Origin of the sequence: Sphingobacterium bovisgrunnientis, assembly GCF_009829085.1 — a bacterium.
GTDB lineage: Bacteria > Bacteroidota > Bacteroidia > Sphingobacteriales > Sphingobacteriaceae > Sphingobacterium > Sphingobacterium bovisgrunnientis.
Map to the genome: position 1 here is coordinate 115343 of NZ_WUQY01000001.1, position 57671 is coordinate 173013.

The window sequence follows — 57671 nt, forward strand, 5'->3', positions numbered from 1 at the left end:
GACAATATTCAATTTCTCAGCTAAAGAACATAAAGGAACTTTTTTTGTAAAAGGGAAAAAAGATAATATAGCATGCTGGTTTCCGATCAATGTAGATTTAATACAGCCAATAGCTCATTCTTATCACGTCAATGATAATAGCGTGGAGCTGACGTTGCATAATGTTTCTGCTTCTTCAAAATCAATATACCTGAGTAAAGGAACATTTAAGTTGGATAAAATCTTACAAGCAGGCGCGAAGGAAAAAATAGATCTTCCTTTCTCAATTTTTACGAAAGGAACAAACATTTTCAATTTAAAATCAAACAATAGTGTTTCAAAAATTTCAATAACCAATTGGGATATACCTAATGAAGGGAAGTATACTTCTATCGATTTGTCTTCGAAGTATAACGATCGTGTTTCAAATATTTTCCAACAAAAATATCTGTCACCTCGTCCTGAAGTTCCAACACTACAATTACCCACACAAGGTATTGGCAATTGGTGTTATCCTTTGGTAACAGCAAATATCGATGATACAGGTTTCTTGGCGAGTCGTAAAAATGATTTAGTTAATTATTTAGGGATTCCATTTTTAATTAAAGGAAATGATAAAAACATCATTTTTACAAGTCGATGGGACAATTATCCTACTGAGGTAGATATTGTATTGAGTGGTAATGCTTCTAAAGCTTACTTCATAGTTGCAGGATCAACAAATCCGATGCAGTCTCAAATGGTGAATGCCAAAATCATAGTGAAGTATCATGATGGATCTTCTGATACTTTAAATATGAAAAATCCAACCAATTGGTGGCCAATAGAACAAGATTTTCTTGATGATAATTATGCTTTTGAAATAGCTGATGATTTAATTCCTTATCGTATAAAATTAAATTCAGGTGAATTGTATAAAGGTGGTTCACTCAAGAAGTACGATGAGATTAAAGGTTTCACGTCAAGAGCAATCAATGGAGGAGCAGCTACTCTATTGGACTTACCATTGGATAAAACTAGATCACTAAAATCATTGAAATTATTAACAGAAACCAATGAAGTTGTTGTTGGACTGATGGGGTTGACCCTGCTTAAATAATACTAATTAGATGCCATGAAAATATACCAATTAATTAAACTAGCAATAGCTTTGCTGTTATTGCAATCTTTTCAAGTCTCCAAAATTGACCGTAAAAAAGTTGTCCAACGTCATAATGTTTTTAATACTAAAGTAGATATTTTGAACTCATTGACAGTCGGAAATGGAACATTTGCCTATACTGTGGATGTGACTGGAATGCAATCTTTTCCAGAGCATTATAGACCAGGGGTTTCGTTGGGCACGCAATCAGAATGGGCATGGGACAGTTTTAAAAACCCTAATAATTATAAGTTTGAGGAAACATTAAAATCATATGATTTTAATAATGAAGGTAGAAATGCGTTATACAGTATTCAGCATAAAGAAGAAGGCCGTCAAAAAGAAGCTACGGATTATTTTAGGGCAAATCCACATCGCTTACAGATGGGGAATGTAGGTCTTGAATTGTATTTAAAGGATGGTAGACGTGCAGAAGTAAATGATATAGCTAACATAGCACAAAGGTTAGATCTTTGGTCTGGTATTATTACTAGCTCATTTGAGATTGAAGGTGTACCAGTTAAAGTACAGACAGCTTCTTATCAAAAACTCGATAAAATAGGGGTTAAGATAGAATCAAAATTGTTGGCACAGAACCGTATAAAATTATTCATACGTTATCCGTATCCTACAGGAGTGTTTTTGGATGAAGGAGCAAATTATACAAATGATGATTTACATACCTCAACTGTAGTAACACAAAGTAAATCCAATGCCGTGTTAAAGCATACTTTGCAAGGTTCTGAATATTTCACGTCTTTGAAATTTTCAAAAGCTAATATCACGGAAGCAAAGTCTCATTATTTTGTCGTAGAACCATCTTCATCAAATTCAACTTTCGATTTTTCATTTGAATTTAGTGATGAGAATAAATTTGATAATAATGGGTTGTATAATGAAGCTGCAAAAGAAAGTACTGTTGCGTGGAATAAGTATTGGCAATCTGGGGCTGCTGTTGATTTTGAAGGAAGTACAGATCCTAGAGCGCATGAGCTAGAACGAAGAGTTGTCTTATCGCAATACTTAACACGAGTTCAGTGTTTGGGGGATAACCCACCACAGGAGACAGGGTTAACATTTAATAGTTGGTTCGGTAAACCTCATACTGAGATGCATTGGTGGCATGGGGTTCACTTCGCACTGTGGGGTAGACCCGAGTTGATGGAAGGGACATTGGATTATTATTTCAGAACATTTGAAAAAGCTAAGAAATTAGCTGAACGTCAAGGGTATAAAGGAGTGCGCTGGATTAAGATGACAAGTAATGACGGGGATGAAAGTCCTTCTTCAGTTGCGGCATTTTTAATTTGGCAGCAACCTCATTTGATCTATATGGCGGAGCTCCTATACCGACATAATCCAAATACTGAAGTCTTAAATAAATACAAATCCTTAATTCATGAGACAGCAGAATTTATGGTAGACTTTACGTACTATAATAAAGAAAAAAATCAATATGATTTAGGATATGGACTGATTCCTTCACAAGAGGTCTTCAGAGCGGCAGAGACCAAAAATCCTCCTTATGAAGTTGCATATTGGGATTGGGCCTTACGTGTGGCGCAACAATGGAAGGAGCGCCTTGGAGAACCAAGAGATAAAAAGTGGGATGATGTTATAACAAAGTTAGCACCCCTACCTATACAAGATAACGTATATCTTTCTACCGAGACAGCCAAGGACTCTTACACATTTGAAAAATGGATGACAGATCATCCTTCAGTTCTTGGTGCCTTGGGAATGGTGCCTGAGTCTCCAAAGTTAGATAAGAGTATAATGAAAAACACCTTGGATACAGTGTGGGATAGGTGGTTATGGAATGAAACATGGGGATGGGATTTTCCAATGACAGCGATGAATGCCGCAAGATTAGGTCTTCCAAATAAAGCGTTGGATGCTCTTTTTATGGATATTAAAACCAATACATATCTTAAAAATGGACATAATTATCAAGACGATAGATTGAGAATATACCTACCCGGAAATGGTGGTGTATTGACAACAGTGGCTATGATGCTTGAAGGTTGGGATAGTTCTGATTCTAATGCTCCTGGATTTCCAAAGGATGATACTTGGAAGATTAAAAAAGAAGGATTTAAAAAGATGCCATAATGAATATGAAAAACATATTATTATTCATAAGTCTAGGCTGTAGTGCATTGACATTGTCTGCTCAGAATTTTACGACTCAGCAAGCTGTGATTAAAGATTTGCGCACAGCAAATGATTATTTTATGGCAAAATGGCCTGATCCGGTTAAGACTATTGTGACGAATAAAGAAAGGCCTGCTAATATATGGACGAGAGGGGTTTATTATGAAGGTTTGATGGCCTTCTACAAAATTGATAAACAAAAGCGTTACTATGATTATGCTGTGGAATGGGGTGAAAAGCATAATTGGAAACCTGTGCGAGGAGAGGTATATACTCGTCATGCAGATAATCAGAACTGTGGTATGACCTACATTGATTTATACCGTATTGATCCAAAGCCTGAACGAATTGATGCTATTAAAAAGAATATTGATTCTGTTATCAATAGTGGTCGTTTTAACGATTGGACATGGATTGATGCTATACAAATGGCAATGCCAATTTTTGTAAAATTAGGTGTGACTTTCAATGATACAAAATATTTCGACTACATGTACAAAATGTATCATCATTGTAAGTATGTAGAAGGAGGTGGATTGTGGAATCCAAAAGATCAATTGTGGTGGAGAGATAAGGATTTTGTTCCACCTTATCAAGAACCTAATGGTGAAGATTGTTATTGGTCTCGAGGTAACGGGTGGGTGATAGCTGCTTTAGCATTGGTATTACAAGAATTGCCAAAAACGGATCCACATTATGGAGAATATTTAGATGATTTTATAAAAATGTCAGAGGCACTCATTCCATTACAACGTTCTGATGGATTTTGGAATGTAAGTTTACATGATCCAGATCACTATGGAGGTAAGGAAGCTTCTGGAACCGCATTATTTGTATATGGTATGGCATGGGGCGTCAACAACGGCTATTTAGATGCTAAAATTTATAGGCCTGCGATAGAAAAGGGTTGGAAGGCGATTGTAAATGAGTCGCTTCAACCCAATGGGTTTTTAGGATATGTGCAATCCACCGGAAAAGAACCTAAGGATGGACAACCTGTAACTATTGAAAAACAACCTGATTTTGAAGATTACGGATTAGGATGTGTCCTATTAGCCGGAACAGAAATCTTCAAATTAATCAAATAAATTATTGTGCTAAAATAAAATTCTATTCATAGGATTCTATTTTAGTACAATAAAAGAATTGCCTTCATAACAGGATAGAGCAGGGCAGTTATATTCCTAATAATTCTGATATTTAAATAACCAGATAGAAGTATTTCGTATACTTCTAATATAAGCCAAAATTATGAGCAATTTAATTTATCAAGTACGTAAAAGTTCTTGGGCTGTTATTGTATTGTTAATTTTTATTACCAATGCATACGCTCAAGAGAATATTCTCGCTTTTCCTCAAGCTGAAGGTTTTGGCAGATTTGCTAAAGGTGCTCGAGGGCATTCTAATCCATCGATTTATTTTGTAACAAATTTGAATGATTCAGGCGAAGGTTCTTTTAGAGATGCGGTAAGTAAACCTGGCCGCTTTGTGCTTTTTAAAGTTTCGGGAATCATTTATTTGAAAACCAAATTAACAGTAGCATCTAATTTGACAATAGCCGGGCATACCGCTCCTGGAGATGGCGTTGTTTTATATGGTAGAACAGTATCTTTTAGCGGTGCAAATCATACTATAGCACGATATTTAAGAATAAGATTAGGGAAAAATGGTGATGCAAGTAAGAATGAAGATGCTTCAGGAATTTCTAATGGTCACGATATTATGCTTGATCACCTATCATTTAGTTGGGGCTTAGATGAAGTTTTTTCTGTGAATTGGGATAAAAAAGGTCCAGAAATTGATCGAATAACACTTCAGAATTGTATCATAGGACAAGGTTTACATTTTTATAATCATTCTGCGGGAAGTTTAATTCAGTCTTCTGGTAAAGTCTCTATTCTTAAAAGTTTATATATAAGTAACAAAACACGTAATCCAAAAGTAAAAGGTTACACTGAGTTTGTGAATAATGTGGTGTATAATTTTGGTAATGCTAATCGTACTAATTTGAATCATCAAATTTCTGCGAATGGATATATCTTGGCAGATTCTCAGTCAGAATCTAAAGCAGTTATTTTAAATAATTATTTTATAGCTGGACCATCAACTCCTAAGTCAATAACCACGCCTTTCTCAAGAGGTAATTCGTACTTTGATCTATTCGAAGGCGGAAATTATTTTGATAATAATTATGATGGTAAGTTGAATGGGAAATTGATAAAGAGTACTGCAGCATTTTATCCTGGATTAGAACCTAAAAATTTTAAACTTAAAAATGAGTTCAATGAATACCCCAGTATTAATCATGCTTTATCCGCAGCAGAGGCTTATTCATATGTTGTGAATAATGTTGGAGCAACTTTACCTAATCGAGATGAGGTAGATCAATTAATGATTAATGAGCTTATATCGTTGGGTAAAGAAGGGCAATTATTGCATGAAGAAAGTGAATTGAAATTGTCAAATGGGGGATTAGGAAACTATAGACCTGCTGATTCATTGAAAGATACAGATAACGATGGTATCCCAGATGATTGGGAAAAAATATTAAAACTCAATCCAAATGATTCTACTGACGCTTTGTTATTGAGTACGAATAATAAAAACAAAGGATATTTAAATATAGAAGTCTACTTAAACACACTTGGGAATAATATTAATTCGAATTAACTAACTAAAACTATAAAATATGATCGTGATAACACAAACCGACACTGCCTAGTCTATTATTGAATTTTCTAATTATGACATTTATTAAAACAAAAAGAAATTAAAATGAAAAATAGATTAGTTTTTATATTATATCTTTCTTTATTAGTAGTGATTAGTTCCTGTGCTAAGAAGGAGATAATAAGTCATTATGAGCGTCCAGATTGGCTAAGAGGAAATGCTTTTGAGATACTTCGAGAAAAGGGAAATTATAGCATTTTTTTAGAGGGAATAGAAAAGACAGGATTTAAAGATGTTCTTGACGGTAAAACGATTACAACAGTTTTTGCGCCCAATGATGAGGCTTTTATAGCTTATTTCAAAGAGAAAAACATAACATCGATTTCTCAAATTCACCAAAATGAATTGAAGAAATTGATAGGTTATCATCTAATTTATTATGCATATGGTAAGACGAGATTACAAAATTATCAACCTGAGGGTAGTGAAGGTTATGAACCTCTTTTAGCGGGGCTTTATTATAAGCATCGATCACGAAGTAGTGATTCTATTAGCTTAGAAACCGATTTTACCGATGGAAGATTGAAAAAAGTATTTCACAAAGACAGATTCCTGCCTGTTTTTTCACAGCAGCATTTTACAACTAAAGGTATTGAAGCCGTATCTAATTACGAATATTTCTATGGCACTGGGTCGTGGAAAGGTGGTCAAGGATTTAATGTGAGTAATGCGGGGGTAAGTGAGTATGCCATTCCAGCAGATAATGGGTATGTATATCTAGTGGATCAAGTTATTCAACCATTGAATACCGTGTATAAAGAGATAGCTAAAAATGATAAGTATAGTGATTTCATAAGAATATATGATATGTTTAAAACATTTTGGTATGATGAACAGACAACATTAAATTATGCAGCAGCTGGAGACTCATTATTCATTGTGAATCATGGAGTTTTGCCCCCTATAGCATCTGAGTGGTCATATAATGGTGAGTCTGGGATGCCGGATTATGCTAATTTAGGTCAACTCACCTATCGTGCATATAATGTATTTGCACCTAATAACGCAGCACTACAGAGTTTGTATCAGACATATTTTTCGCCTTATTACAACTCACTTTTGGAAGTTGATTTATTACCACTTTCATTGATTATGTATAATCACGTGTATCAAGGTAATATCGTGTTTCCTTCTGAAATAGGTAAGAATGAAAATATCAAATCTTCATATGGCACGCCTATAGTATTTAATCCTAATTTGGATGTGCAAGATAAAGCTATTGGATCCAATGGAGTTTATTATGGTCTCAATAAAGTACTTGTTCCAGACATGTTCAATAGTGTAACAGGTCCTGTTTTTGTGAATCCTAAATATAGAATGTTTATGCATATGCTTGTGAATACTGATTTATACCAGGTTTTATCAAGCAAAAACATTGAGTTTACGCTCTTAATACCTTCTGATGAAACACTTAAAAATACAATTGTAGGTGAGAGCTATCTTTTTTGGTCTGAAGGAAATCCTTTAGTGTATGGTGACGAAAACATAATGGTAGAAAATGAAAATGGTATATTGGTTCCTCTTTCTACTCGTCAACAAGAGATTTTAGTATCGGAACATATTATATATGGTAAGGTTGATAACTTAAATACTACAAAGGTTTTTCGTACACGTAACCCATTTTCTTATGTCTATACATTCGGAGGGAATTTGTATTCATCGACCAACTATAATACTGAAAATTCAGAACATGGTGTTATACGTTTGAACGGAAATTGGTATAATGGAAATGCCTATGAGCCTTCGTTAGCGTTTCAATCTGACGCTCGAACTATTAAAAGTACTATCCCTGGAGCTGAAACAATTAACAATCCTTTGAGGCAATTTTCCGAGTTTGCAAAATTGTTGGCTCGTGTAGGACACTTAGAGGTAGGTCGTACTTTACCTTTCATGTTTGGAAATAGGTTCATTTTGTTTGCTCCCGACAATCAAACGGTATTAACAGGAATTAGTTCAGGTGCTATTCCATCTTCTAATACTGAACTCGCTGAATACCTAAAATCATATTTTGTGTCAGTCCCAGATAACTCATTATCGGATTATCCATTTGCAGGCTTTGGGGTTCAAGGTAAATGGAATACAGCCAAACTAATAGGATATAATTCATATAGAAAATTAGAATTAAAAGACAAATCTACACACTTAGAATTAGTAGATACTGATGGAACGATAATTCGAGTTTCAGATGAACTGCCTAAGTTATTTAGTGATGGTGCTGTATACAAAATCTCTGGATTACTTAAAAAATAAGGCATCAGATTATTAACCATTATAACAAAAATTAAATGAAGCTACATATAATTATATTACTATCATTTTTATGTATATCCAGTGCTGCATTTGCTCAAAAATCAAAAGTGTTATCAGGTATTGTAAGAGGTGAAAAAAATGCGCCATTGGTAGGTGCATCTGTTTTCGTCGAAAATAAAGATAATAGAAATTTGAAAGGTGCATCTACAGATAACCAAGGCCAATATAACATTGAGTTACCTGTTGAGGATAAATTGACAATCGTAATAGCTTGTATTGGCTATAAATCAATACGTATACCTTACAGTGGGCAGCAAACAATATCAATTACACTCCAAGAAGATCATCAAAGTATTGAAGAAGTATCCATAGTCTCCGAGGCAGCTAAGACTCGTAATGATATGGGAATTAGTTATAAAAATCAGGTCACTGCAACAGAACGATTTGAAATGAAACAGTTAGAGAGCATGACTGTCACTTCAATAGAGAGTGGATTGCAAGGACGATTAGCAAATGTGGATATCATAACTAGTGCTGATCCAGGGGCTAGGAGTTCTATTCGTATTCGAGGTACGACTTCATTGAATGCTAACTCTGAACCATTAATTGTGGTAGATGGTGTTCCATATCCAACGACTATAGCTGATGATTTTAACTTCTCGACAGCTAATGATGAGGATTTTGGTGCATTGATAAATATTTCACCGAACGATATAGAATCTATAGAAGTTTTAAAGGATGCGGCTGCAACAGCAATTTGGGGTTCTAGAGGAGCTAACGGTGTTTTATTATTTACGACAAAGAAGGGACGCCGTGGAAAAACACAATTCTCTTTTTCTTCAAAATTGAACCTGCGCAAAGAAGCGGAAACTATTCCTATGCTCGATGGAGGGCAATATGTATCAATGGTACAAGATGCGCTATGGAACACAGTTAATGATTTAGGATTTAAAAATGCAACATCCTATCTCAATATGCTGTATAATACAAATGAAATAAAATATGATCCAGACTGGAACTACTTTAATGAATACAATCAAAACACAAATTGGTTAGATAAAGTGACGCAATTGGGGCATGTTGAGGACAATTCACTAGCGATTAGTGGGGGGGGTGATAAAGCAATATATCGTGTGTCATTAGGATATTTAAACGATGTTGGGACGACGAAAGGAATGAAGAGTCAGCGCTATAGTGCATTGATTAGTGTTAACTATAAGTTCTCAAACAAATTTAATATCAATGCGGATATGAATTATTCTAGAGCATCTAGAAATAGCAATTGGACAGGTTCGGGCGTAGCAGCTCCACGTGGAATGGCTATGCGTAAGATGCCAAATATGAGTCCGTTTGTGATTGATGAGGATGGAAATTATACAGATCAATATTTTACTCCAAGGATAAACTTCCAAGGATCATTCGCGGATAATAAAATGTATAACCCCGTGGCAATGGTCAACGAATCTGTTAATGAAACCTCAGAAGAGCAAGGCAGAGTTAATTTCAGGGGAACTTACGAGATTCAACCTTGGTTACGTTATATCGGAACTGTAGGCTTTTTAACCAAATTAAATAAGAATAATAAATTTCTACCACAATCTGTGACTGGGGTAATCTGGACAGATCCATTTTTTAACAGAGGTTCTGATTTAATTTCTGATGGACTTACATTGAATACAGAAAATAAATTCATCTTCAACAAAACATACAATCAAATTCATAATATCATAGGGACTCAAATTTTCCAAACCAATGAGTCTAGATCTTTTAGTTATAGTTCAGAGACTTCAGGTAATGCTTCAGAATCATTAAGTGATCCGACAGTAGGCTCGGCAGTAGTTGCTATGGGGTCTGGCAATTCATTGAGCCGTAGTGCTGGTACGATTACGAGTTTGTATTATGGTTTAAAGGATAAATATATTTTAAATGCTATCTACCGATGGGAAGCGAATACTAATATTTCAAAGCAACATAGATGGAAAGGATTTCCTGCTTTTGGTGTGGCTTGGCAGTTAGGGGAAGAAGATTTTATGAAGCAATTCTCTTTCTTAGACATGGCTAAATTAAGATTCAGTTGGGGACAAAGTGGCAATTCGCCGTCGGGTTCTTTTGCTTACTTAGGAGTTTTTCAGCCTATTGTACCTGGATACATGGATATGACAGCTATCCGACCTACACGTATCCAATTGGATAATTTGAAATGGGAAACTGTGACACAAACGGATATTGGTGTTGAATTATCATTCTTTAAAGATCGTTTGCATGTGATGGGGGAAATATACAATCGCTTAACATCGGATTTATTACAGAATGATATAACCTTACCTTCTTCTACTGGATTCGGATCAATGAGATTTTTCAATTCAGGAAAAATGGTTAACAAAGGTTGGGAACTGATATTTAGAGGAGATTTAATTCGTGCCAAGGATTTCAAATTGAGTGCAAATCTAAACTTCTCACGTAATCAAAATGAAATTCTTGAATTACCAGAAAACTTACAGTTCGAAAACTACAATTTCGGTAATGGAAACTACGCTTCAAAAGTTGTTGAAGGAAATCCTTTAGGCTCATTTTATGGTTATAAATATTTAGGTGTATACCAAAATGAGCAAGAAACCTTTGCACGCGATATGGAAAATAATATTATCCATGACTTAGATGGACAGCCTGTCCATGTGCAAAACGGTAATCGTAAAGTATATGCGGGAGATGCAAAATATCAAGATATGGATGGTAATGGTATCATCAATCAGTATGATATTGTTTACCTAGGAAATGCGATGCCATTATTTACAACAGGTGGTGGAATTGATATTCGGTATAAAGCATTTACACTGAATACCTTCTTGCATGGTAGATTCGGTCAAAAGGTTGTTAATCAAACACGCATTGAGACAGAAAATATGTATGGAAATTCCAACCAGAGTACAGCCGTTCTGCGTAGATGGAGACATGAGGGCGACCAAACTGATATTCCAAGAGCCCTGTATGGCCAAGGCTATAATTATTTAGGTTCCGACAGATTTGTTGAGGATGCTTCGTTTGTCAGATTGAAACAAGTTTCATTGCGTTATTCTTTACCTCAATCATTCATCCAACGTATAGGAGTTACAAAATTTGATGTATTTGGTACAATACAAGATTTATATACATGGACGAACTATTCAGGTCAAGATCCAGAGGTCTCATTGTCAAGTAATATCTATATGCTAAGTAGAGATAATGCGAATACACCTAGACCTAGAACATTCGCATTTGGAATTTTAGCAAATTTTTAAAGTTTAAGATATGAAAAAACTACTCTATATGTGCGTGTCAATGTTGGTATTAATCACTACATCGTGCAATAAATGGTTAGATGTATTACCGCCAAATGAACAGATTACAGATAAATACTGGACCACCAAGGAGGAGGTGGAAGCAGTATTGGGCTCAGCATACGTTAGTTTACAAAAGTCTGTAAATACTATGTTGGTTTGGGGAGAAGCACGTGGAAATATGTTGTCCCTTGGTGGATTTTTTAACAATGATTTAGTCATGTTTAAGAATTTGACACTGTTACCTTCAAATACATTAGTTAAGTGGGATTCTTTTTATGAGATCATTAATTATTCTAATATGGTCATTAAATATGCTCCAGATGTTGTAGACCGTGATCCTTCATTTAATGTTGCGGTAATGCAATCCTTTCAATCAGAAGCTTATTATTTAAGAGCATTAAGCTATTTCTACTTAGTAAGAAATTTTGGAGAAGTACCACTAATTACTGAGCCCTATATGAATGATTCGCAGAGGTACGAGAAAGCTAAATCATCCCAAGAAGAAATATATGCACAAATCATAGCTGATTTATCTATAGCTGCACAAAATAGTAAAGATACGTGGCCAACAGTATGGGAAACTAAAGGAAGATCTACTTCTAATTCCATACAAGCATTATTAGCAGATGTCTATTTGTGGATGGAAGAATATGATAAGGCAATTATTGCTTGTAACAATGTGTTAGAATCGGGCAGAGTTGGTCTGATTCAGGGAGTAGTGAATGGAAAAAATAATTGGTTCACGATGTTTAATCCAGGGAATTCAAATGAAAGCATTTTCGAAGTACAATTTGATTTTACAAAAAATCAAACGAACAATTTCTTGTCAATATTTGGTAGTTCCAATAATTGGATAATTTCTCAATATGGCGTCCGTTTATTTCAAGAAAATCTTGAAGATGTCCGCGGTGCAGGAGCTTCTTATTCGAACTCAGATTACAAATTGTGGAAATATATTGGTGCAGAAGGAGGCACTACAATAGCTAGGCCTCAGAGTGATCAAAATTGGATCATTTATCGTATGGCAGATATTTATTTAATGAAAGCAGAGGCGTTGATTATGAAGGGGCAAAGCTCCTATCCAGCAGCGATGGAATTGATAAATGATATTCGTACGCGAGCGCAGATATCTAGGCCATTAGCTATTAGCGAATCTCAAATCGATATGTTGGATATGGTGCTTCAAGAGCGAGCAAAAGAATTCGTTGGAGAAGGTAAGAGATGGTATGATTTATTAAGAATTGCTAAGAGAAATTCATACGAGTATAAAGAATACCTAATAACAGAGGTTTTGCAAGGAATATCTGGAGGATCAGCTCCTGTAATTCGATCAATATTGTTGAATGAAAACGCTCATTATCTCCCAATTCATCAGGATGAAATTCGATACAACACATTGTTAGAACAGAATCCATACTATGCACCACTTAATTAACGATAATTATGGAAAGAATAAGAAATAACATCCGATCATTTCACTTTGTTTTATTGTTACTAAATATAATTTTCTTTTTCTCATGTAAAGATGCGTATGAGGATAAGACTTACATGGCATTTGAAGAAAAACCTATCGCATTATTGCTTCAGGAAGATCCTGACAATAAATATTCCATGTGGATAGATGTACTTCGTAAAGCTGAACTTTTTAGCACTTTAAATTTAAACACTACCTATACATTTTTTGCCCCGATAAATTCAGGTGTCGAGAAATACTTAGCTAAATTGAATATTACTTCTGTGGATCAATTATCAAAAGAAGACGCTAATTACTTAGTTAAGTATCACCTTATTCCTAATGTAAAAGTTGATCTAGCACAATTTCAGAGTGGAGCTATAGATAATTTAACGAGTACAAATGATAATTTATTTATTGACTTTAGAGAGGGTGGACTCGAATCAATATATCTCAATGGTGTGTCAAGATTTAATAGGTTTGATATTCAGGCGACTAACGGTATTATACATAGTATTGATGAAGTGTTAGAACCACTCACTGCCTCAATATTTAAAAAACTTAGCGATTCAAGATACAGCATTTTCGAACAAGCTGTAAAAGCGACTGGCTTAGATCAAGTATTGGACCAAATATACGTAGAGGCTGTAGATGAGTTTGGTAAACCTTACCAGCAGCGATTTAGGTATACGACTTTCGTTGTGCCAAATGAAGTTTATTTACAACAAGGTATAAGATCATTTGAGGATTTGGTTCAAAAAGTTGGAAGTACTGTAGGTGCTGACTATAAAGAACAAAACAATCCTGTTTATAAATACACCGCTTATCATATTTTGCCTATGATGAAATCCTATTCTGATTTGGGAAAATTTCCTACTGGTACAACCACGATGAATATGGAAACATTAGCGACAAATGAGTTGATGCAAATATCTGAAGGTAATGCTTCATTAATTATTAATCCGGATGCTACTACCTCACAACATATTAATATTATTAAGACGAATATTATTGCAAAGAATGGTGTTTTGCACGAAGTAGATAATTGGATGCCAGTTTTTGTACCAGAGAGAGTAATGGTAATTTGGGAATTTACGAACAATCCGGAAGTTGCAGCAAATGTTACATCCTTTCAAAACGGATCGTTAGGTTCGCAGTATAACAAGACATTTTCTGCAAATGAATTATCTAGCATTGTGTGGCAATCTGTACCCGAAACTAAATCAGATGTATTGATTTACCGTAATGCAAGATCTGCAGATGGTATATATTACTCGGGTGTAAGGAATTACGATCACTTTAGAGTCACCTTAGGTGAATCGGGATGGATTCAAATGCAAACACCAACCATTATAAAAGGTAAATACAGGTTGACTTATGTATGGCCAAGTCCTAGAGCAACATCCAATACTGGAATATGTTCGTTCATAATAGATAACCAAGAAATACATCCACGACTGGTAATTTCAAATACCTCGGCGGATGCTAAACGTACACAGGTGATTGGAACAGTAGATTTCCCTGAAACTACATCGCACACATTTAGAGTATTGTCTTTAGATGGTAAATTAATCACAATGGACTATCTACAATTTGATCCTATTGATTAAAAAATTAAAACTATGAAAAATATTGTTTTACTATGGACTGCCTTATTCATGTTGTTATTCATGGGGTGTCAAAAGAAATGGTCAGATCATTACAGTTTATCCGATTCAGGGAGTGTATCATCACCGCTTAGCTTATTGGAGTATCTCAAATCTAAACCAGAATATTCAAAATTCGTAGCAAAATTGGCGGAGCATGGTTTAGATAAGGAATTGGAAAGAGATCAATCCTTAACAGTTTGGGTCGTAAATAATGAAAGTATGAACCAACTCTCGTCATTAGGCTATGATGAAGATTATATACTAAAATTTCATTTAAATAACTTGGTTTTTGATAAGAACAAACTTAAAACAGGTCTCAGATTAATGACATTAAATGGGAAATATCTCACTGTTAATATTGATGAAGAACAAATAAGAATTAGTGATGGTACAATAGTGAAGGGAAACCAACTGTGCAAAAATGGAGTAGTTCATGAAATCAATAAGTTATTGAAGCCCGACGTAAGTATTTACGATTATCTTGAAGGATTAGATAATAGTTATTCTATCATTCGTGATACGATCTTGGCAATGAATGATACAATTTTCGACATAGAAAATAGCGTACCTATAGGTGTGGATAGAACTGGTAATACCTTGTACGATTCTGTGTTCGTTGTTACTAATCCAATTTTTCAACGCGCGAATATAATGTCGGAATTTGATAATGTGACCATGTTTTTGCCAAATAATGAAGTGATGGAAGATTGTTTTAATAATCTTGGGCAGTTATATAGTCAATTTGGAAAGGCTTTTCTCAAAGCGGATTCTCAAATAGCATACAATTGGATTAAAGAAGCGATTTTCTACAACCGAATAATAGAAGATTATGGGGCAGGTGATATTACATCAGCATATGGCAGATTATGGAAACCAACAGTACAACAAGTAGATCCAAATTATTTACGGATGAGTAATGGACGAATCTATAATATTAATAAGCTTAAAATTCCAAACAATGTACATATACGAATGATTAAGCAACTTTTTCATTACTATGAATATGTGCCAGAAGACGAAAAGCCAAATCTTTTTAAAATGTATAATGTTACTTCCATTGGCCCTGTAGATAGAGATAAAGTAACCTTTGCAAGCTTAGGTATAAGTCTTACGTATAGAGTTTTACAGTTTCAGGGTAATAGAGACGATGGATTACCAGCAGCATTAGATTTTACAGCGCTTATGTTAGAAACGACACCTTCAGGAGAAACTAAGCATAAGGTAGTGGAAGTTCCTCCAGGAGAATACAATTTATACATGGGATTTAGAGCCTCTTCTCACCCTTATGTCAACATATATTTCAACGATCAATTGGTGCGAGGTGGATTAAATGTAAGCCAGTCAAATCCATGGAATTATGATAGAAATACAAATACAAGTCCATCCAATTATAATGGTTGGGGAGGGTTGGTTGGTGTGGTAAATATTGCTGGCGATCAAATGTCATCATTTAGAATTAAAATTGAGTATTCATCTGGTACCACCGAGACGCTACAACCTTACCATTGGACACTAGTTCCGACTGTAAATAATTATTAATGCAAAAAGATAGATCACATGATAAATAATGCGAAATGCGTATATAAAATAATTTTAACCGCTGTTTTCATATTTGGGGTATTTACACTTTATGGGCAATCCTCTATAAAAGGGAAAATATTAAATGCCCATGATAAAAAACCGATTCAGTTTGCAGTAGTTTCAATTATAAATTCAAACCTTACAATTCAAACCGATGCAGAGGGGAAGTTTGAATTTAAGGATCTTAAAGAGAAACCATCGTCTATAAGGGTATGGAGTCCTGGATTTTATGAGTCAGTCATAGATGTATTGAATAGATCAACCTTTGAAATTTTGCTTATTTCTGAAGGCAAATCAAAATTTGATAATATCATAGATGGAACATTTTCTAAAAAAAATTCGTCATACTTAAGAGATTATGATTTTAGATCAGGAGCTATTTCATTAGATAATATATTAAATGGCGAATTCACAGGATTGCGTGTTACTAATAAAAGTGGAATGGTGTCTGAGGGTGCAAGCATAAATTATAGAGGTGTACGTTCGTTTGAAGCAGATAATTCACCATTAATCGTTGTGGATGGTATGCCTTATTTACCTGATAATACAAATTCTCCAATAATAGGTGCCTATTCAAAAAGTGCTTTAAATTTTCTGAATGTAAATGATATAAAATCAGTTCGTCTTTTAAATGGAGCAGAGGCGGCTAAATATGGTTCTCTAAGTTCTAATGGAGTCTTATACGTTGAAACATCTTCGGCAAGTGATATGGAGACTGTGATAGAATTCAAGGGTAGCTATGGAATAGCGCATAACTATAAATCAATACCTGTTTTAGGGATCAGTGATTATAAAAATTATTTAGGTAATGTGGGGATGACTGTTTATGATGATATGTCCCAATTACTAAATAGATTCCCATTTTTGCGAGATGATCCTAACTATTATTATAACTATTTGTACAATAATAATTCGAATTGGCAAGATTTAATATATAGAAATGCATTCGTAACAGATAATCATTTGAGAGTAAAAGGAGGTGATGCTGTAGCAAAATATGACTTGTCCATTGGTGTTTTAAATCAAAATGGCACACTTGATAAAACTTCTAACACACGATATAGTACACGTCTCAACTCACAGATTGCATTTGGTAGTAAGTTTGATTTACATACTTCTGTTGGTCTAAGCTACACAAATGCTCGTGTACAAGAGCAAGGACTTTTAGAAGCTACCAATCCCTTATTGTCTGCCATGAAACGTGCCCCTGTTTTGGCGGCTTATAAGAAAGATAGTGAGAATAATCTTTTACCTGAATTTGATGAAATTCATTCTTTTGGAGTCACTAATCCTGTAGCTTTACTTCATACTGGAGATGTTACCTCGGATATGGTTGATGTATTTCTTAATTCAAAACTTACCTACAAAATATCGCCTGATTTACATTTGAATGGAACATTTGGCTTAATTTCCAATTATGCAAGGCAAACAGTTTTTATCCCAGGATTATCAAATAGGACTATTGCTCCATTAGAAAATGGTATAGCATTAAATACTGCCCGAGCTGGAGCTGGTCGTAATAGTAATATTTATTTAGGAAGTAATCTGATACATAGTAAATTTTTGAATGTAGATGGCTTCAAATTCGGTGTAGGCGCTAATGCCATTATATCAAGAGGAGAATACGATGCTGGACAAGGAAGAAATACAAGTTCTGACTTTTACCGTACGTTAGCCTATGTTAATGCGGCAGGACGTAAATTTTGGGGATATAACGAATCTTGGAATTGGTTAAATATGTATGCAATATCATCTTACAATATTAATAATCATGTCGAGATTGATGGTACATTGAATGTGGATGGAAGTTCTATTTCAGGTAGCACCACTAATCGTTTTGGGATTTTTCCTGCCGTGGATGTTTCCTTTATGCTACACAATTATGGAGCATTGAAAAACAGTTCTTCTGTGGACAATTTAATATTTAAGATTGGATATTCTCAATTGGGTAATAGCAGATTCTCTTCTAAAATAGGCCAATCTTATTATTCGAGTCAATTATATAGACAGTTGGGTGGAATTGTTGTAGGAAATATTCCTAATTCAGATATAAAATGGGAGAAGAATCAAAATCTGCAAGCAAATATAATTTTTTCAGGCTTAAATCGTCGGCTTAATTTGAATGTTGGCTACTATTATAGTATTTCATCAGATTTATTAAATACAATTCCAGTATCACCTATTGCTGGTATTGACAAGGTCTATGTAAATGGAGGTCAAATTAATAATCATGGAATAGAAACGGAACTTTCACTAGCAGTATTAAGGACTAATAATTGGGGTATTGATATTTCGGGTAATATTTCCCAGATAAATAGTACTATTGAGAAAATTGTAGGTAATGAAGCATTAATATACCCACAGGATGGTGGGGTTTCAAGAATCAATAAAGTAGGAGAAGCTCCATTTGCATTTTATGGTCATGAATATTTGGGAGTTATTAGTACTCAATCTGCGGCAACAAATTATAATTTGAAAGATTTTCGAAATCAGTCATTCACGGCAGGTGATGCACTATTTAATGATGTTAATAACGACGATGTGATTGATAATGCTGACCGAGTAGCTTTAGGCAGTAGTCTTCCCGAATTTTTTGGAGGAGCTTCTCTGAATATACGATATAAGAAGTTCGGAATCTGTAGCTATTTTAGTTTTACTAAAGGCAATATGATGTATAATGGATTAAGAAGAAATTCAGAATCCCAAAACAGTTATGCAAATCAAACTTTAGCCACATTAAATCGTTGGCAAGCAGATGGACAAATTACAAATATTCCAAAAGCACAATATGGAGATCCAATGGAAAATGGTCGATTTTCGAGTAGATGGATAGAAGATGCTTCTTTTTTAAGGTTTGACAATTTCACATTTAATTATAAAGTTGGAAAGGCTAAGTACAAATTTTTGTCAGATTCTGAATGGTATTTGGCAGGGGAGAATATTTTTACTTGGACAAACTATTTAGGATTAGATCCTGTCACGGCATATAGTGCTAATATTCAAGATTCAGGATTAGATTATGGAAAAATACCAATGCCAAGAACTTTTAGATTAGGGGTCAATATTAAATTATAAGCAGAAAATTTTATGAAACGATATATTATACATTTTTTATTGTTAGGAAGTATTGGTTTAGGATCTTGTTCCAAATACTTTGAGGTCGATACGCGTGACATGTTGCTGGATGAAGACTATGTTAGTGAAACAAATGAGTTATATTCGGGATATATAGGTGTAGCATCAAAAATGCAGGCTATAGCAGATCAAACTATATTTCTTAGCGATTTAAGATCTGATTTATTAGAACCTACACAGAATGCACCACAAGACCTTTGGGACATTTACAATTATAAAGAAGGTAAGGGAAATGAATTTGCAAATCCAAGTGGATATTATGACCTTATAATAAATGCAAACAATTATTTAAGCAAAGTTATAGCATATAAAAAATCCAATCCAAAAGCTATTGAAGATGCGGATTATAATGCTCTAGTTTCAGGAGCTATTCGATTTAAAGTGTGGACATATCTCACATTAGGAAAATTATATGGCAAGGTAGCTTATTTTGATAATCCCAATTTGACACTTTCGGACATTAGTACACTTCCTGTCATTACATTAGATGAGTTAATTCCTAGGTTATTAAATTTAATGGAGATTGGAGTTGAGGGAATAAATGGCTTGTATGAGACCAATTGGGCAAACATTTTATTTCCAGGTATTCCTACCAATCAGCAGGATCTAGTGTGGAATATGATATGTCCTTCTCCATTACCCTTATTGATGGAATTGCAGCTTTGGGCAAAACAATATGATAAAGTTGTAATGAATGGTATGAACTTTATTTATGATAATGGAAGTTCAAGATATAAAATAAGTAGTGACGATTACAATGGGGAATGGATACAAGTATTTACAAGAGATCCGATCACAAAAACCAGGGTGCTTATTAACATCGTGCCCTATGATTACGAGAGAAATCAAACAAATCGATTAATCAAGTACTTTTCAAATACTGCTCCATCAGTATATTATTTGAGACCTACAGAAGTAGCAATGGATCGGTATAGAAAACAAGTGCGTGCAGATGGACTTACCTTAGGTGATTTGTATCGTGGTGAAAATTATACTTATGCATTGCAAAACGGCGATTGGGTACTTCGTAAATATTCAAGAGACAGAGAGTCTGAGTCCGAAATATATAAAAATAATGTGCATGTTACTATCTATCGAGATGCTGATATTCATTTCTTCGTAATAGAAGCGCTCAACAATCTGGGAAAGTTTAAGGAAGCAGAGGCTTTATTAAATGATGGCATAAGTACATATCAAGATCTAAATGCTAACAATTTACAATACCCGTTTAACAATGAGGTTCAAACTACGCCTTTAAGGAGAAATTGGGGAATTCGTCGTCGCGTAGCTATGGGGAATGTTTTTCCAAAAGAATTGTCTAAAGCAGATCTTAGAACACAACAGGATTCTACAGACTATAAAAAAGCATTGGATAGGCTAATTGTAGAAGAAACTATGTTAGAGAGTGCAGGCGAAGCAAAGGCGTATGCTGCGATGATACGGATAGCAAAGCGTTGGAATGATAATTCAATATTAGCAGATGTGGTTTCAAAAAAATATGGAAGTCGCGAACAAGAAATTAGAAACCGACTTATGATTCCTGAAAATTGGTTTATCACATATCCTTTAGATTAAGGAAGTGTATGATATTTTATGGAAGGCATTTTCAATGAATTGAAAATGCCTTTTAGATATCTAAAAAGGATTACTTTGGAGGGTGTAAACACTATTTAATTAGAGGCTAATAAGATTGAATTTCTAATTCTTTCATACATAAGTTCTAAATATCTAGTGTTGAATTTTAGGCTCTTTTTGAAATAATAAGAATATATTTTAATGCGATTACTACTATCAATTTTTATAAGTGTGATTTACATCCAGACTGTTTCTGGGCAGAAAGTCTATCAGCATTTTGCTGATTCTGAGATGAAGAGGTTTCCAGAGGCATGGCAGTTGGATCATGGCAAAAGGCTTTACTTTGGCTATGGACAAGGTTTAGCCTGCTTAGCGATATTAAAAGTGTGGGAAGCAACGAATGACCAAAAGTATTTTGATTATGTAGAAAAATGGGCGGATACCATCATTAATTCAGATGGTAACATTCATTTATATAAATTAGAAACTTACAATATTGATTATATCAATCCCGGAAAAATCTTATTCACGCTCTATGAAAAGACAAAGAAGGAAAAATATAAATTAGCTATTGAATCCCTGATGCAACAATTAAAGGTGCATCCAAGAACTCATGAGGGCGCTTACTGGCATAAATTGATATATCCACATCAAATATGGTTAGATGGCGTCTATATGGCAGCTCCTTTTGTAGCGCAGTATGGTACATTTGTGGATAATACAAAATATTATGATGATGCAGTTAATCATGTCTTAGTGGCTGCCAAGAATACTTTTGATCCTAAATCAGGATTATATTATCACGCTTGGGATGAAAGCAAAAATCAATTGTGGGCAAACAAAATTACTGGACATTCCCCTAATTTTTGGGGTAGGAGTATTGGTTGGTTTTATATGGCTATGGTTGATGTTTTAGATTACATCCCTGAAAATCATGATCGCCGAAAAGAAGTTATTAATCTTATTCAAAATTTAGCTACTACTTTACAGAAGTACCAAGATAAGGATGGTTTATGGTGGCAAGTACTTGATAAACCTGGTGCTCCTAAAAATTACCAAGAGGCCTCTGTAAACACTATGTTTTTATATGCTTACACTAAGTCTATGAATAAAGGATATATTTCTAGGAGTTATGAAAATATAACAAGTAGGTTATTGAAAGGAATTAACAACAAATTATTAATTAAGGATGTTGGAAATACTCTTACATTGATTCATTGTAATGCTGTTGCTGGATTAGGAGGCAGTCCTTACCGAGATGGTAGTTATGAATATTATGTAAATGAACGTATCCGAGCAAATGATGCAAAATCTAATGCTCCTTTCATCATGGCTTGTGTTGAAGCGAACCATTAATAACAAATAGAAAAAGCTCCATCAGGAGCTATTTCTATTTGTTAATCTTTAACGGATACTGCTTCATGATTCCCTGTATCAATTTTGGTAATCCGTTTATTGCTTTTTCTGGATTATCTACTTCGGTAGTTCCACGTGCTTGCCAAATTACTGTTTTCTTATTGCGGTCTACCGCTTCCAAGATTAGATGACCATAGCGAATTCTTTCTTTGCCAACAGGATAAGATGGAGAATAAAAACCATAATAACCCCATGGACGATACCAGCCCCAAGGACCACCCCATCCAAAGCCATTGTGGTAGGATGAATAGACCATTCTACTTTTGTTGTTTACTATTGCTACATAACGAAACAGTACATCAGGGTTTTCCTTTGTATACGTTAATCCTCTATCCTCGATTTCTTTATTTGCAGTGGTCATAATATTGTGCTTTGCAATATCATTACTGAAGTAATCTTTTGATAAAGAATCGACAGGCGGTAACCAACCGTATGTTTTATATTGCGTAAAATCTAAATTTTGAACGCGCGTTGTATGATACCTGTTGGAAGAACAAGAAGCTAAGACCAACAGTACCAAAGCTGAAAATAATATACCAAAATTTTTCATAACTAAGCCAATTATATGCTGTTTGACAGTTAGATAATAGAAAAGTTTAAAATATTTTTTCAACTATTTCCATTCATCAGGAATTGCACATACAGGAATAGGTTGAATTTTGTGTTGCGCAGCTTTATGCATTCTATCAAATATTTTGAACACTTCTAAATCTCTGCCACTGTAGTCACTTTCGGTTTTTGTACCGTACTCTTTTTGTATTTTTTCTAATTCTGGATAAGTAGCACCGATTTGTTGTTCATCAGTACGTTCAGCATCCCATAGACCGTCCGTTGGTATCGCATTTTTGATGCTTTCTGGCAAATCAAGTGCACGAGCTAATGCATACACTTCGGTCTTATAAAGATCAGCTATTGGAGAAAGATCTATGCCACCGTCACCATATTTGGTATAGAAACCAATACCAAAGTCTTCCACTTTATTTCCTGTACCACATACTAATAGGGAATTGATTTGGCCATAATAGTAAAGAGACAACATACGTAAGCGTGATCTTGTATTTGCTAATGCTAAATCTCGATTAGGAATATCTTCTTGATTTGCATCAAAAATATTGGTTAATTCATCAAATGCAGAAGTCAAATCAAGATTAAATCCTCTTACATTCGAAAATTTTGATTTTAGATAATCGATATGCTCTGACGCACGGTCAACTTGATCGGCTTTTTGACGAATTGGCATTTGCAACACTAATACTTCTAAACCTGTCATCGCACACAGTGTCGAAACGACGCCAGAATCCACTCCACCAGATACACCTACTACAAATCCTTTTACTCTTGCTTGTTTCGCATAATCTTTTAGCCAGATTACAATTCTATCTATAATTTTTTCTGCTTGCATATTAGGAATCTTTTAAAATAAAACGAGGTTAATACGAATTTAAAGATAGAATTCGTATTAACCTCGTTTTTAATGTAATTTTTATAGAATCTTTTAAAAGAAAAGACCAAAATTAAGTGCTACATATGAAGTTTTTGGTTTTCCTTCTTTGATTGCTCTCGTAAATCCATTATTAAATGTCAAACCTGTCATTAAACCTAAGTTATCACTTAATTTCCACTCTTTACCGCCACCGATTTGTAGACCTAAACGGAATAAATCATCGCCATCGATTGATTGTTTCTTGTCCGCACCAGCCAGTTTTTCTTTTCCAGAAACTTTAAATCCAGTCGTGAAACCAAACTGACCATAAAATCTACCTGTTTCATCTTCAACAGATTTCAATTTAATAGTCAAAGGGATTTCTACATACTGCAAACGAATTTTATCTCTATCTACACCTGTACTAGGAAAATCTACCTTCGAAGCAATAGAATTGATTAATAAACCAGTAGAGAAATAGTAATTATCAGCAAATCCCAAATCTGCAACTAATCCATATGAAAAACCTGCTTTAGCACTTGCTTCATAATCATCATCATAACGCAACCAACCGATATTTGGATTTATCGAAAGACCTAAACGGAAGTTTTTATCTTCAGAAGTGTTTTGAGTACGTGTGTAGTAATCTTGCGCATTAACTTTCGTAGTGAATAATAGAGCTAATGCCACTAATGCCGCAAATGTAGTTTTTGTAAAATTTAGCATACTTATATTATTAGTTTTAAATTTATGGTCTTAACTTCGTTGTACTGATGAAACTCAAACCACTACAAAAGTATTTCTTTTTTTTAATAGTTACTATAGTATCTTGTCGTGAAACAACTACAATAAATCGACATGATGTAGGACACATTGAGGTAGACATTCATATCGAGCGATTTGATAAGGAACTTGCTAGCCTCAAATTGGAAGATATTTCCAAAATGAACAACCAATGGCAACAAAAGTATGGTTCGTTTTACACGAATTATATGCAAGATATGTTGCAGATTGGTCATCCCCAAGACTCTTCACGAATTAAGGAAAGTTTAGCCCAAATACTAAAACAAAAAGATTTTATTGATTTAAATAAGGCTGTTGCTAAAGTTTACCCTGCTTTGGATAGACAAGAGAAGGAATTGTCAAAAGCTTTTAAATATATTAAGCACTATTTTCCAACTTATGATATACCTCGGATAATATCGTATGTGAGTGGCTTTGCTTTTCAGACACCACTAGGTGATAATTATATAGGTATTGGTTTGGATATGTTCTTGGGGGCTGATTCGGAATTTTATCCAGCGCTTGTGCAGTCTATCCCTTTGTACATTTCTATACGATTTACACCCGAAAATATTACACCTCGGGTTATAGAAGCCATATTGCGCGAAGAACTTTATCCGCATCCTGAAAATACACAAAATACATTGCAACATATGATCTACAATGGTAAGATATTGTATGGGATGGATATTATGCTAGAAAATGTCTCGGATGATTTAAAAATTGGGTACACTAAGGAGCAGATACAATGGGCTCAAAAATACCAAAGCGATATATGGACTTGGTTTCTACAAGAAAACCTGTTGTACAGTACCGATATGTTGCGTATTCAAAAATACTTTACTGAAGCACCCTTTACACCAGAACTGGGGGAGAAGAATGAATCTGCACCAAAACTTGGATCGTATATGGGCTGGATGATGGTTCGCAAATTTATGGATAGAAATCCTTCGCTGTCGTTGACCGATTTATTCGCAATCGAAGATGCGCAGGAAATTTTGGAAGGTTCGAAATATAAAGGAAAATAAAAATGGTCAATCTTTTAAGATTGACCATTTTTATTATTGGACATCATCTTTGATGTCTATCACTTCGATTTCAAAAAACAGTGGAGAATTAGCTGGAATAGAACCCCTGCTTGTATTCCCATATGCATAATAAGACGGTGTAATTATTCGTATAATGCTTCCTTTTTTTAACCCTCGAGCTGTTAAGCCGCCAAATTCTGATGCCCCTATACTTTTTGGTATAAAACTAAAATACCAAGCAGGTATTAGTTGATCTAGCTTACTTACTAATGGCTCTGATTTATCTAAATTTGAATCAAAAACGATATTATTGGAAATTAATTTTCCTGTATATCGCACTGTTATTGTTGGTATTTGAACAGTCTTAACTGTTTGCCCATAATTATTAACGACATCTATAGTTTTGTATTCATAACTATTATCATCACCTTGCTCTACCACCTCATACCAAATACCTGTCTCATCATTTGAGTAAACCATATTTGGATAATTTGTGTTGGCGTATGATTTTATAATAGGCTTTTCAGTTTCGAATTGAGCAATAGGGTCAAACATTTCTTCCTTTGCACATGAAAGAAATAAGAATGAGAGTATTGTAAGGTAAAATATTGGTCTTAAAAAATTCATGCTTCTAAATTAATAAAAAAGAGATAAAATAGTAATGTTTTATCTCTTTTTTATTGTTTTGTTACTGAATATCTAAAATTTCAAATTCATATACTAAAGGGGCGTTAGCAGGGATGTTTTTCGAAGTTAAGCCCTGAACTCCATAGGCATATATAGAAGGAACTATCACTCTAATTTTAGTACCTTTTTTTACACCATCTTTAGTTAATCCAACATAATTAATGTCCTGACCATTTACTTTATATTTAGCTGGAAATAAAGCTACAACCCAAGCTGACGTAAAAATATTATTGCTATTCGATAAAGACAAATTATAATTTGATCCTTCAAGATCCGATAAAACAGGCGTTTCGCTTGTCAATAGATTTACTTTATACTTCAATTTCCAAGTTGGGTATAAAACACCATTTTGACTAGCGTTCAATTTGTATTCATAAGAATTATCCGTTGCTGGAGAAATAATTTCATACCAAATACCTCTTTTTACACTTTTTTCTAAATACTGAAAATAGTGTTTGGTTGTATCTTCAATAGCGTTAGCTCCGAAATTATTACTTACGTACGCTTCAATAATTGATTTTTGTGCAGTGAATAAAGAATCTTGTTTTCTTTCCTCTTTTTTTGCGGCCTCTATTTGTTCTTCATAATTGAAATCATCGGATTTATTACAAGAAGTGAATGTCGTTGCTAATAATGCAAATGCAGTAAGTAAGCCTAATAAGTTTTTCATAAGAATATTAAAATAGTTTATAGGTATAAAACGCCTCATAAGGACATTTTGCTACAAAGAAATTAAAATATTTTTCTTTTTCACTATTTATTTTTGAAAGTTTCGACGATAGCGTCTAATAAATCATTAAGTTGCTGCGGATTAAGAAGGCCATTATGCCTAAAGATTGGCTGATATTGTTTGTCTAATAACACCCATGATGGGTATGAAATTTTGTTGCTGCCATTCAATACAAAAACCAATTCATGTGTCCCAATGTTGATACCAGTAGGCTTGTACACGTACTCTTTGTTTTGAAATTTGATTTTGTCTTTGCTTTCAGCATCAAAATCTACAAAATAAAAAAGATCAGACTTTTGTTTAAAGTTCTCGTTTCTTTGGATTTGATGATGTTGCATAGCGCAGTATTGACACCAATCTGTAGAAAGTAAAACTAAGATAGGTTTAGGCTGTTTCGCCATCATACTATCTATTTGTTCAATTTTAGTTGGTAAAATTTGTGCATGACTTAATTGCCATGCACAAATGAATAATATAACTATAAGAAACCGACTTAAATATCTTGTTCCCATAATTCTGTGTTTTTTTTCTAAAATAAATTATACCGCACACCCAAGAAACCGCGGATACCTTGGTTCGGACCGTAAACATAACTTGGATCGAACGGCAATAAATTAGGGTCATCTATTCTTTCGAATGGATCATGTGCTCTTGATATAATTTCGATTCCACCTTTAGTAGGTGTCCAATTCAATAGATTTTTGACACCACCAAATATTTCTAAACCATTATTAAAATGTTTGGTCAACTGAATATTTTGAATACTCCAAGCTTTTGATTTATCTGGACGAGGATCTTGAATTCCGCCTTCCACACTCAAAGTTGGTAAGCGCATTGCGCCAATTATATTTCCGGTATAATCAATGCTCAGATTAGCGCGTTTAAGTTTATAACCAATTGTCCAAGTTCCCATCACTTTCTCGGTTAACATTTGCCATTCTTTGATGTTATTTTCTACACTATATACATCCATTACTGTGGCGCCTATCATAGCTTTTAGACCGCTCGTGTGTGCCCAATCTAAGTTTAGGGATAACCCTTTAGATACGGCATGTCCATCTAGATTCGCATAGATGATTTGATTGACGTTAGTTTCGTAGTCAGGAATAATTTTATTATCAAAATACGTGTAAAATGCACTCGCATCTAGAGCAAATACAGATCCGCCATCCATATAGAACTTCTTGATATAATTAAGATTTCCGTTCCAAGATGTCTCTGGTTTAAGGTCGCCAACGAATATCACATCACGTGCCCCAGTCAGCGCAGCATGGTCTTCGGTAAAAATGTTTGCTACACGATAGCCGTTACCCACACCTAGACGAAGAACTTGTGTATTGTCGCGTGAATTCCATTTGTAGTTAATGCGCGGTGATAGAATAGTACCGTGTAGTGAATTATAATCCAGACGTGCACCCAACAAAAGTTTATGCTGTGCATGTAATGTGATTTCATCTTGTACAAAGATACCTGGCAAATGCGTGTTTGATGGTTTAGCAGTCGCTGCGGTATTGTCATTATAATACGTATAGCGATACGCTAGCCCCGTCAAAATATCGTGATTTTGGATTTCTTTACGCCAAGTCAATTGACCGAAAGCAATTTTTTGATCTGCCAAATATTTTGTTTCACCGTATACACTGTTTTGGTCATGACCATTTACACTGAAAGTGAAAGTTAAATTTTCTAATGTTGGCAAATCATACGCGCCCATCATTTCCCAACGTTTGGTGTAGATGCTTTCCCCGTACACCTCATTTCCACCTCGGTATTGTCTACTCCAATTCATCTCTCCACCCCAACGGTCTTCGTACACGTATCGACCCGCAAGTGTGAACACCTTATTGTCTTTACGAGAAAAGTTCCATTTATTAAATACCGAGAATCGTTGTTGCAAAGTTACGTCCGTGAAATTATCGCCATTCTTGTCAATAGGATTATTGTAGTTAAAGTAGTTGGCACCGATTAATGACTGCGCTGTACCTACATTCACTTTACCTCCTAAATCCAAATTGTATTCTTGCCAAGAAGTACCCATTGTTTCCAAATTGAAAGTAGGTGCAGAACTTGGGCTTTTTGTGATGATATTGATTAATCCGCCGACAGCTTCACTTCCATAAAGCGTAGAAGCTGGGCCTTTCACAATTTCTACTCTTTCGATTAAGGCTTGAGGAATACCGTTCAACCCGTATACGGTAGAAAGTCCTGATACAATGGGCAATCCATCAATCAAGACCATTGTATATGGCCCTTCTAAACCGTTGATATGAATGTCTCCAGTATTACATACGCTACAGTTGATTTGTGGGCGAACGCCATTTATATTTTGTAATGATTCGAAAATCGTAGGTGCAGGATTGGCTTGGAAAAACTTAGAAGTAAAAACCTCGACTGGAATAGGGCTGTCTAATTTTGAAACTTGTTTTAATGTACCAGAGACAACAACCTCCTCCAAATTACGGTTGTCATTTTCTAAAAGTATTTCAATTCCATTTTGATAATCTGCTTCCACAATATCTTTCTTGATTGTCAAAAATCCGACGGCACGCACCGCTAACTTTGTTTTTCCTGTTGGTATGTGTAATGAAAATTGTCCCGCATTATCTGTCGAAATCGCCACTTTAGTTCCATCTATCGAAACAGTTGCATTTTCGATTGGATTTCCATCTGAATCCTTAATCGTTCCTTTTAATGTGTTTTGTGCATGAAGAATAAAAGCGACGCTAACTAAAAGCACAGTAAGCATACCACTTTTTATGTGTATTGACATAGATAAATTTCTTGTTTAAGATTAGTAAAATGTTCGGTTATTGAATGCCATTAACAAAGCTATCAGAACTACACATTAGGTGTAATTCCAAAGCAGAAGAATAGCATCAATTTAATTTTTGATTTTAATCAAAAATGTCAAATCACAAACCATAATTATAGCTTGCAACATGTAAAGAATCATTAAACAAGAGTGGGAGGGCCACGCAAGTAAGCGTGAAATATGGTGACAGTATTTAAAATGCTGCTGTATGAAGTTTCATTTTTAAGGGAGAATTCGGAGATAATTGGATCTTCAAAAGTAATGAAATCACTTTCAATGAATGTGCCTTGGAAAAGTATATCCAAAAAGTGAATCTCCGCGTCACTTTTGTGCTGATGTTTATGTTTGTTGGTAAAATCATAAGGGTGAATGTGCGTGACAATTTCACCTTTTGAAGTCACCTCTTTGTGCATAAATACTACTCCGCTTATCACAATTAACGTCATCCAACACGCTAATAGTGAGGCGATGAGTCTGCGATATGTTGAAATAGTATTTATCACAAATGCTATATGCTTATTTTATTAGTCTATTATTATCGTCAGGGAAAACCAATCTCGGTTTGTGCGCTCTAGCTTCCTCTCTATCCATCAAGGCATAAGAAATAATGATTACGATATCACCAACTTGCACCATTCGCGCCGCCGCACCATTCAAACAGATTGTCCCTGTTCCACGTTCTCCAGGTATCACATAAGTTTCTAACCTTGCGCCGTTATTGTTATTTACGATTTGTACCTTCTCATTAGCAAGTATATCTGCTGCATCCATCAAATCTTCATCGATGGTAATACTTCCAACATAATTCAATTCGGCTTGTGTGACACGTGCACGGTGAATTTTGGATTTCATTACTTCAATCATCATATTGCAAAGTTACGCTTTATATTTAAAATCTAAATGTCATTAATCGTTCAACAACATGTTGTCTATGAGCCGAACGCCCTCTATCCAAACCACAACATGTGCTACATACTGCTTGTCTGCTTCGACGAATTCTGCTTTTTCCAGTGTACGCGTCTCGCTAATAGCAAAGTATTCTAATTCGATTGCAGGATCTGCAGCAATCATATCTTCTGCTATCTTTTGCAATTCGGCAGGTGTAACATTTTCATTGAAGGCATGTTTTACTGTATTCAAGGTGTTGAAAAGAACTAAAGCCTTCGTTTTTCCTTCTTCGGAAAGTCGCGCATTTCTCGAGCTTAACGCCAGTCCTTTCTCACTGCGGATAATAGGGCATATGATAAGTTCAACGTTCAAATCTTTGATTTCGATCATGCGCTGAATCACCATGACCTGCTGAAAATCTTTTTGCCCAAAACAAGCTACGTCTGGATTTACAAGTTTGAATAATTTGTAAACGATCTGCGTAACGCCTTGAAAATGCCCTGGTCGTTGTGCGCCTTCCCAGATTTGATCAAGTCTCCCCAGATCAATGTGCCATTCTTCATTTGTCCTCGGATACATTTCTTCGACCGAAGGGAGGAATAAAATATCACAACCCTGTTCTTCTAAAAGTTTAATGTCTTTTTCTATAGGTCGAGGATATTTTTCTAAGTCTTTTGGATCGTTGAATTGGGTAGGGTTTACGAAGATACTACATACCACTAAATCGGCGTGTTTTTTTGCTTCAACAATCAGAGACATATGTCCTTCATGAAGTGCGCCCATGGTAGGAACTAAAGCTATTTTCTGCTGTTGCGCACGCGGCTGAATAAGGTAGTCGCGAAGTGCTTTTTGGGTATTGAAAATTTCCATATCGGTATGGGTAAAATAGGGCGCAAAATTGCATAATAAATTTGTAATTAGAAAGCTATAAATTACAAAGAATTGTAAAATCTGTTTATTATTCGTATCTTTGTAGACCGATTTTACTGTTCAAATAATAAAAAAAACAATTGGAGATGGCTAAAACGAAAATATTGTTTATTACCCACGAGATGTCGCCTTTCCTTGAAATAAGTAAAATTTCTGAAATAACACGCCAATTACCACAAGCAATGCAAGAAAAAGGATTTGAAATTCGAATTCTAATGCCACGTTTTGGTAATATTAATGAGCGCAGAAATCGTCTACACGAGGTGATAAGGTTGTCGGGAATGAATATAGTGGTGGATAATAACGATAATCCATTAATCATTAAAGTAGCATCATTGCCAGCGGCACGTATGCAGGTTTATTTCTTAGATAATGAGGAATACTTCCAACGTAAAAAGGTGTTCAGAGATGAAAGTGGAAAATTCTTTGAGGACAATAACGAGCGTTCGTTATTCTTCTGTAAAGGAGCACTTGAGACTGTTAAGAAATTAGGATGGTCTCCAGATGTAGTACACTGTCATGGCTGGTTCACAGCAATGATTCCATTGTACTTGAAAAAAGTGTATCACAATGACCCTACATTCAAAGATGCGAAAGTATTCTATTCGTTGTTCAATGAAGATGCTGACTTTGGTCAAGATACATTGACTGCGAAGTATGGTGAATTGGCAGCACAAGAAGACGTAAGTGCAGAAGATGCTGCAGTGTACGGTTCAGGAAGCTATGCGGATGTGTACAAAGGTGCATTGACGTATACAGATATCGTCGTGAAAGCTGATGATAACTTGAATGCTGAGGTATTGAAATTTGTTGAAGAACAAAACATTCGTGTATTCTCACCTGAATCTGCAGAAGATTACGAAGGATTCTCTACATTGTATGAAGAGTTTGCTTCAGAAGAAGTAGAAGCGTAATATCACTTAGGTGATTTTAACATAAAAAAGGCTTTCCGAATTCGGAAAGCCTTTTTTATGTGTTATAACATAATTACTTTTTCAATTGCGGCGACTTTTTTGTAGTAATCGACTACAGCATCCGCAGAATTTACATAAGTTTCCACTGTTAAAGAATTGTATTTTCCTGTTGAAGATTCTTTGATTGAGATCTTTGTGCTAGGATGATCAAATATCTTCTCTACATCTTCTCTTTTATTTTCTATTACTGGTAAAATAAATTTAAAGGTATAGATAGAAGGAAATTGTTCTATATCAATTAATTTTTGCCTGAAGCTGTTGTAAAAATCAGCACCATTGTTGTCATTTATATCTGTGATGTTGATGTTGTTGAAGTCACTCATTGTAATATCCTTTCTATTTCTTTCGGGTATATAGGCAATTTGCGTGCCGTTGCTATTATGGCAGTGCTTAAGGACGAAATGTCTTATTTGAGCCGAACTTTTTGTTTGGTTTGGCAGACATTTCGAATACTAATTCCCCACCGTTGATGATGTCATTATGCGTGATAAAGCTGTTTTCGTGGTTTTTTCCGTTGAGTGTTACTTTATTTATGTAAATGTTGTTTTTACCGTGTTTTTTGACCTTAATATGAAATTTCTTTCCGCTAGATAAATTAATTGAAGCTTGTTCCATTAACGGTGAACCAAATACATATTTGCCATCCATTGGATTTGCTGGGTAAATACCCATCGAAGAGAATACATACCAAGCACTCATCTGACCGACATCATCATTGCCGCATAGTCCAGTAGGTTCATTGGTGTAATATTTAGTCATTGCTTCATGAACCAGTGCTGCACCTTTCCATTGTTCACCTGCATACGCATATAGATATGGAACATGATGATTGGGTTCGTTACCTTGAGCGTATTGCCCAATCATCCCCGAGATGTCCGGTGAGGCATCGTCCAAATATTCTGGTAAGGCAATAAATTCATCCAATTTATTTATGAAATTCTTTTCTCCACCGAATAGATTAATCAATCCGTGTACATCTTGCGGTACGAGCCAAGTATATTGCCATGCATTTCCTTCGCAATAATCATTTGCACGGTGTTTTGCCATGAGCGGATCAAATGGTCTTCTGAAATTGCCGTTTTCATGACGTCCCACAAAGTGACCCACTTCTTTATCAAAATATTGCTCGTACAATTTATAACGTTTTTCGAAATAAGAAGCATCTTCAGTTTTGCCCAAAAATTTGGCAGCTTGGTAGGCTCCAAAGTCTGCAATAGCATATTCTAAAGCCCATGCTACAGATTCGTGATCCATGTATTCGATTGGAATATGTTTCAAATCACGGACATATTTCAATCCGAAATCTGTGCCCATTGCTGTTGTTTTTATTGCTTCGTAAGCTAACTCTAGTTCGTTTTTGTCTACTATTCCTTTCAAAATTGCATCAGCAATCACAGGAATAGCTGGTAGGCCTACCATGGTATTTGTTTCATTAGCCCACAAGTGCCACACTGGGAGTTTTCCTTGTTGCTGGTAAATTTTCAGCATGGAACTCACATAGTCTTTACTTTTTGTTTCCTCTAGAATAGTCATGAGAGGATGTAATGCACGATACGTGTCCCAAAGCGAAAATACCGTATAATTCTGATGGCTTTTGTCGTTGTAAACTTGCTTATCTGTTCCAATATAATCACCGTTTACATCGCTAAATACTGTAGGAGCGAAGTAAGAATGATATAAAGCAGTGTAGAATATAGTTTTTGTATTATCATCCGCTTTGAAGTATATTTTGCCTAAAGCTTGATTCCATTTTGATTTAGCATTGTTTTTAGCTTTTTCGAAATCCCAATATGGAATTTCTGCTGCTATATTTTCTAATGCATTTACCGTACTAACTGGCGAAATGCCGACCTTTAGTTCCACCGATTTCGTAGGATCAATAGAAAGAATTGCTTTTATTCCTAAACCCTTTGCTATTTGGTATCCAGTCACAGCGGAGCTGTCGTTGTACAAATCTACTTTAGTGAATTTTGTATTTGATTTTATAGCAAAATATATTTTTTGATCGTTAGCCCATCCTGTAGAGAATCTGTAGCCTACGATAGTGGAATCATTAACGACTTTCAGGTAGGTGTCTGTAGGTTTATCCCAATTCATCTTGAAAGACAGGTCTATCAATAAGTGTGGGTTGTCCTTTTTGTTAAAAGTATATTTGTGGTATCCAACTCGTTCGGAAGACGTTAATTCTGCCAAGATATCGTAATCTTCCAATAATACTTTATAATATCCTGGAGATACACATTCATTCGCTTTGCTAATCTTAGATCCGTATCCTTCATTCATATTATTAAACGGTGCTTGATGGATATGATGTTTACCATTAGCTGGTAAAATCAAAATGTCGTTTAGGTCTCCAATGCCCGTTCCACTCAAATGGGTGTGGGTAAAACCTAGGACTTCTTCACTTTTGTAATTATAGCCACTACACCAATCCCAGCCATTGAATTTGTCCCATGTTTGCGATATTTGGCTTGGTCCTAATTGTACAGCGCCATTGGGCACATTTGCGCCTACAAAAACGTGTCCGTGGTCTGCAGAACCAATATATGGATTAACAAATTGGGTGAAATCCGTTTGTTGTGCATTCAGAATTGAACTGGAAGAAATGGATACAAATACAGCCAACGCTGATCTAAATATCTTTCTCATAATAGGTTTTAAATTAAAATGTACTAAAATTGTTGTAAGATAAAACCTTTTAGCAAATATAACATCATTTTATTTCACAATTTTTGAAAGATTTGATTAGATTAGGAGAATCTATTTATCAATTATTAAAAATATGAAAAAAAGACTTTCCATTAGTGATATAGCTAATAATCTTGGGGTATCTGTTACTACTGTTTCTTTTATCTTGAATGGTAAAGCAAAAGAGAAGCGTATTAGCGATGCATTAACCAAGAGGGTGCTAGATTATGTAAAGAAAGTCGATTACAAACCTAATCAACTTGCAAAAAGTTTGCGTACGGGCAAATCAAAGAGTATTGGGCTTTTGGTAGAAGATATTTCAAATCCATTTTTTGCAAATATTGCAGATCGTATTGAGAAGTTGGCGTATGATCACGGGTATCATATTATTTATTGTAGTATGAAAAATGATGAACAGCGCGCTAAGGAATTAATTCAGCTTTTCTACGACCGTCAAATTGATGGATTCATTATTGCTCCAACAGAAGGCCTTAGTGATGATATTAATAATTTGTTGAAAAGCTCAGTTCCTGTCGTTCTATTTGATAGACCCTTAGCGGATGTTGAAACGCATACTGTGATTTCAGAAAACGTGGAAGGTGCTTATCAAGGTACTCTGTTTTTATTGGAACAAAAAAATGCTAAACGCATTGGTTTTGTAACTACTAATAGTACGCAATCTCAAATGAAAGGTCGTTTGGAAGGCTACATGAAAGCAGTTGATACTATTGGGATGGATTTGTTGGTAAAGAAAATTAATCCTGCGCAATCCGAAGACGAGGTTGTGTTACAGATGAAGGACTTTATAGCAGATAATAAATTGGATGCTGTTTTATTTGCAACTAATTATTTGGCAATAAACGGTCTTAAAGCAATCAAAAAATATGATTTGATTGTTGATAAACTGATTTCTTTTGATGAGAATACAACTTTTGGACTTGTTAATCCACCTGTATCGGCTATTTCTCAGAATATCCAAGAAATAGCGCAGGAGGTAGTTCGTATTTTAGTGCAACAAATTAATGGAAAACTTGACAAGATCGAACATGTAGTCGTTCCTTGTAATTTGATAGCACGCTAAGTTTTATTCACCTGGAACAAATTTCATTGAAATTGAATTCACGCAATGTCTTGTGTTTTTTGCAGTAAAGCCTTCACCTTCGAAAACATGTCCAAGATGTCCGCCACATTTATTGCATAATATTTCAACGCGTCTGCCATCGGCGTCAACTTCGCGTTTTACTGCTCCCGGTATTTCGTCATCAAAACTTGGCCAACCACAGTGCGATTCGAATTTGTCTTGAGATTTGTATAGGGGCGCATTGCATCTTCTACAGATATACGTGCCTTTTTCTTTATTATCTAATAATTCTCCGGTAAAAGGTCTTTCTGTCCCTTTATGTAGAATAACGTATTCTTCTTCTGCTGTAAGTTTGTTGTAATTTGTGGTATCCATATTTTCTGTTTTTACTGTTTTAAAGATTTGTTTCTTTTGCTGTTGACAGGATTGCGTAATTAATACGATCACAAACAACAAAATATTTAATATTTTATAGTGCATAACGGTCAAAATATATGTATTTTACTGTACAATAAATGACAAATGAAATAAAAAAATGTTTCTGTTGATATTTCTTTGTCTTCTCCCATATTAAAGTTATTGCAAACCGCTGAATAATGGCTTTTAAAGTTAATTATAGGCATAAAAGAGCTTTATTTAGAATGATTTTAAATTGACAATTTGCGTCATTAAATTGTCAGGGATTGCTTATAAAGTTATACTTTTGTGCATTGTTTGATGGGTGTGAACCCTTCTGACAAGAGGAAAAGTAATTTTTATATTCATAAATAAATAGTATAAAGTGCTAAATATGAGAAATATCTCATCCGTATTGGGAAGATTTGCAAAGTCAATATCAGTTAGTTTGGTGTTGTTATTTGCTGTTACGATGTCGTCGAATGCGCAGGATGCTAAGGAAGGTGCGGCGTTATTTAAGGCAAACTGTACTGCTTGTCACAAGGTAGACAGAAAAATGACAGGTCCTGCATTAGCTGGGATGTCAGAAAGACATTCTGAAGAGTGGTTGGTGAAGTGGATTAAAAATTCAGGTGCTTTGATTGCTTCTGGTGATCCTGTTGCTAATCAGATTTTTGAAGAATGGAACAAAGTGGCGATGCCGGCTTTTACACAATTCTCAGATGATCAAATCAAAGGTATCATCGCGTATGTGAAAGAAGAGGAGGCGAAAGCTGCTGCTGGTGGTGATAAAGGTGGTGCTACTGCTGGGGCCGCTGCGAGTTCTGATGCAAACACATTGATGATTCTTGGTGTTGCTGCTATTTTGTTGTTGGCTGTTGGTGTGATCGTAATCTTGAGTCGTGTTATCAAGACTTTGGAGAAGGTAATCGCTAATAACGCTGCTGCAATTGAAGCTGCTAAAGCACGTAATGAGGCTCATGAAGAATCGGATAAAGTTAAGTTCGCGCAAAAATTCTTAAAGAATAAGAAGTTAGTTGGGTTTACAGCATTGATGGTTGTGGCGTTGTTGGCTGTTTTGGGCTGGCAGACAATGTGGAATGTTGGTGTACATACTGGGTATAAGCCAGTGCAACCAATTAAATTCTCTCACCAAGTACATGCTGGTGTAAATCAAATTGATTGTCAATATTGTCACGGTGGTGCGTACAAATCTAAGAACGCATCTATTCCTTCGGCAAACGTATGTATGAACTGTCATAACACTGTTACTGCTGCAGATCATTACGATGGCGAAACTTCTCCTGAGATTATGAAGTTGTACCGCGCTGTAGATTGGAATCCAGATACACGTGAGTATGGAAATAATCCTCGTCCTATCGAGTGGGTTAGAATTCATAACTTGCCAGATTTCGCTTATTTCAATCACTCTCAACACGTTAGTGTTGCAGGTTTGGAATGTCAAACTTGTCACGGTCCGATTGAATCTATGGAAGAAGTTTATCAATATTCTCCATTGACAATGAAGTGGTGTGTGGACTGTCATAAGACTACAGAAGTAAATGCTGATAATAAATACTATGATCAGTTGATCGAAGCGCACGAGAAATTGAAAAAAGGAGAGAAGATGACAGCTGCGATGATCGGTGGATTAGAGTGTGGTAAGTGTCACTATTAATAATTAATTAGGAAAACGCAATCTTATATACAGCTTAAATGGATAGCAATAAAAAATATTGGAAAGGTTTAGAAGAGTTAAATCAAACTCCTGCTTTCGTTAAAGAAAGTAAGAGTGAATTTGCTGAGCCTATTCCTGTAGAAGATGTATTAAACGAAGCAGGCTTAAGTACAAGAACACCACGTCGTGATTTCTTGAAGGCTTTAGGTTTTGGTTTGGGAGCTGTTACATTGGCAGCGTGTAACCGTACGCCGGTTCACAAAGCTGTTCCTTATGTAATTAAGCCGGAGGAAATCACTCCAGGTATTCCTAACTATTATGCTTCATCATTCAATGGACAAAGTATTTTAGTAAAAACACGTGAAGGTCGTCCAATCTTTATCGAGCCAAATCCAAATGGTGTTGGTTTGACACAAGGTACAGACGCTACTACAGTAGCTTCGGTATTGGATCTTTACGACATGTCTAAATTACAAAATCCGCAATTAGACGGTAAAGATGTAGAGTGGTCTAAATTTGATAGCACAGTAATCGCTGCTTTGAATAAAGCTGCTCAAGCTGGAAAACAAATTGCTATCGTATCGACAACAGTTAATTCTCCATCTACTTTAGCTTCTATCGCTAAATTAACAGCTAAATATCCTACTACTTCTTTAGTACAAGTAGATGCTGTTTCTTACAGTGGTATCATTGAGGCAAATAAAAATTCATTTGGCAAAGCTGTAGTACCTTCTTACCATTTTGGTAATGCACAGGTTGTAGTTTCAGTAGCTGCGGACTTCTTAGGTTCATGGTTGTCAGGTGAAGAACATTCACAAGATTTCATCAAAAATCGTGACTACAAATCATTGAAAAATGGTAAAATGTCACGTCATATCCAATTCGAGTCGGGTCTATCGATGACAGGTTCGAATGCAGATGTACGTATTGCTATTAAGCCTTCAGAAGAAGGTGCTGTCTTGATTTCATTGTACAATGAAATCACTGGTCAATCTGCAGCAGGTGGTACGACAAATGCAAAAGCACAAACAGCAATCAAATTAGTAGCTAAAGAGTTAGTTGCTTCTAAAGGTGCTGCAGTAGTAGTAGCAGGCGCAAATGATGTAAATATTCAATCATTAGTAAACGCTATCAATACACAATTAGGTGCTTACGGCGCAATTATCGATTTAGATAATTACTCGAAACAATACCAAGGTTCGGATGCTGCTTTCCAACAATTCTTAACTGCTGCTAAAGGTGGTCAAGTGGGTGTAGCATTATTCTTGAACAGTAACCCTGTTTATAACTACTTCAACTCAGCTGATGTAGAAGAAGCTATTAAGAAAATTGACTTTACGTTATCATTCGCAGACCGTAAAGACGAAACAGCTTCTTTATTAAAAGCAATTGCACCAGTTCCTAACTATTTAGAGTCATGGGGTGATGCTTCAGCAAAAGAAGGTGTATTTACAGTTGTTCAACCGACAATCAACCCAATTTATAACACACGTCAAGCTGAGCAATCATTCTTAGTATGGGCAGGTGAGACTACGAACATTTATGATTTCGTAAGACAAAATTGGGAAACAAATATTTTAGCAGGTACTGGTAAGTCGTGGAAAGAAGTTTTACAAGCAGGTTATATTTCTAAAGCAACAGCTTCTGGTTCAGTTTATTCAGCTAACGTAGATGTGGCTTCAGTAGTTTCAGCTATTGTTGCTGATTCTAAAAAAATCGTTGGTGATGTAGAATTGAAATTATATGAATCTACTACATTGCGCGATGGTCGTTACGCTAACAACGCATATTTGCAAGAGCTTCCTGATCCAGTATCAAAAGTAACTTGGGATAACTATGCTGCTATCAACCCTAAATTTGCTGAGCAATTAGGTTTAGGTGAGAATGGCAAAGTTACAGTTGAAGCTAACGGTAAATCTATCGAATTACCAGTTGTATTGCAACCAGGTCAAGCAATGGGTACAGTTTCTGTAGCTGTTGGTTATGGTCGCACTTCAGTAGGTAAGGCTGGTGATAATGTAGGTAAAAATGCTTATCCATTGGCTTCATTAATCAATGGTACGGTTCAATTTGCGGCTAAAGCTTCACTTTCAAAAGCTTCTGGCACGTATGAATTAGCACAAACACAAACACACCACACGATCGAAGGTCGTAACATCATTCGCGAAACTACCTTCGCGAAATACCAAAAAGATCCTAACTCTGAATCTGGACGTTTCGCTGATTCTCACAAAACTTACGATTTGTGGAATAAATATGAGCAACCAGGTCACAAATGGGTAATGGCTATCGATTTGAATGCATGTACAGGTTGTGGTTCTTGTATCGTAGCATGTAACGTTGAAAACAATATTCCAGTAGTAGGTCGTGAAGAGGTTCGTCGTCGTCGTGAGATGCACTGGTTACGTATTGACCGTTACTATACTATCGAAGAGAATGGTTCTAAATTCACAAAAGAGAACGATATAGCAAATGTTCAAGACTTCGAGAATGTAACAGTAGTTCACCAACCTATGTTGTGTCAACACTGTGAGCATGCTCCTTGTGAGACTGTATGTCCTGTATTAGCTACTGTACACTCTTCAGAAGGTCTTAACCACATGGCTTACAACAGATGTTTCGGTACTCGTTACTGTGCAAACAACTGTCCATACAAAGTGCGTCGTTTCAACTGGTTCAACTACTGGAATGATTCACGCTTTGATAACTACTTGAATAATGAGTTTACACAATTAGTATTGAATCCAGATGTAACAACACGTTCTCGTGGTGTGATGGAGAAATGTTCAATGTGTATTCAACGTATCCAAGCTGGTAAATTAACAGCTAAAATGGAAAACCGTAAGTTGGTAGACGGAGATGTGAAAATGGCTTGTCAAGCTGCATGTTCGGCAAACGCTATTATCTTCGGTGATGCTAATGATCCAGAATCAGAAGTTTCAAGAGCATTACGCAATGAGCGTGTTTACTATGTGTTAGAAGAGATCAATGTTCAACCGAATATCGGTTACATGACTAAAGTTAGAAACACATTTGAAGCATAATTTTATTCTTTATTTGAAATAAAACAACTATGTCATCGCATAACGAATCAATATTAAGAGAACCATTAATGACCGGTAAGGACATCACGTATGCACAAATTACGGATGATATCTTACTACCGGTTGAAAATAAACCCAACAAGGCTTGGTGGATTGGATTTATCGTAGCTGCTTGTGGAGCTATGTTATGGGTTATTAGCGTTGGATACACGTTTTGGACGGGTATCGGTGCTTGGGGTCTAAACAAAACAGTAGGTTGGGCATGGGATATCACCGACTTCGTATGGTGGGTGGGTATCGGTCACGCGGGTACACTTATCTCAGCCGTATTATTATTATTCCGTCAAAACTGGCGTAACTCCATCAACCGTTCTGCGGAAGCGATGACGATTTTCGCCGTAATTTGTGCCGCAACTTACGTTGTAGCGCACATGGGACGTCCTTGGTTAGCATACTGGATTTTCCCACTTCCGAATCAGTTTGGTTCATTATGGGTAAATTTTAACTCACCATTAGTATGGGATGCGTTCGCGATCTCTACATATTTCACTGTATCATTAGTGTTCTGGTACTGTGGATTATTACCAGATATCGCATCAGTACGTGACCGTGCTTCAGGTTTAAGAAAAAGAATCTATTCAATCTTTTCATTCGGATGGAATGGTTCAGTAAAAACTTGGCAACGTTTTGAAATCGTGTCATTGATTTTGGCAGGTATTTCTACACCACTTGTACTTTCGGTACACACTATCGTATCTATGGACTTTGCAACATCTGTAATTCCAGGATGGCACACGACAATCTTCCCTCCATACTTCGTGGCAGGTGCGATTTTCTCAGGCTTTGCGATGGTACAAACATTATTATTAATCTTACGTAAAGTATTAAACTTTGAGCACTACATCACGATGTTCCACATCGAGTCGATGAACAAAATCATTATGGTGACAGGTTCTATCGTAGGTGTTGCATATTTGACAGAGTTATTCATTGCTTGGTATTCGGGTTCTGAATATGAGATGTATGCTTTCGCAAACCGTGTTGCTGGTCCGTACGCTTGGGCTTATTGGGCGATGATGACATGTAACGTGATTTCACCTCAATTGTTCTGGTTCAAAAAAATACGTACAAGTATTCCTATCTCTTGGGTATTGTCGATCATTGTAAATATTGGTATGTGGTTCGAGCGTTTCGTAATTATCGTTACTTCATTACACCGTGATTATTTACCATCATCATGGGCAATGTTCTACCCAACATGGGTTGACGTAGGTATCTTTGTAGGTTCGATTGGTTTATTCTTTGTATTATTCTTATTGTTCTTACGTTTCTTACCAGGTATCGCAATTGCTGAGGTTAAATTATTATTGAAAAGTTCTAGCTTACAACATAAAACTAAGTTGATCCAAGAAGGAGCATTCCCAGAAGATCAAGTAGAATTCTTCAAAAAATCATTGGAGAAATACGATTCAGTATCACAAGAGGAAATTAACGCATTACGTAAAAAATAATAGCAATGAGCAATACAAAATATATATTAGGAAGTTTTGCGGATCCTGATGATTTGATGCACGGGATTGATAAATTGCAAGCAAACAATATCAGCATATACGATTGTTATACACCAATGCCGATTCACGGAATCGAAGCTAAATTAGGTGTAAAACCTTCAAGATTACCAATCGCAGCTTTTTGCTTTGGTGCGCTAGGTACGACATTGGGATTTAGTTTATTATACTATACTATGGCATACGATTGGCCAATGAACATCGGTGGAAAGCCATCTTTAGCATTGCCAAACTTTGTTCCTGTTACATTCGAGGTGACTATTTTATTATGTGCTTTGGGTATGGTAGCGACATTCTTTTACCGCAATCACTTATTCCCAGGACGTGCACCCCGTGTAATGGATTTGAGAGCTACGGACGATCGTTTTATCATTGCAGTAGATGCAAACGAAAATACAGATCACGCTTTAGTGGATAGTTTGTTGAAAGAAGCTGGAGCAGTAGAAGTTAAATACAATGAAAGAAAATATGTTAGTTATGAATAAGAAGAATTTTCTTGGCGCTGTATGTATGGCTGTAGCTTTCGCAGCAGTAACTACTGCTTGTGGAGATGGTACTACGCGTAGCACAGGTTTGGAATTTTCGCGTAATATGTACGATCCGTTAGCATACAATCCAGATCAGCCAAACAATAATTTTAAAAATAAACAAACAGCTCAAACTCCTCCAGCAGGTAGTATTCCTCAAGGTTTTGAGAAGTTTGCAGATGAATATTCAAATACACCAGAGGATTATACAAGAGCAGGAGCTGAAGTTACTAATCCACTAGCTGTAAATGAAGAAAACTTAGCTCAAGGTCAACATTTATACTTAGTAAACTGTGCCGTATGTCATGGTAAAGAAGGTAAAGGTGATGGCTCTATTACTAAAGATCGTTCGATCACGGATTCAAGAGGTACTCGTCAATTAGAGAACTTCCCTAATCCTCCAGCATATGGAAGATCAAGCGGTGCAAATTCATCTAGAGGTGGGTTAATGGCAGATTTGTCTGCAGGTAAAATTTATCATACTATTTACTACGGTTTGAATACAATGGGATCACACGCATCTCAATTGAATCCAGAGGAGCGTTGGAAAGTAGTTATGTATGTTCAAGAATTACAAAAGAAATAATCTAACATCAATTTAATAAATGGGAACTCACAATCATCATCACGATTATAATTTCAGCGAGCAATATACATTTGCTGGTACAGCGAAGATTGTTAGCTTGGTTGCTATTGTATTAGGTGCTGCTGCCATTGGATATGGTTTGTACACTGGTGATACAATGCGAACTTTCGCCAATCTACTATTGATGGGATATTATTTCGCTTGTGTATGTGCTGCTGGAGCTTTCTTCATTGCGTTGCAAATGGTAACTCAATCTGGATGGTCTGCAGGTTTAATTCGTATTCCACAGGCTATGGCGTCAGTATTGCCTATTGCATCCGTGATTTTATTAATTATCGCGGCAGGAGGTATTTACACACATACATTATACCACCACTGGACAGATCCAACATTATTCGATCCAAATCATGCTAATTACGATAAATTAGTTGCTGGTAAACAAGCATTCTTAAACATTCCAGGATTCTTTATCCGTCAGATTTTGTTTATGGGATGTTACAGTATCTTCGCTTTCATCTTAGCTAAATTGTCATACAAAGAGGATTTAGAAGGTGGCTTAGGATCTTACAAACAAAGCTTTAAATTATCTGCTATTTTCTTAGTAATATTTGGTTTTACAACTCCAATTTGGTCATTCGACACAATCATGTCATTAGAGGCACACTGGTTCTCTACAATGTTTGGTTGGTACAATTTCGCAGCAATGTGGGTTAGTGGTATCGCAGTTGTTGTTGTAATCTTAATCTTATTGAAAAAAGCGGGTTACATGGCTTGGGTAAATGAGAATCATTTACATGACTTAGGTAAGTTAATGTTTGGTTTCTCTATCTTCTGGACTTATGTTTGGTTTGCGCAATTCATGTTGATTTGGTACTCTAACATTCCAGAGGAAACAGTTTATTTCTACAAGCGTTGGGAGCCAGAATACAAACCATGGTTTTGGTTAAGCATCATTATTAATTTCTTAGCGCCATTATTACTATTGGTAGATAGAGATGCGAAACGTAAACAGAATATAATGTTGTTCGTAGCAATTTTATTATTGTGTGGACACTGGTTAGACTACTATATTATGATCATGCCTGGTACAGTAGAGACTGATAGAGGTTTTGGATTAATTGAAATTGGTACAGCGATAGGTTTTGCAGGTTTATTCTCATTCTTAGTGATGAATAAAATTAGCAAGCATCCTCTTGCTCCTAAACATCATCCATTCCTTGATGAAAGTTTAAACCATCAGATTTAATATAGAATTGATAGAATTTACGTTCAAACGTTTATAGAAGAAATGAATTTAAAAATTAATAACGGGTTTAAATCCATAGCGGGTTTACTACTTTTAATCAGCTTATTTTTTGCTGCGCCAGCTATGGCAATGCAGAGTGATTCGACAGTAGTTGACACAACGGCGGTAGCAGCAGCTACTGCTGGCGAGGCAACTGTTGATAGTGCAGCGGCAACTACGGATACAGCAGCTACGGCTACTGTAGCGGCAGATGCAAGTGCGGGTACTACAACTACAGCGGCTGCTAAGGTGGAAGAAGTAAAACAAATAGATCCTCAAGTCTATAAAAACTTTTTCTACTATGTATTATTGTTCTTAGTTATTTGTACAATAATCGCTGTAATTGGCAAAATTCATTCAGTGTATGTATTGACGAGAAAGATGAATGGAAAATACAATGAGTATGGTAATAATAATTTACAAGCTACATTGTTCTTAATTTTCTTATTTGCCTTCTTAGCATTTGTATACTATTCATACGATGTATGGGGAAGCTGGTCTTGGAGAGATGCTGCGACTGAGCATGGTAAAGAAATTGACCGTATGTTCATTATCACATTAGTGATTACTACTGCTGTATTAATATTGACACACATCGTTTTATTTGTGTTCACATATGTATATAGAGCTAAAGCAAAACGTCAAGCGTACTACTATCCACATAATGACTCTATCGAGAAATTGTGGACTATTGTTCCTGCGATTGTATTGACAGTTTTAGTATTGTTTGGTTTCTTCACATGGAGAGCTATTACAAATGTGCCAGAAGAATTGCAAAAATCAGCTATTCAAATCGAGGTTTTAGGTGAGCAATTTGCTTGGCATGTAAGATATCCAGGTGTAGATGGTGAAATCGGTAAGCGTAACTATAAATTGACTACGCCTACAAACCCTTACGGTATTGATTTCAATGATAAAGCATCTTGGGATGATTTACAAACACAGGATATCGTTATTCCGGTTAATAAATCCGTGCGTTTCCATATTATTTCAAAAGACATTATTCACTCGTTTTATATTCCTGATTTCCGCGTACAAATCAACGCAGTACCAGGTATGACGAATTACTTCCAATTTACGCCAACAGTGACTACTGAAGAGATGCGTGACAAAATGAATGATCCGAAATATGATTTCATTATGTTGTGTAATAAAATCTGTGGTCAAGGTCACTACAACATGGGTAAAAAAGTTATCGTTGTTACTGAGGCTGAATATAAAGAATGGTTAGCTCAACAGGGTAAATACTTCACAGAAGATTTACAAAAAGAGTTTGCTAGTAACAATGTATCAGAAGGTGTGAAAACAGCTTCAGTAAATTAATTATAAAAGATTTTTATAAAGTAATATGTCAAGTACAGTTTTATCACACGACGCAGCTCATCATGATGCACATGGTCATCACCATGAGACGTTCTTAACTAAATATATATTTAGTCAAGATCACAAGATGATTGCGAAGCAATTCTTGATCACAGGTATCATTATGGCCGTGTTTGCCATGATCTTGTCTCTTTTGTTCCGTATTCAATTAGCTTGGCCGGACAAAGATTTCCCTATTCTTGAAGTATTCTTGGGTAAATGGGCAGAAGGTGGTCGTATTAAGCCTGATTTCTTTTTATCATTAGTTACTATCCACGGTACGATGATGGTATTCTTCGTATTGACTGCGGGGTTATCGGGTACATTCAGTAACTTATTAATTCCATACCAAATTGGTGCTCGCGATATGGCATCTCCATTGATGAACATGTTGTCATACTGGTTCTTCTTTATCGCTTGTGTTATCATGATTGGATCCTTCTTTATTGAAAGTGGTCCAGCATCACCAGGATGGACTATTTATCCGCCATTATCTGCCGTTCCTACAGCCATTTCTGGTTCTGGATTAGGTATGACGATGTGGTTAGCATCTATGACTTTATTTATCGTGTCTCAAGTATTGGGGGGTGTAAACTACATTTCTACAATCTTGAATATGCGTACTAAAGGTATGGATCTTTGGAAAATGCCTTTAACTATCTGGTCTTTCCTCTTAACAGCTATCGTAGGTTTGTTATCGTTCCCAGTATTGGTTTCAGCAGTAGTATTATTGATCTTTGATCGTTCGGCAGGTACATCATTCTACTTGTCAGACTTAGTTGTTCAAGGACAGATTTTACCTAATGAAGGTGGTTCTCCAATCTTATTCCAACACTTATTCTGGTTCTTGGGTCACCCTGAGGTATATATCGTAGTAATGCCTGCATTAGGTTTGACTTCAGAAGTAATCTCAACAAACTCACGTAAACCAATCTTTGGTTACCACGCGATGGTTTACTCATTAGTAGGTATCACGGTATTATCATTTATCGTATGGGGTCACCACATGTTCGTGACTGGTATGAATCCTTTCTTGGGTGGTGTATTTATGATTACGACGTTGATTATCGCAGTTCCTTCAGCAGTAAAATCATTTAACTATATGGCTACATTGTGGAGAGGTAACATTCGTTTCACTCCAGCGATGATGTTTGCTATCGGTATGGTATCATTCTTTATCTCAGGTGGTGTTACAGGAATTTTCTTAGGTAACGCTGCATTGGATATCAACTTACACGATACTTACTTCGTAGTAGCTCACTTCCACTTGGTAATGGGTTCTGCTTCTATCTTTGGTATGTTGTGTGGTGTTTACCACTGGTATCCTAAGATGTTCGGTAGAATGATGAACGAGAAGTTGGCATATTTCCACTTCTGGTTGACTTTCATCGGTGCGTACTTAGTATTCTTCCCAATGCACTTTATGGGTATTGATGGGGTGCCTCGTCGTTACTACTCATTCACTGAGTTTGCATTCATGGAAAAATGGGTTTCTGTAAATATTCTAGTTACTTGGGCTGCTATTATTGCAGGTGTTGGTCAGTTAGCATTCTTAATTAATTTCTTCGGATCTATTTGGTGCGGTAAGAGAGCAACGCAAAACCCTTGGAACTCTAATACATTGGAGTGGACTACTCCAGTAGAGCATTTCCACGGAAACTGGCCAGGAGAGATTCCTACAGTATACCGTTGGCCTTATGACTACAGTAAGCCAGGTCACCACGAGGATTTCATTCCTCAAAGTGTTCCACATTCGCAAACTATGAGTTCGAATATGCCACATGATTTCGAAGGAAATGAAGAAGCTATTCGTATTCAAGAGCAATGGAATAAAGAAAATAACAGAGTAGAAGGTTAGGTTTATACCTACCTTCTATTTAATACTATTTTGACAAATATAAAGAGGCGTAATGTATCCAGCAGGTGAGAAGATGTTTATAAATGTTAATAGAATAACTATTATCACCTTATTTCTTGTTATTATCGCTGGGGGCGTAGTACGAAGCACAGGTTCGGGAATGGGATGCCCAGACTGGCCTAAATGTTTCAACCAAATCATTCCACCTACTGATGTTAGCCAATTACCTGAAGGGTATGAGCAACATTATATAGATGGACGTGTCAAGAAAAATCAACGTTTTGCAAATATTGTTGAACTTTTTGGAGACGCGGAAAAGGCAGATAAAATTCGTCATGATGAATCAATTTTAGTACATGAGGAATTTAACGCCGCGAAGACATGGACAGAATACATTAATCGTCTAGTCGGTGTTTTAGCAGGGTTTGCGTTATTATTTACGGCAGTATATTCGTTTATTTATATCAAGTCAAAACCTTCCATTTTCATATGGAGTGTTCTTAATGTCATCTTAGTTGTAATTCAAGCTTGGTTAGGTTCAATTGTTGTGTCAACCAACCTGATGCCTTGGATTATCACCGTGCACATGTTGTTAGCACTGATTATTGTTGGTGTAAGTATTTATACTTTCTATATAGCTACTACTCTGCGAAATAAGACGATATTAGTCAATTATCCTTCGACGGGACTTAAAGCTATCGCCATAGTATCTCTTATAGTTACATTGGTACAAGTAGTATACGGTACAGAAGTAAGAGAGGTAATTGATCATCTGAATGCAGATGGCGTAGCACGAGGAGAATGGATTGAATCTATAGGTGTTAATTATGATATCCATAGAATATTAGCTTATGTGACTTTATTGATTACTGTTTTGTTTTTCTTTCTAGTGAAAAATAGATTTAGCAAAACGTCAATTCAAAGTCAATATGCATGGATAATCTTAATATTAGTAGTATTACAAATGTTGTCTGGGATAATATTAGCTAGATTTGCAGTTCCAGCTTTTGCGCAGACATCACACTTAGTACTAGCAAGTTTGTTTTTCGGAGCACAGTATTATTTGATGCTTTTGATGACGAAGCTGAAAAGATAGATAATAGCAAATACAATTATTATCTAGAGGAGAAAAGGAGAAAGAGCACTCAATGAAAACTTTTATTTCAGATTTTAACAAACTTGTAAAATTACGTTTGACGTTAACTGTTGTATTTTCAGCATCTATTTCATTTTTGATAGGCGCGAAGCAACAGGGTGATATCATGTGGTTCAATTGGTTATTATTAACGATTGGCGGATTCTTGGTGACAGGAGCAGCGAATGGTTTTAATGAAATCATTGAAAAGGACATCGACAAATTAATGAAGCGCACGATGGATCGTCCATTACCAGCCGGAAGAATGACAACAGGTCAAGCTTTAGTGTTGAGTTTATTTATGGGCATTATTGGCACTTTGGTATTGGTAAAACTGAATTTTATCGCAGGATTACTATCGGTGTTTTCAATATTTTTGTATGCATTCGTGTATACACCTTTAAAACCTAAATCCAGAATTGCTGTATTCATAGGCGCAATTCCTGGTGCATTGCCACCACTGATTGGGTATTTCGCGGCGTTCGAATCGTTAGGATTTGGATTAGCTTATGCATCGGTTAGTGAATCTGCTATTATCATTACACCATTTATTTTGTTCCTTGTTCAGTTTTTCTGGCAATATCCACATTACTGGGCGATTGCTTGGGTAGCGGACGAAGATTACAAAAGAGCTGGTATCCAATTATTACCGAGCCTAAAGAAAAATAAAGCATCAGCTGTATTCATCTTTATATCTGCTTTACTAATGATTCCAGTTGGCTTTTTGCCAATGTATTATGGATTCGGTGGTTGGATATTTACGATAGTATCGCTGTTAGGTGGTTTAGCATTCACTTGGTACGGATACAAGCATCTTGTAGAATTAAAAGATGAAACGGCTAAAAAGGTAATGTATATCTCGTTTTTATATTTACCGTTGACACAATTGGTATTACTTTTTGATTTTATTCCTTTTAAATAATATAAATGGGAGCTAACGAAATAGAATTGGAAGACTTGCAAAGAAAGCGTAAAGCTCAAAAATTCAACCTTTGGTTGGGTTTAATTGGGATGTTTATGATGTTCGCTGCACTTTCAAGTGGATTTATCGTATATACGGCAAGTGGTGTTGATAAAGGAATTAAAACAATATTACCACAAGCGTTTATTTACAGTACACTAGTAATAGTGGCAAGTAGTTTGACTTTGCATTTCGCGGTTAAAGCTGCTCAATTAAATCAACTTGCAAAACAAAAGATGCTATTGATTATCACGATCGTGTTAGGCATAGTATTTTTTATACTTCAAGTACAATCGTGGGGGATATTGACAGAGCAGGGCGTTTATTTTATAAACAATAATGCTTCACAGTCATTTATCTACATCTTCACTGGATTGCACTTGGCACACATTGTAGCTGGACTTTTGGTATTGGTACGCGCATATTTTGGTGCTGTTAAGCCAATTGCTTCCGACCGCAATGTTTTTAGAATGGATCTAGCAGCTATTTTTTGGCATTTTCTAGATCTTTTATGGATTTATATATATGTTTTCTTACTTTTGAATCAATAATAGTAAACAATGAGTACAACAACTGTATCGCAATTGGATAAGGTAAAAGACGGACCATGGTCTGGTGGTAAGTCACCTTGGAATTTAGAGTATGGAAAAATCATGATGTGGTTTTTCTTAGTTTCAGATGCTTTTACGTTTTCGGCATTCCTAATTTATTATGGTGCTCAAAAATTTGCTCAACCTACATGGATAGATGCGGATAAAATTTTCCAATCTGTACCAGGTATTGCTGAGTCGGGTCAACCTTTGGTTTTCGTAGGTATAATGACCTTCATTTTGATTATGTCTTCTGTGACTATGGTATTAGCCGTAGAAGCAGGACATCGTAATTCAAAACAAGAAGTTATTAAGTGGATGATTTGGACAATTATTGGTGGTTTGGCTTTCGTAGGCTGTCAAGCTATCGAGTGGAATCACTTGCATCACCAAGGATTTTGGTTTGGAAGAAACCCTGCTACAGGATTAGTTGATCCAGATGCTATTGCAGCAGCTTTAGAGCCATATTTTACAAAGGATATTTCTTATACAGCAGCATTACAATTCTCTAATTTATTCTTTACTATCACTGGTTTCCACGGTTTCCACGTTTCGATCGGTATTTTGTTGAATATCATTATTCTTTGTATGACATTGAATAATACATTTGAGAATAGAGGTACTTATTTAATGGTTGAAAAAGTAGGTCTTTACTGGCACTTTGTAGATTTAGTGTGGGTATTCGTATTTACATTCTTCTACTTAATCTAATTATTGACTTTTATCGAATTATAGAAAATGGCACATCACGATCATATAGCTACACACGATGCTCACGAGCATGGTGAGGGAATGGGCAAAAAGCAAATCTGGCAAGTATTCTTTGTATTGTTGGCATTGACAGCATTAGAATTCTTGATCGCATTAGGTTTTGTTCATCACTGGGGAATTTTGCAAAAAGGCGCTTTAGTTAATACGATTTATATCGTTTTGACACTTGTGAAAGCATACTATATTGTTGCATACTTTATGCACTTGAAGTTTGAAAAATCAAGTTTTATTGTTACTTGTAGTATAGTATTTATTTTTATCATCTATTTCATCGTATTGATGTTGGTAGAAGGTGATTATTTATTATATCACTTACAAGAGCATGATATTTTTCCTAATAAATAAGAATGAATAATAACTCTAAAAAGAGAAATATATCAACTTTTATAATCCTGGCTATAGTATTACTAGTGCCAGGATTTTTGTATATAACGCTTAATAAAATTGGTTCAAACCAATATTTGAAGCTTCCAGTATACGGTGAGAAAGTGCTTTCTGGTAAGATGAATCGCAAGATGGGACGGGAGATTCCCGATACGGTTTATCATCAGATCGAACCATTAACTGTGTTTAATGCTAATGGTGAGAAAGTTGATTTTCTAAATCAAGATACTGTTATCACAGTAGTACATTTGTTTGCAGCGCAAGACAGTGGTTTATCTCGTACATTACTTACGAATCTTAAACCAGTGGCAGAACGTTTTAAGAATGTGCAAAAGGTGAAATTTTATTCAATTTCGCTCAATCCAAATGAAAGCAGCGAAGATTTGGAAAAAATACAACAGCTATATGCGAAAGAGTTTGGTCCAACTTGGTTTATCGTGCGTCCAGATTCGGCAATAACGGAATATGTACAACAAAACTTTTTGATTGATGCACATGTAAATACAGATTCTACATTTTCTTTTAGTAACAATTATTTATTAATTGACACAGAGAGGCGAATTCGTGGTTTCTACGACATCAACGCAAATAAGGAGATGGAACGACTGGAGGACGAGATCAAAGTTCAATTGGTAGAGGAAGCGCGTAATAATCCATTAAAAATAGAGAAGAAATAGTATGGCAATGACAGAAGAAGAAAAGAAGTATAAAGGTATTATTTGGACATTATCTATTGTAGTGCCTTTAGCTGTAGCAGCATTATTTGGTATAAATTTGCAAAAAATGGGCTACGATGTAGAACCCTTATCATTTTTACCACCAATTTATGCGACAATTAACGGCTTAACAGCTGTCTTATTAGTATGGGCGGTATCAGCAATCAAAAGAGGCAATGCAAAATTGCACGAAAACTTGATCAAATTATGCATGGTTTGTTCTGGTTTATTTTTAATAATGTATGTGGCATATCACATGACATCAGTTTCTACACCATATGGAGGTGAGGGAGCTATTCGTTATGTGTATTTCTTCATTTTAATTTCACATATCTTATTATCAATTATTATTATACCTTTTGTATTGTTCACATTCGTAAGAGGTATTGCAGGAGCATACGAACGTCATAAAAAACTAGCGCGTATCACGTATCCGATGTGGTTGTACGTAGCCGTTACTGGAGTGATTGTCTATGTAATGATATCACCTTATTATACACATTAATAAAGATGAATAGAGTTTGGATATATCAAGCTGATAGATTCTTAACTGCGGTGGAAGTATCAGAAATTAGTGATTTAGCTCAAGGTTTTGTAGCTTCATGGACGGCTCATGGATCAGCATTAGCTGGAAAGGTTACGCTTATTGACAACCTATTTTTAATACTAGAAGTAGATGAAGAAGTAACAGGAGTGACTGGATGTTCTATTGATAAGTCAGTGCATTTTATACAAGTTCTAGGAGAGAAGTTTGGTATTGATTTCTTTGATAGAATGCGTGTGTCCTATATCGATGAAGAAGGCAAATTACAACTTGCAAGTCGTGACGAATTTCAGGCTTTAGTGAATAGTAATACTGTTAATGCAGAGACATTAGTTTACAACAATCTAATTCAAACATCAGAAGAACTTTCAACAAATTGGAAAATTCCATTTTCACAAAGTTGGCACAGTAAGGTCTTTTAGCAAGATTACATAGTAAAACAGGAAAGGATGTACGTGACGTACATCCTTTCCTATTTATAATGCAGTTTTCGGTGCTGCGGATAATATTTCTTCGCTTGCTTGATCCTCGTATTGCTTAAAGTTATTCACAAATAAATTAGCTAATGCTAATGCTTGTTTGTCATATGCCTCTACATCAGCCCAAGTTGTTCTTGGATTTAACACCTCCGGTGGAACACCAGGACAAGATTGGGGTTTCAATACTCCAAATATCACGTGTGGTACATATTCTACATTGTCCATATCACCACGCATTGCCGCATTTATCATGGCACGTGTGTATTTCAGGTTCATGCGTTTTCCTTCACCGTATTTTCCACCAGTCCATCCTGTATTGATTAACCATACATTTACTTCAGGATGTTGTTCTAATTTTTTGCCTAATAATTCAGCGTATTGTGTGGGATGCAACGGTAAAAAAACGCGCCCGAAACATGCTGAGAATGTAGTCTGCGGTTCTGTAATACCCACTTCTGTTCCAGCTACTTTAGCCGTATAACCCGAAATGAAGTGATACATGGCTTGTGCTTTTGTTAATTTTGAAATCGGAGGAAGAATTCCGAATGCATCGCAAGTCAAGAAAAATATATTTTTAGGAATAGCACCTAATGATGGTTGCTTTGCATTGGGGATATAATCAATAGGATAGGCTACGCGTGTGTTTTCAGTAAGTTTGGTATTTGAAAAGTCAACTACATTCGAGTTTTCGAAGAAAGTAACATTCTCTAATAATGCACCTTCTTTTATTGCTCCATAAATCTCTGGTTCTTTTTCAGCACTTAAATCTACTACTTTTGCATAGCATCCACCTTCAAAATTGAAAACCGAATTATCAGCCCAGCCGTGTTCATCATCACCAATCAATGAACGATTGGCATCTGCCGAAAGCGTAGTTTTACCAGTACCACTTAGACCAAAGAAAAGCGACACATCACCGTCTTTACCTTCGTTTGCAGAGCAATGCATAGGTAATACACCGTGTTCATGAGGAAGTATAAAATTTAGGACAGAAAATATTCCTTTTTTCATTTCTCCTGTGTAAGCAGAACCTCCTATTAAAATCACTTTTTTGGTGAAATTTACGATGGTAAAATTTGATGAACGTGTACCATCCATAGCAGGATTAGCTTCGAATTCTGGTATTTGAAGAATCAACCATTCGTGTTCAAAACGGGCTAATTCTTCTGAGCTTGGAGTTATGAAAAGATTGTTGCAGAATAGATTCGCCCAAGGAAGCGTATTAATTACGGTAACATTTATTTTGTAGCGTGGATCAGCTCCAGCATGACATTTTCTAGCCCAAATATTTTTTTTAGCAAGAAAGGAAGTCATTTTTTGAAATAAATTGTCAAAAATTTCTTCTGTAATTGGAATGTTTACATCACCCCAATCGATGCTTTCTGAAGTCAAGTCATCTTTAACAATGAATTTATCTTTTGGTGATCGCCCAGTGAATTTCCCTGTCTCTACACATAAGGCTCCTAAATCATTTTGCTTTCCTTGATTTAACTCTAACGTTTGCTGCGTCAGTTCGTCATTACTCAAATTCCAATAAACCTTTTGTGCTTGTTTTTCAATCTGGCTTATTGCTAATTTTATGGCTTCATTCCCTATTTCTATGCGCTCCATTATCATAATTTGTGAATTTATGGTACTAAGGTAGGGAGTTCATATAGGTCGGAATTAACCTCTATTATTTTTGCAAAAATTATTATATAATGCTGATTTCTTTAACTTTTTTATCCGTAAGAAAATGGATTTTTAATATTCAATATTGAAAAGCTCGAAAGACTTAATAAAAATTTAATTTGAGTTTTTTGAGTTATCAAAAAACTCAAATTAAAATGACAAAATATGTTTACTTTTTATCTAAACTGTATTTTCCTGCTCCTGCAATCGCTAGTGCGATAAAAATAAACATCAACTCCAAGGGGTGGGATGATTTAATAATTCCATCGCCATTTGCTAAGTGCGTAATGAAAGCAATCAACATGGTGAAAGCCAATACTAATGCTGTTGGACGAGTGAATAAACCTATAATAATTAATGCAGAGCCAATACATTCGGCCATAGTCGCCGAAAATCCCCAAAATGAAGTCATGAATGTTATACCTATTTTGTGCATAGCAGAACCTATTTTTTCCCAATTTTCAGGACCTTTCATTAATTTCGGAATACCATGAAAGGCTAACATCGAGCCTCCTATGGCAAGCCTTATTAGTAATAGTCCTACATCTTTTCGGATGTGTGTTGTTGATCGACTCATAATTAGTTCGTGTATTTAAGGTTTATATGATTTTCATTGATTGTTAATAAAACTTCTTTGCCGAACACTAAGGCGCGGTTATCTTCTATATGTCCAGCAGGAAATCCAAAAGCAACTGGATAATCGAACTCTTGTACCTTATCCATTATTATATCTTCATATCGCTGACCGAAAGCAGGTTCTGAGTCTTTAAGTTCGGTAAAGCCGCCAACAATTAAAGCCTGAAGCTTGTCCAATTTACCCGCTCGTTTCAATGTCCACAACATTCGATCAATATTATAATGCGATTCACCAACATCCTCTATGAATAGGATCTTACCATCATAATTCACATCAGAATTGGAAGCTAGAACACTGTGCAACAATGCTAAATTTCCACCTGTTAAAATGCCTTGCGCAGTTCCTGGACGATTTGGATATTCGTTATACGTATAGATAATGTCTATATTTCCACCAAAAAGCGCATTGTACAAAGTATCCATTGATTCTTTACTAGCATCCAAAAATGATTTTACCATTTGACCATGGATGGTCGGGATTTGAAATTGATTTTGAATATGGCTGTGAATTGCCGTTATATCGCTAAATCCAATAATCCACTTTGGATTTTTTTGGAAGCACGTAAAGTCAATCTTGTCAATGATCCGTACGCAGCCGTAGCCACCACGACCCGCGATTATCGCTTTGATTTCGGGATTGTCTAACGCATCTTGAAAGTCTTGTGCTCGTAATTCATCTGTGCCCGCAAATTGATTGTATTGAGAGGTGACAGAAGGATATATTATTAGCTCTAATTCCCAATTTTTCAATATGGAATAGGCTTCTGTCAAATCTGCACTGATATAACTTGCAGGACAAATAATGGCTATTTTATCTCCTTTAGTTAAGAAGGGAGGAGTATTCATATTCAATGTGTTATTGTGATTTTTTTCAATATAAATATTTCTTATCGATTTTTTGAATATTTTGAGTAAGGCTTATTTATTAAGGACAAATTGAATTATCTTTGTACTCTAATTTTTTCAAAAAGTTTCACCTTAAAAATACGATATATTGAGCAATTTGACTAAAAAACGTTATACGATTACTTCGGCTTTGCCCTATGCGAATGGTCCATTGCATATTGGTCACT

At 35.7% G+C, this 57671-nt stretch carries 48 protein-coding genes (2 of these 48 running past the window's edge); 32 read left to right on the forward strand and 16 right to left on the reverse strand.

The window, feature by feature from the left end; translation table 11 throughout:
- The 12 genes from GOQ16_RS00350 to GOQ16_RS00405 all read left to right on the forward strand — a co-directional run.
- On the forward strand, window positions 1-1078 hold the 3' end of the coding sequence (locus GOQ16_RS00350; RefSeq protein WP_160066810.1) for a DUF4450 domain-containing protein. The gene continues 2495 nt to the left of window position 1, outside the view; the window shows 1078 of its 3573 coding nt (coding positions 2496-3573); the start codon falls outside the window, past its left edge; its stop codon occupies window positions 1076-1078.
- 15 nt (window positions 1079-1093) lie between these two features.
- The gene (locus GOQ16_RS00355; protein ID WP_160066812.1) at window positions 1094-3232 is read left to right on the forward strand and encodes a hypothetical protein; all 2139 of its coding nucleotides are present in this window, start codon (window positions 1094-1096) and stop codon (window positions 3230-3232) included.
- A 5-nt stretch (window positions 3233-3237) separates the two neighbouring features.
- Complete coding sequence (locus GOQ16_RS00360; protein WP_160066814.1) at window positions 3238-4362, forward strand: glycoside hydrolase family 88/105 protein; 1125 nt, start codon at window positions 3238-3240, stop codon at window positions 4360-4362.
- A 163-nt stretch (window positions 4363-4525) separates the two neighbouring features.
- Window positions 4526-5944, forward strand: coding sequence for a hypothetical protein (locus GOQ16_RS00365; protein ID WP_160066816.1), 1419 nt, complete (start codon window positions 4526-4528; stop codon window positions 5942-5944).
- Between the two features lie 105 nt (window positions 5945-6049).
- A complete protein-coding gene (locus GOQ16_RS00370; protein ID WP_160066818.1) occupies window positions 6050-8254 on the forward strand; it encodes a fasciclin domain-containing protein in 2205 nt (734 codons plus the stop codon).
- A gap of 35 nt (window positions 8255-8289) precedes the next feature.
- Window positions 8290-11532 (forward strand): SusC/RagA family TonB-linked outer membrane protein, encoded by a 3243-nt coding sequence (locus GOQ16_RS00375; protein ID WP_160066820.1) that lies wholly within the window; start codon window positions 8290-8292, stop codon window positions 11530-11532.
- A 10-nt stretch (window positions 11533-11542) separates the two neighbouring features.
- Window positions 11543-13009, forward strand: a complete 1467-nt coding sequence (locus tag GOQ16_RS00380) for a RagB/SusD family nutrient uptake outer membrane protein (RefSeq protein WP_160066822.1) — start codon at window positions 11543-11545, stop codon at window positions 13007-13009.
- Between the two features lie 8 nt (window positions 13010-13017).
- Window positions 13018-14637: a fasciclin domain-containing protein gene (locus tag GOQ16_RS00385; protein ID WP_160066824.1), complete on the forward strand. Its 1620-nt coding sequence runs from the start codon at window positions 13018-13020 to the stop codon at window positions 14635-14637.
- A gap of 12 nt (window positions 14638-14649) precedes the next feature.
- Entirely contained in the window at window positions 14650-16215 is a 1566-nt protein-coding gene (locus tag GOQ16_RS00390; protein ID WP_160066826.1) for a fasciclin domain-containing protein, read from the forward strand.
- Window positions 16216-16233: 18 nt separating this feature from the next.
- Window positions 16234-19332 carry a SusC/RagA family TonB-linked outer membrane protein gene (locus GOQ16_RS00395; protein ID WP_160066828.1) on the forward strand — a complete coding sequence of 1033 codons (3099 nt, stop codon included), beginning with the start codon at window positions 16234-16236 and terminating at the stop codon, window positions 19330-19332.
- Window positions 19333-19344: 12 nt separating this feature from the next.
- Window positions 19345-20967: a RagB/SusD family nutrient uptake outer membrane protein gene (locus tag GOQ16_RS00400; RefSeq protein WP_160066830.1), complete on the forward strand. Its 1623-nt coding sequence runs from the start codon at window positions 19345-19347 to the stop codon at window positions 20965-20967.
- 201 nt (window positions 20968-21168) lie between these two features.
- On the forward strand, window positions 21169-22323 hold the full coding sequence (locus GOQ16_RS00405) for a glycoside hydrolase family 88/105 protein (protein ID WP_160066832.1): 1155 nt from the start codon (window positions 21169-21171) through the stop codon (window positions 22321-22323).
- Between the two features lie 34 nt (window positions 22324-22357).
- Here GOQ16_RS00405 and GOQ16_RS00410 read toward each other — a convergent pair whose 3' ends face one another.
- The 3 genes from GOQ16_RS00410 to GOQ16_RS00420 form a co-directional block, all read right to left on the reverse strand.
- Window positions 22358-22933: a DUF4136 domain-containing protein gene (locus tag GOQ16_RS00410; RefSeq protein ID WP_160066834.1), complete on the reverse strand. Its 576-nt coding sequence runs from the start codon at window positions 22931-22933 to the stop codon at window positions 22358-22360.
- A 63-nt stretch (window positions 22934-22996) separates the two neighbouring features.
- Entirely contained in the window at window positions 22997-23785 is a 789-nt protein-coding gene (gene nadE, locus GOQ16_RS00415) for an NAD(+) synthase (RefSeq protein WP_160066836.1), read from the reverse strand.
- A gap of 93 nt (window positions 23786-23878) precedes the next feature.
- The gene (locus GOQ16_RS00420) at window positions 23879-24532 is read right to left on the reverse strand and encodes a porin family protein (protein WP_160066838.1); all 654 of its coding nucleotides are present in this window, start codon (window positions 24530-24532) and stop codon (window positions 23879-23881) included.
- Between the two features lie 47 nt (window positions 24533-24579).
- Here GOQ16_RS00420 and gldB point away from each other — a divergent pair, with 47 nt between their 5' ends.
- Window positions 24580-25617, forward strand: a complete 1038-nt coding sequence (gene gldB / locus GOQ16_RS00425; RefSeq protein WP_160066840.1) for a gliding motility lipoprotein GldB — start codon at window positions 24580-24582, stop codon at window positions 25615-25617.
- 33 nt (window positions 25618-25650) lie between these two features.
- On the opposite strand, the gene GOQ16_RS00430 is transcribed toward gldB, so the two are convergent.
- From GOQ16_RS00430 to panC, 7 genes are all read right to left on the reverse strand, one after another.
- Window positions 25651-26244, reverse strand: coding sequence for an FKBP-type peptidyl-prolyl cis-trans isomerase (locus GOQ16_RS00430; RefSeq protein ID WP_160066842.1), 594 nt, complete (start codon window positions 26242-26244; stop codon window positions 25651-25653).
- A 61-nt stretch (window positions 26245-26305) separates the two neighbouring features.
- A complete protein-coding gene (locus tag GOQ16_RS00435; protein WP_160066844.1) occupies window positions 26306-26974 on the reverse strand; it encodes an FKBP-type peptidyl-prolyl cis-trans isomerase in 669 nt (222 codons plus the stop codon).
- Window positions 26975-27057: 83 nt separating this feature from the next.
- Window positions 27058-27546, reverse strand: a complete 489-nt coding sequence (locus GOQ16_RS00440) for a thioredoxin family protein (protein WP_160066846.1) — start codon at window positions 27544-27546, stop codon at window positions 27058-27060.
- Window positions 27547-27563: 17 nt separating this feature from the next.
- Window positions 27564-29804 carry a TonB-dependent receptor gene (locus GOQ16_RS17985; protein ID WP_160066848.1) on the reverse strand — a complete coding sequence of 747 codons (2241 nt, stop codon included), beginning with the start codon at window positions 29802-29804 and terminating at the stop codon, window positions 27564-27566.
- Between the two features lie 182 nt (window positions 29805-29986).
- Entirely contained in the window at window positions 29987-30349 is a 363-nt protein-coding gene (locus GOQ16_RS00450; protein ID WP_240140933.1) for a DUF8478 family putative metalloprotein, read from the reverse strand.
- Between the two features lie 13 nt (window positions 30350-30362).
- Window positions 30363-30713, reverse strand: a complete 351-nt coding sequence (panD, locus tag GOQ16_RS00455) for an aspartate 1-decarboxylase (protein WP_160066850.1) — start codon at window positions 30711-30713, stop codon at window positions 30363-30365.
- Window positions 30714-30752: 39 nt separating this feature from the next.
- Complete coding sequence (gene panC / locus GOQ16_RS00460; protein WP_160066852.1) at window positions 30753-31604, reverse strand: pantoate--beta-alanine ligase; 852 nt, start codon at window positions 31602-31604, stop codon at window positions 30753-30755.
- A gap of 146 nt (window positions 31605-31750) precedes the next feature.
- On the opposite strand from panC, the gene GOQ16_RS00465 reads away from it, so the two are divergent.
- The gene (locus tag GOQ16_RS00465; RefSeq protein WP_149913866.1) at window positions 31751-32578 is read left to right on the forward strand and encodes a glycogen/starch synthase; all 828 of its coding nucleotides are present in this window, start codon (window positions 31751-31753) and stop codon (window positions 32576-32578) included.
- 62 nt (window positions 32579-32640) lie between these two features.
- Here the strand turns inward: GOQ16_RS00465 and GOQ16_RS00470 are convergent, their stop codons facing one another.
- Both GOQ16_RS00470 and GOQ16_RS00475 read right to left on the reverse strand, forming a co-directional pair.
- Entirely contained in the window at window positions 32641-32961 is a 321-nt protein-coding gene (locus GOQ16_RS00470) for a DUF493 domain-containing protein (RefSeq protein WP_149913867.1), read from the reverse strand.
- Window positions 32962-33028: 67 nt separating this feature from the next.
- Complete coding sequence (locus GOQ16_RS00475; RefSeq protein ID WP_160066854.1) at window positions 33029-35287, reverse strand: GH92 family glycosyl hydrolase; 2259 nt, start codon at window positions 35285-35287, stop codon at window positions 33029-33031.
- A 133-nt stretch (window positions 35288-35420) separates the two neighbouring features.
- On the opposite strand from GOQ16_RS00475, the gene GOQ16_RS00480 reads away from it, so the two are divergent.
- Window positions 35421-36407, forward strand: coding sequence for a LacI family DNA-binding transcriptional regulator (locus GOQ16_RS00480; protein ID WP_160066856.1), 987 nt, complete (start codon window positions 35421-35423; stop codon window positions 36405-36407).
- 3 nt (window positions 36408-36410) lie between these two features.
- On the opposite strand, the gene GOQ16_RS00485 is transcribed toward GOQ16_RS00480, so the two are convergent.
- Window positions 36411-36887: a methionine-R-sulfoxide reductase gene (locus GOQ16_RS00485; protein ID WP_160066858.1), complete on the reverse strand. Its 477-nt coding sequence runs from the start codon at window positions 36885-36887 to the stop codon at window positions 36411-36413.
- A 310-nt stretch (window positions 36888-37197) separates the two neighbouring features.
- Between GOQ16_RS00485 and GOQ16_RS00490 the strand changes: the two genes are divergently transcribed.
- Genes GOQ16_RS00490 through GOQ16_RS00565 form a run of 16 tightly spaced genes read left to right on the forward strand, consistent with a single transcriptional unit; the run spans window position 37198 to window position 54234 of the window.
- Entirely contained in the window at window positions 37198-38481 is a 1284-nt protein-coding gene (locus GOQ16_RS00490; protein ID WP_160066860.1) for a cytochrome c3 family protein, read from the forward strand.
- Window positions 38482-38519: 38 nt separating this feature from the next.
- Entirely contained in the window at window positions 38520-41525 is a 3006-nt protein-coding gene (locus tag GOQ16_RS00495; RefSeq protein WP_160066862.1) for a TAT-variant-translocated molybdopterin oxidoreductase, read from the forward strand.
- A gap of 29 nt (window positions 41526-41554) precedes the next feature.
- Entirely contained in the window at window positions 41555-43036 is a 1482-nt protein-coding gene (gene nrfD, locus GOQ16_RS00500; RefSeq protein WP_149913873.1) for an NrfD/PsrC family molybdoenzyme membrane anchor subunit, read from the forward strand.
- Window positions 43037-43041: 5 nt separating this feature from the next.
- Complete coding sequence (locus GOQ16_RS00505) at window positions 43042-43578, forward strand: DUF3341 domain-containing protein (protein WP_160066864.1); 537 nt, start codon at window positions 43042-43044, stop codon at window positions 43576-43578.
- The gene (locus GOQ16_RS00510; protein WP_317163793.1) at window positions 43571-44206 is read left to right on the forward strand and encodes a c-type cytochrome; all 636 of its coding nucleotides are present in this window, start codon (window positions 43571-43573) and stop codon (window positions 44204-44206) included. Before GOQ16_RS00505 ends, GOQ16_RS00510 begins: the two co-directional genes overlap by 8 nt.
- A 19-nt stretch (window positions 44207-44225) precedes the next feature.
- A complete protein-coding gene (locus tag GOQ16_RS00515; RefSeq protein WP_160066868.1) occupies window positions 44226-45452 on the forward strand; it encodes a quinol:cytochrome C oxidoreductase in 1227 nt (408 codons plus the stop codon).
- Between the two features lie 42 nt (window positions 45453-45494).
- On the forward strand, window positions 45495-46814 hold the full coding sequence (locus GOQ16_RS00520) for a cytochrome c oxidase subunit II (protein WP_240140934.1): 1320 nt from the start codon (window positions 45495-45497) through the stop codon (window positions 46812-46814).
- Window positions 46815-46839: 25 nt separating this feature from the next.
- On the forward strand, window positions 46840-48711 hold the full coding sequence (locus tag GOQ16_RS00525) for a cytochrome c oxidase subunit I (RefSeq protein ID WP_192922496.1): 1872 nt from the start codon (window positions 46840-46842) through the stop codon (window positions 48709-48711).
- 52 nt (window positions 48712-48763) lie between these two features.
- On the forward strand, window positions 48764-49807 hold the full coding sequence (locus GOQ16_RS00530) for a COX15/CtaA family protein (RefSeq protein ID WP_160066870.1): 1044 nt from the start codon (window positions 48764-48766) through the stop codon (window positions 49805-49807).
- A 52-nt stretch (window positions 49808-49859) separates the two neighbouring features.
- Entirely contained in the window at window positions 49860-50768 is a 909-nt protein-coding gene (cyoE, locus tag GOQ16_RS00535; RefSeq protein ID WP_160066872.1) for a heme o synthase, read from the forward strand.
- Between the two features lie 5 nt (window positions 50769-50773).
- Window positions 50774-51358: a cytochrome c oxidase subunit 3 gene (locus GOQ16_RS00540; protein ID WP_149913879.1), complete on the forward strand. Its 585-nt coding sequence runs from the start codon at window positions 50774-50776 to the stop codon at window positions 51356-51358.
- A 9-nt stretch (window positions 51359-51367) separates the two neighbouring features.
- Window positions 51368-52108, forward strand: a complete 741-nt coding sequence (locus GOQ16_RS00545; protein WP_160066874.1) for a cytochrome c oxidase subunit 3 — start codon at window positions 51368-51370, stop codon at window positions 52106-52108.
- A 27-nt stretch (window positions 52109-52135) separates the two neighbouring features.
- Complete coding sequence (locus GOQ16_RS00550; protein WP_160066876.1) at window positions 52136-52513, forward strand: cytochrome C oxidase subunit IV family protein; 378 nt, start codon at window positions 52136-52138, stop codon at window positions 52511-52513.
- Between the two features lie 2 nt (window positions 52514-52515).
- Complete coding sequence (locus GOQ16_RS00555) at window positions 52516-53229, forward strand: SCO family protein (RefSeq protein WP_160066878.1); 714 nt, start codon at window positions 52516-52518, stop codon at window positions 53227-53229.
- A gap of 1 nt (window position 53230) precedes the next feature.
- On the forward strand, window positions 53231-53773 hold the full coding sequence (locus tag GOQ16_RS00560; protein WP_204987398.1) for a DUF420 domain-containing protein: 543 nt from the start codon (window positions 53231-53233) through the stop codon (window positions 53771-53773).
- Between the two features lie 5 nt (window positions 53774-53778).
- Window positions 53779-54234: an ABC transporter ATPase gene (locus GOQ16_RS00565; RefSeq protein WP_160066880.1), complete on the forward strand. Its 456-nt coding sequence runs from the start codon at window positions 53779-53781 to the stop codon at window positions 54232-54234.
- Window positions 54235-54288: 54 nt separating this feature from the next.
- Here the strand turns inward: GOQ16_RS00565 and pckA are convergent, their stop codons facing one another.
- The 3 genes from pckA to GOQ16_RS00580 form a co-directional block, all read right to left on the reverse strand.
- A complete protein-coding gene (gene pckA / locus GOQ16_RS00570; protein ID WP_160066882.1) occupies window positions 54289-55902 on the reverse strand; it encodes a phosphoenolpyruvate carboxykinase (ATP) in 1614 nt (537 codons plus the stop codon).
- Between the two features lie 229 nt (window positions 55903-56131).
- A complete protein-coding gene (locus tag GOQ16_RS00575) occupies window positions 56132-56539 on the reverse strand; it encodes a DoxX family protein (protein WP_160066884.1) in 408 nt (135 codons plus the stop codon).
- Window positions 56540-56541: 2 nt separating this feature from the next.
- Window positions 56542-57444 (reverse strand): S66 peptidase family protein, encoded by a 903-nt coding sequence (locus GOQ16_RS00580; RefSeq protein ID WP_160066886.1) that lies wholly within the window; start codon window positions 57442-57444, stop codon window positions 56542-56544.
- A gap of 148 nt (window positions 57445-57592) precedes the next feature.
- Between GOQ16_RS00580 and metG the strand changes: the two genes are divergently transcribed.
- Window positions 57593-57671, forward strand: partial view of a methionine--tRNA ligase gene (gene metG / locus GOQ16_RS00585; protein WP_160066888.1) — the 5' end (the start) only. The gene runs 1991 nt beyond the window's last position; the window shows 79 of its 2070 coding nt (coding positions 1-79); the start codon lies at window positions 57593-57595; its stop codon lies beyond the right edge, outside the window.

Bases quoted from the DNA above. Each gene is read 5' to 3' on its own strand.
- GOQ16_RS00355 (WP_160066812.1), top strand. From the start codon at position 1,094: ATGAAAATATACCAATTAATTAAACTAGCAATAGCTTTGCTGTTATTG.
- GOQ16_RS00360 (WP_160066814.1), top strand. From the start codon at position 3,238: ATGAAAAACATATTATTATTCATAAGTCTAGGCTGTAGTGCATTGACA.
- GOQ16_RS00365 (WP_160066816.1), top strand. From the start codon at position 4,526: ATGAGCAATTTAATTTATCAAGTACGTAAAAGTTCTTGGGCTGTTATT.
- GOQ16_RS00370 (WP_160066818.1), top strand. From the start codon at position 6,050: ATGAAAAATAGATTAGTTTTTATATTATATCTTTCTTTATTAGTAGTG.
- GOQ16_RS00375 (WP_160066820.1), top strand. From the start codon at position 8,290: ATGAAGCTACATATAATTATATTACTATCATTTTTATGTATATCCAGT.
- GOQ16_RS00380 (WP_160066822.1), top strand. From the start codon at position 11,543: ATGAAAAAACTACTCTATATGTGCGTGTCAATGTTGGTATTAATCACT.
- GOQ16_RS00385 (WP_160066824.1), top strand. From the start codon at position 13,018: ATGGAAAGAATAAGAAATAACATCCGATCATTTCACTTTGTTTTATTG.
- GOQ16_RS00390 (WP_160066826.1), top strand. From the start codon at position 14,650: ATGAAAAATATTGTTTTACTATGGACTGCCTTATTCATGTTGTTATTC.
- GOQ16_RS00395 (WP_160066828.1), top strand. From the start codon at position 16,234: ATGATAAATAATGCGAAATGCGTATATAAAATAATTTTAACCGCTGTT.
- GOQ16_RS00400 (WP_160066830.1), top strand. From the start codon at position 19,345: ATGAAACGATATATTATACATTTTTTATTGTTAGGAAGTATTGGTTTA.
- GOQ16_RS00405 (WP_160066832.1), top strand. From the start codon at position 21,169: ATGCGATTACTACTATCAATTTTTATAAGTGTGATTTACATCCAGACT.
- GOQ16_RS00410 (WP_160066834.1), bottom strand. From the start codon at position 22,933: ATGAAAAATTTTGGTATATTATTTTCAGCTTTGGTACTGTTGGTCTTA.
- nadE (WP_160066836.1), bottom strand. From the start codon at position 23,785: ATGCAAGCAGAAAAAATTATAGATAGAATTGTAATCTGGCTAAAAGAT.
- GOQ16_RS00420 (WP_160066838.1), bottom strand. From the start codon at position 24,532: ATGCTAAATTTTACAAAAACTACATTTGCGGCATTAGTGGCATTAGCT.
- gldB (WP_160066840.1), top strand. From the start codon at position 24,580: ATGAAACTCAAACCACTACAAAAGTATTTCTTTTTTTTAATAGTTACT.
- GOQ16_RS00430 (WP_160066842.1), bottom strand. From the start codon at position 26,244: ATGAATTTTTTAAGACCAATATTTTACCTTACAATACTCTCATTCTTA.
- GOQ16_RS00435 (WP_160066844.1), bottom strand. From the start codon at position 26,974: ATGAAAAACTTATTAGGCTTACTTACTGCATTTGCATTATTAGCAACG.
- GOQ16_RS00440 (WP_160066846.1), bottom strand. From the start codon at position 27,546: ATGGGAACAAGATATTTAAGTCGGTTTCTTATAGTTATATTATTCATT.
- GOQ16_RS17985 (WP_160066848.1), bottom strand. From the start codon at position 29,804: ATGTCAATACACATAAAAAGTGGTATGCTTACTGTGCTTTTAGTTAGC.
- panD (WP_160066850.1), bottom strand. From the start codon at position 30,713: ATGATGATTGAAGTAATGAAATCCAAAATTCACCGTGCACGTGTCACA.
- panC (WP_160066852.1), bottom strand. From the start codon at position 31,604: ATGGAAATTTTCAATACCCAAAAAGCACTTCGCGACTACCTTATTCAG.
- GOQ16_RS00465 (WP_149913866.1), top strand. From the start codon at position 31,751: ATGGCTAAAACGAAAATATTGTTTATTACCCACGAGATGTCGCCTTTC.
- GOQ16_RS00470 (WP_149913867.1), bottom strand. From the start codon at position 32,961: ATGAGTGACTTCAACAACATCAACATCACAGATATAAATGACAACAAT.
- GOQ16_RS00475 (WP_160066854.1), bottom strand. From the start codon at position 35,287: ATGAGAAAGATATTTAGATCAGCGTTGGCTGTATTTGTATCCATTTCT.
- GOQ16_RS00480 (WP_160066856.1), top strand. From the start codon at position 35,421: ATGAAAAAAAGACTTTCCATTAGTGATATAGCTAATAATCTTGGGGTA.
- GOQ16_RS00485 (WP_160066858.1), bottom strand. From the start codon at position 36,887: ATGCACTATAAAATATTAAATATTTTGTTGTTTGTGATCGTATTAATT.
- GOQ16_RS00490 (WP_160066860.1), top strand. From the start codon at position 37,198: ATGAGAAATATCTCATCCGTATTGGGAAGATTTGCAAAGTCAATATCA.
- GOQ16_RS00495 (WP_160066862.1), top strand. From the start codon at position 38,520: ATGGATAGCAATAAAAAATATTGGAAAGGTTTAGAAGAGTTAAATCAA.
- nrfD (WP_149913873.1), top strand. From the start codon at position 41,555: ATGTCATCGCATAACGAATCAATATTAAGAGAACCATTAATGACCGGT.
- GOQ16_RS00505 (WP_160066864.1), top strand. From the start codon at position 43,042: ATGAGCAATACAAAATATATATTAGGAAGTTTTGCGGATCCTGATGAT.
- GOQ16_RS00510 (WP_317163793.1), top strand. From the start codon at position 43,571: ATGAATAAGAAGAATTTTCTTGGCGCTGTATGTATGGCTGTAGCTTTC.
- GOQ16_RS00515 (WP_160066868.1), top strand. From the start codon at position 44,226: ATGGGAACTCACAATCATCATCACGATTATAATTTCAGCGAGCAATAT.
- GOQ16_RS00520 (WP_240140934.1), top strand. From the start codon at position 45,495: ATGAATTTAAAAATTAATAACGGGTTTAAATCCATAGCGGGTTTACTA.
- GOQ16_RS00525 (WP_192922496.1), top strand. From the start codon at position 46,840: ATGTCAAGTACAGTTTTATCACACGACGCAGCTCATCATGATGCACAT.
- GOQ16_RS00530 (WP_160066870.1), top strand. From the start codon at position 48,764: ATGTATCCAGCAGGTGAGAAGATGTTTATAAATGTTAATAGAATAACT.
- cyoE (WP_160066872.1), top strand. From the start codon at position 49,860: ATGAAAACTTTTATTTCAGATTTTAACAAACTTGTAAAATTACGTTTG.
- GOQ16_RS00540 (WP_149913879.1), top strand. From the start codon at position 50,774: ATGGGAGCTAACGAAATAGAATTGGAAGACTTGCAAAGAAAGCGTAAA.
- GOQ16_RS00545 (WP_160066874.1), top strand. From the start codon at position 51,368: ATGAGTACAACAACTGTATCGCAATTGGATAAGGTAAAAGACGGACCA.
- GOQ16_RS00550 (WP_160066876.1), top strand. From the start codon at position 52,136: ATGGCACATCACGATCATATAGCTACACACGATGCTCACGAGCATGGT.
- GOQ16_RS00555 (WP_160066878.1), top strand. From the start codon at position 52,516: ATGAATAATAACTCTAAAAAGAGAAATATATCAACTTTTATAATCCTG.
- GOQ16_RS00560 (WP_204987398.1), top strand. From the start codon at position 53,231: ATGGCAATGACAGAAGAAGAAAAGAAGTATAAAGGTATTATTTGGACA.
- GOQ16_RS00565 (WP_160066880.1), top strand. From the start codon at position 53,779: ATGAATAGAGTTTGGATATATCAAGCTGATAGATTCTTAACTGCGGTG.
- pckA (WP_160066882.1), bottom strand. From the start codon at position 55,902: ATGGAGCGCATAGAAATAGGGAATGAAGCCATAAAATTAGCAATAAGC.
- GOQ16_RS00575 (WP_160066884.1), bottom strand. From the start codon at position 56,539: ATGAGTCGATCAACAACACACATCCGAAAAGATGTAGGACTATTACTA.
- GOQ16_RS00580 (WP_160066886.1), bottom strand. From the start codon at position 57,444: ATGAATACTCCTCCCTTCTTAACTAAAGGAGATAAAATAGCCATTATT.